Raw genomic sequence first — 57,671 nt, forward strand, 5'->3', positions numbered from 1 at the left:
ATATTCTTCCTCTAGTATTGCCGAAAATGAAGTAAGCTATAAAGAGTAGAAGATATATTTTTACCTAACAAAAAAGCGGGAATATTCCCGCTTCTTTGACTATCGACGTAAGCCAAGCTTTGTGATTAATTCACGGTAGCGTGTGATTTCGCTATTACGAAGGTAAGTAAGTAAGTTACGACGTTTACCAACCATCTTTAATAGACCACGGCGTGAATGATGATCTTTCTTGTGAGTACGTAAGTGCTCGTTTAGAGTGTTAATTTGCTCCGTTAGGACAGCAATTTGAACCTCTGGAGAACCAGTATCAGTCTCATGAGTTCTAAATTGTGCAATGATTTCATTTTTACGTTCTTGTGTTAAAGCCATCCTATTTCACCTCCTAATAATTAAACCACCAATTCCCTAGCAAGCGTCGGTGAGTCGCAATGCCAAGCAATGGTTGTCATAAAGTACATAACATAGAATACTACTTTTCATTGGAAAAAGCAAGCATATTCTTTGCGGTACTAAAATATTCTTGCGCCGTCATTTTATCTTGTGCAATTTGTGCAACTAACTCATCGATGCCATTAAACTTTTTCTCTTCTCGAATACGCATATGCCACTCAACAGTAACAATTTGATCATATATATCCTCATTGAAATCGAATAAATGCACTTCAATAGATAACTTACGCTCCGCCTCTTTAAAAGTTGGTTTATAACCAATATTACATACACCATCATGCCACTCATCATGAACTTTTAATCTTACTGCATACACTCCAACAGGTGGCAGAAGGTATTCATCACTTAAAGCTACATTAGCTGTTGGAAAACCAATTTGACGTCCACGTTTATCTCCGTGAACAACCGTTCCTTCTACTGTATAAGCTCTGCCTAAAATAGATGGAATTTGTTCCATTTCTCCATCTCGAATCAATTTTCGTAATGCTGTGGAACTTACTTTTTCTTCTTGAAATTCAACTTTTTCAATCACGGTCTGTGTAAACTCCCCTCGTGCATGAAATGGTAAAGTCTCCATCGTCCCTTTTCCTAAACGTCCATATGAATAATCAAAGCCTGCTACTACATGCTTTACATTTAGCCCAATAATATATTCATCTACAAACTGTTGTGGTAACAATCCAGCAAATACTTCATCGAATTTCACCACATATAACAGATCAATCCCTAAGCTTGCAATTACTTTTTCTTTAATGCTCATAGGTGTAATGTACTCCACATGCGCTTCTTTTTTCCCTAATATAACAGATGGGTGTGGATGAAACGTTATGACAGCACTTTTATATCCTCTTTCATCCGCTATTTTTTTTGCTGTTCGAATCACACGTTGATGTCCTAAATGAATGCCATCAAAAAATCCTAATGCCATTACAGTTGGTGGTAATTCTAATTTATTTTGTTCATGTGGATGAGTTAAATGAATGAGTTTCACGCTTGAATTCACCTTTTTCTGTAATAATCCTTCTAATAATTCATTATAGCTTTAGTTCCTGATTATTCACAAGTACTTTCATTGGCTTTAACATGCCAGGGTGTTTTGGATGATGTTCATAAATTGCTAAGCAACGTTCGTTTTTATCAAATACTGTAATAAACGGCGCTGTCACTTGCAGTTCATTCTTTAAAAACATACCATTTTTTACCTTTTCTGTTTGTTTTTCATCTACAATCATTTTTGGAAATTTACTTAATGCCTCATCAATTGAGATAAAAATAGATTCTACTGTTCCATTTTGCATGTTTTCTTCAATTTCTTCAAATGATATGCAATCTTCTAGCAAAAATTCTCCTGAAGCTGTTCGCACAAGATGTGACATATGCGCTGGGAATCCTAGTTTTTCACCAATCATAACCGCTAATGTTCTCACATACGTTCCTTTGCTACATGTAACACGGAAGCGGAATGAAATATTCTCCCCTTCAAATACTTCACGATCATCAAGTAACACAAATTCATGGATCGTTATTGTACGAACTGGGCGTTCAACTTCTTGTCCTGCTCTTGCATATTCATATAGTTTCTTTCCGTTTACTTTTACAGCTGAATACATAGGCGGTACTTGTTCAATTGTACCTGTTAATTCTGCTAATACGTCTTCCACTTCCGTACGTGTAATGACGCGATTTACTTCTTGTTTTTCCACTACTTCACCAGAAGCGTCTTCAGTCGTTGTTGAAAAGCCTAATGTAACTTCGCCTTCATATGTTTTTGTTTCACTCGTTAAAAATTGTGCAATCTTTGTGGCACGCCCTACACAGATTGGTAATACGCCTGTCACATCTGGATCTAATGTTCCTGTATGGCCAATTCTCTTTTCACGCAATATCTTTCTTAACTTAAATACACAATCGTGTGATGTCATTCCTTTTGGTTTATGTAATAATAATACACCTTCCATATGTTCACCTCATCATTATACTTTTGTAGATGATGTTCAGAAAGTCAGGTAAGGATAGCTATAGCATTTCTTCGTTACATTGCCAGTCCAGTAGGCATGTAGGTCCATCTACACTTCATATCCTCCTAGCTCCTGTACCTCGAACTGCTCGGCGCTCTTTACCCTCTTTTTTGAACACGCACACTTGTATGCAAAACTTACTTTCCATTGAAAAAATGGATAGACAAATGTCTATCCATTATTCTTCACGTTTACCGTCTTTATTAATTTCATGTAAAAGTGTATCAATTCGATGACCATATCCGATAGACTCATCAAATTCAAAGGAAATCTCCGGTGTTTTACGAAGACGAATACGTTGGCCAATTTCTGAACGAATAAAGCCTTTCGCTTTCGCTAAACCCTTTAATGTATTTTCTTTCTGCTCTTCGTCTCCTAAAACAGAAATATATACTTTAGCAATTTGTAAATCTCCACTCACTTGTACATCTGTTACTGTAACAAATCCAACACGTGGGTCTTTAATTTTACGACTAATGATGTCGCCTAATTCTTTTTTCATTTGCTCGCCCACACGGTTCGCACGTAGTTTCATAACTATTCACCTCATTCAATACCATTCCAATTGCGTTATCGTACGTTCAATCTCAGGAAATGAATCAATGTACTCAAGTACACGATTCATTTCTTTCTCGCAGACAACACGATTTGAGGATACGGAAACAATTGCAATTTCTGTACGTTGCCATACATCTTGGTGTCCTACTTCAGAAACAGCCACATTGTAACGCTGTTTCACACGAGTTAACACACGTTGTAAAATTGCTCGTTTCTCTTTTAAAGAATGCACATCATAAATTATACATTCGAACGAGAGTGAAGCGATAATCATCGCTTCACTTCTTCCATAATGTACGCCTCAATGATGTCCCCTTCCTTAAGATCATTATATCTTTCAATTGTGATACCACACTCATAGTTTTGTGCAACTTCTTTTACGTCATCTTTGAAACGTTTTAACGTATCAAGCTGTCCTTCGAAAACAACTACGCCATCACGAATGATACGTACGCCGCTATCACGTGTGATTTTACCATCAGTTACATAACAGCCTGCAATTGTTCCAACTTTAGTAACTTTGAATGTTTGACGAACTTCTGCTTGACCAATTACTTTTTCTTCGAATTCAGGATCCAGCATACCTTGCATTGCTGCTTCAATTTCTTCGATTACTTTGTAAATAATGCGGTGTAAGCGAATATCAACATTTTCTAATTCAGCTGTACGTTTCGCGTTTACATCAGGACGTACGTTAAATCCAATCACGATTGCATTTGATGCAGAAGCTAAAATAATATCAGATTCTGTAATTGCACCTACGCCTGTGTGAATGATTTTTATTTTTACGCCTTCAACATCAATTTTGCGAAGTGATGCTGCCATTGCTTCTACAGAACCTTGTACGTCCGCTTTCACAATTAAGTTAATTTCTTTCATTTCGCCTTCTTGAATTTGTTGGAATAAATCTTCAAGGCTTAATTTAGATTTTTCACCACGTTGTGCAAGCAATGCTTGTTGTGCACGTGATTCACCGATTTGGCGTGCTTTCTTCTCGTCAGCAAATGCCATAAAGCGATCCCCTGCTTGTGGTACTTCATTTAGACCTGTAATTTCAACAGGAGTAGACGGACCAGCAACTTTTACACGACGACCAATATCATTTACCATCGCACGAACACGGCCGAATGATGTACCAACAACAATTGGATCTCCTACTCGAAGTGTACCGTTTTGCACAAGTAATGTTGCGATTGTTCCTTTACCTTTATCAAGCTGTGCTTCGATTACAGTACCAGCTGCATAGCGATTTGGATTTGCCTTATATTCTTCTACTTCACTTACAAGAAGAATCATTTCTAACAGGTTGTCAATTCCTTCGCCTTGAATTGCAGAAATTGGTACGAAAATTGTATCTCCGCCCCAAGCTTCTGGAACTAATGCGTACTCTGTTAACTCTTGCATTACGCGGTCTGGATTTGCTGATGGTTTATCCATCTTATTCACAGCAACGATAATTGGTACTCCAGCTGCTTTCGCATGGTTAATTGCTTCAACTGTTTGTGGCATAACACCGTCATCAGCTGCAACAACAAGAATTGTAATATCTGTTACTTGTGCACCACGTGCGCGCATTGTTGTAAACGCTGCGTGACCTGGTGTATCTAAGAACGTAATTTTTTTGTCATTTACTTCAACTTGGTATGCACCAATATGCTGTGTAATTCCACCAGCTTCGCCAGCAGTTACTTTTGAATTACGAATAGAATCAAGCAGTGTTGTTTTACCATGGTCAACGTGTCCCATAATTGTAACAACCGCAGGACGTTCTTTTAAGTTTTCTTCATCGTCTTGCTCGTCCATGAAAGTTTCAAATTCTGTTTCGCTAACAATCACTTCTTCTTCTACTTCAATACCGTAATCACTAGCAAGTAGCTCAATTGTATCTTTATCTAGATCTTGGTTAATTGTCGCCATAATACCTAGCATAAAGAGCTTTTTAATAAGTTCAGATGGCTCTTTTCCTAGTTTTTTTGCAAGTTCACTTACTGTAAGAGAACCGGTGAAAGTAACTTTATCCGGTGTCTCTACTGTTTGTGTTGGTTGTCTTCCAGCAAAGTTTTCTTGACGTTTGTCTTCATTTCCTTTGCCTTTTTTCTTCTTCTTATTGCTGTTCTTTTTGCTGCGAACAACTTTTTCTTCTACTTCAAACTCATCTGCAACAGAAGGTTTTTCTGCTCCAGTATTATATTGATTATCTAAATTATTTACTACTTCATCGTCTAACATTGTCATATGATTGGAGACCTCAATATTCATTTCTTTTAGTTTTGTAATAATATCTTTACTTGAGACATTGTGTTTCTTCGCATATTCATATACTCGAATTTTACTCATACCTTCACCCCCGGTAAGTTGTATCGAGCATGCTACGCAGCTTTTTCGCAAAGCCCTCATCTAACACGGCTACAACGACTCGCTCATCTCTCCCAATCGCATGCCCTAATTGTTGTCGATTTTCGACTTTTTTCATTGGTACGTTGTAGTACGTTGTTTTATCAGTAATACGTTTTGTTGTGTTCGCTGACGCATCTTCAGAAAGCAATACAAGCTTTGCTTTGCCACTTCGTACCTCTTTTAAAACGAGTTCTTCACCCGAAATTATTTTTCGAGCACGGTTTGCTAGTCCTAAAAACGATTTCCAATCGGACACTTATTTCGACTCCTTCTCAACAAGCTCAAGGAGCTCTTCATAAAGAGAAATGTCGACCTTCGCTTTTAGATGATGTTCCAAAATATTTTTCTTTTGCGCTTGAATGATGCATTCCTTGTCTTTTGACAAATATGCACCACGTCCTGATTTCTTTCCAGTTAAATCAATAGACACTTCGCCCTCTTTGGAACGAACAATGCGAACGAGCTCGCGTTTTGATTTCATTTCTTGCGTTGCAATACATTTTCGTAACGGAACTTTTCGATTGCTCATACTCATCACCTCTATTCGATTTCATCTTCAACTGAATCGAATGCGATCATGTTGTCTTCTTCTGTTACAATGCCAAGTTGCTTCGCATCAGACTCGCTCTTAATGTCAATTTTCCAGCCTGTTAATTTTGCTGCAAGACGTGCGTTTTGTCCACGTTTACCAATTGCTAATGAAAGCTGATGGTCTGGAACAACAACAGTTGTTGCTTTTTCCTCTTCATTCACAAGTACTTTTACAACTTGTGATGGGCTTAAAGCATTTGCTACATATTCAATTGGATCATTCGACCAGCGAACAATATCAATCTTTTCACCTTTTAGTTCATCTACGATGCGTTGTACACGTTGACCTTTTGGACCTACGCAAGAACCTACTGGATCAACATCGATATTCTCTGCATATACAGAAATTTTAGAGCGGTCGCCTGCTTCACGTGCTACCGAACGAATTTCTACAGTTCCATCGTAAATTTCCGGCACTTCAATTTCAAATAAACGTTTTAAAAGACCTGGATGTGTACGTGATACATAAATTTGTGGTCCTTTTGTCGTTTTTTCTACTTTTGTGATGAACACGCGAATGCGATCATGTGGTTTATATTGTTCGTTAGGCATTTGCTCACTTACTGGTAGTAGTGCTTCTACTTTTCCTAAGCTTACATAAATAAAACGAGCATCTTGACGTTGTACAATACCAACCATGATGTCTTCTTCACGATCACTAAATTCTGAATAAATAACACCGCGTTCTGCTTCACGTACACGTTGTGTTACAACTTGTTTCGCAGTTTGTGCTGCAATACGACCAAAATCTTTTGGCGTTACTTCAATTTCTAGTACATCGCCATCTTGATAGTTTGGATTAATTTGTCTTGCTTCCTCTACAGAGATTTCAAGACGTGGGTCAAACACATTATCAACAACGTCTTTACGTGCTAAAACTTGAATTGTTCCCACTTCTGGGTTAAAGCTAACACGAACGTTTTGTGCTTGGTTAAAATTGCGTTTATAAGCAGAGATTAAAGCTGCTTCAATCGCATCAATAATAATATCTTTGCTAATACCTTTTTCTGATTCTAATACGAGCAAAGCATCTAACAACTCAGTGCTCATGAAGATCCCCCTTCTTACTAAAACGTAACAGCAAGTCGCGCATTCGCAACTTTGTCCATTGGAATTTGGATTTCTTTTTTACGTGTTTTAATTGTTAATAGTAGTGTAATTGTTGTACCATCATAGGAAAGTAGCTTTCCTTCAAACATCTTTTCACCATCAATCGGCTCATATGTTTTAATTGCCACTTGCTTTCCTACCGCTTGCTGGAAGTCTTTTTCTTTCTTTAATGGGCGTTCCGCTCCAGGAGATGATACATCCAAAAAGTAAAGATGAGGAATTGGATCCTCTTTATCTAAAGCTTCGCTTAAACGTTCACTTACCGCACCGCATTCTTCAATGTCTACTCCTGTCTCAGAATCGATGAATACGCGTAGGAACCAGTCTTTTCCTTCTTTCACATATTCTACATCTGCAAGTTCAAGATTTAACTCTTCAACAATCGGCTGCGCAAGTGCTTCAACAACTTCTGTGACTTTCTTATCCATAAACAGCCTCCTTCCTGCCGCCATGTACCATTTGAAAGAAAAAACTCCGCCTCATTTAAAACGGTCTATCTCATTCTTTCTCGTTAGCTAACAAAAGCCCCTGCTGTTAAGCAGGGAATATCTGTCTTAGTATTACCAAATTTAAGAAGTAAAACTTGTAACAAAATATGTATATACGACAGAAATGTCCCACCTACATACGTAGATAAAACATAGATAGTAACACGAAAGAGTGGGTTTCCCCACTCTTTTTTTTGCAAAATATACATGACATGGTTATCTCGGTTAATAGTATACCATAGCAAATCCCGATTTGCAAAGACTTTTCCAGTCCACTAGAACAGTGACAATTGGTTTTGATCTGGCAAATCACCTAAACAACCTTGACTATCTAAATACTCAATAATTGTTTTAGAAACCTTACTGCGCTGTTGTAAATCTTCTTTTGATAAAAACTCACCATTTTCACGTGCTTCAACAATACTTATGGCTGCATTTGTACCAAGACCAGGTATTGCATTAAATGGAGGAATCAACGTATCTCCATCAATAATAAAGTCCGATGCATGCGAACGATATAAATCAACTTTTTGGAATGAATAACCACGTTCGCACATTTCAAGCGTCATTTCTAATACCGTTAATAAACTCTTCTCTTTAGGAGAAGCATCTAATCCTTTTTGTGCAATTTCATCAATTCTCGCACGGATTGACGCTGACCCTTTTACCATTGCCTCTACATCAAAGTCATCTGCACGTACTGTAAAGTATGCTGCATAGAATAGAAGTGCAAAATGTACTTTGAAGTAAGCTATACGTACAGCCATTAGTACGTAAGCCGCCGCATGGGCCTTAGGAAACATGTACTTAATCTTTTTACAAGAATCAATATACCAACCAGGTACATTGTTATTGCGCATTTCCTCTTCCCATTCTTCCGGTACACCTTTACCTTTACGTACCGATTCCATGATTTTAAACGCTAAAGATGGATCTAATCCTTGGTAAATCAGATAAACCATAATATCATCACGACAACCGATAACTTCGCTTAGTGTACATGTACCGTTGTAAATCAATTCATTCGCATTACCAAGCCATACGTCTGTACCGTGGGATAGTCCAGAAATTTGGACAAGCTCCGAGAATGTCGTTGGCTTTGTTTCCTCTAACATCTGCCTTACGAATTTCGTACCAAACTCCGGAATGCCAAGTGTACCTGTTTTACAATTAATTTGTTCTTCTGTTACACCTAACGATTCTGGACCAGAGAAGATTTTCATTACTTCTGGATCATCTGTCGGTATTGTTTTCGGATCCACGCCACTTAAATCTTGCAGCATACGAATAACGGTCGGATCATCGTGTCCCAGAATATCCAGTTTTAATAAATTATCATGAATAGAGTGGAAGTCAAAATGTGTCGTTCTCCACTCCGCCCCTACCGAATCGGCAGGAAATTGAATCGGTGAAAAATCAAAAATATCCATGTAATCTGGCACAACGATAATTCCACCTGGATGCTGTCCTGTTGTACGTTTTACCCCTGTGCAACCGGCGACAAGACGATCAACCTCAGCATTCCGAATGGTTAAGTTATGATCAGATGCATAGCCTTTTACATAACCATAAGCTGTTTTCTCCGCAACCGTACCAATTGTTCCAGCACGATATACATAATCCTCACCAAACAGTACTTTCGTATAGTTATGGGCACGTGGTTGGTATTCTCCGGAGAAATATAGTGATAGGTAAGCATTTGATATTATCTCCAGCTTTTCCCCCACTCCACACCGTGCGTGAGGCTTTCACACTCACACGGCGTTCCATCGTTAACTCTGTCGAAGTTTATAAGCTAAGTTTTGGATTTCCTACTTCCGTTCTCAGCTTATTTAATTTGTTTAAAGCTTTCTTTTCAAACTTGGCTAACATTTTTTTGTAATCTTTATTTGCAAGAGGGTCTTTATTATGAATTAACATATGATATTTCTTATTGATAATAATTAAGTTATCATATTCATCACTACCGCCTTGAGCTGTTGAATTGATGTGATGACATATAGCATTATGAGGAGTCAATCGTTCCCCTGTTATTCCACAACATCCTTTTTGCGCAACATATTTACTTAAGCGGTTGTTTTCATACAGAACACTTTTTGCTTTATATATTCCTTTACGAAACATTTCGATTTCCCGCACAGACACACGCTTTATCTCTTTATGAATTGATGCCCTATCCTTTTCATTATAAACGGAGAAGTTAGGATCTCTTTGACCTCGTATATCATGTCGAATTGCTTCAATAGGATAGACCAGTAATCCATTACTTTTAAACCTTGGACAATTATAATCTCCATAGAATTTATCAATGATATTATTCATTTCCTTTGTATAAACAAAGATGTTTCTGAACATCAATGATTTTATATTCGGATGAATTTTATGTCTTATCTCATTAAAATCTTGAGAAATTCTGGTCGCGATTTTGTAGTAGTTATGCAATCCAAGAATATTCGAATTAAAATTCATCACTTTTTCTGGAGTGGGACTTTTCCTCATCTTAACGAGTTGATGGCGGATAACGCCTAATACCTTCTCTTTTGCTTTCGGGTCCATCTTTGAGTTTACGATATAGCCTGTTTTGGCATTTCCTTTTTGAACGGCTCTAAAACGAATCCCTAAAAAATCTGTACCGTTTTTCCGTAAGTTTGTGATTTTACTTTTTTCTTCACTTATCTCAAGACCTAATCTTTCCTTAAGCCATGTTTCAACCGCTATTTTAATCTTTCTAGCGTTTTCGTAGGAATTTGTGAAGATTTTAAAGTCAGCCGCATATCTTACTAAATACATTGGTTTTAACCTTGTCTTTTTAAGTGCATCCGTTTTATTACGTTTCAATTTGTAAGGCACTCTCGTCGGTTTTGTTTCCCATTGGTTTGACACCCACCAATCAAGTTCATTTAATACAACATTGGCTAGCAATGGAGATAAAATACCACCTTGAGGAGTCCCTTTAACAGGAATACCTTCGCTTGTAATTTCCGCCTTCAGCATTTTTTTGATGATGGATAAAACACTTTTGTCCCGTATTCCAATTGTCCATAGCTGCCTCATTAACTTTTTATGATTAACGTTATCAAAGAAACCTTTAATATCTATATCCACTACAAAATGTTGGTGACTGTGATTGACCATATGATAACACCTAGCTAAAGCGTCATGAGTGCTTCGTTTTGGTCGAAAACCATAGCTTTGCGGATGAAACTTCCCTTCAACAATCGGTTCCAAAATTTGCAGGAACATTTGCTGAATTAATCGGTCTTCAATCGTCGGAATTCCTAGAGGTCGCATTTTCCCGTTTGGCTTTGGTATAAACACACGTCTTACTGTGTGTGGCATGTAGTTTTCCAATCTCTTCTTCGTTAATCTGATTAGCTTGTCAGCATCTATTTTATTAAGATGTTTCATTGTGTGTCCATTTGTACCTTTCGTTTTACTCCCCGTGTTGCTTTTTAAATTACGAAAGGCTAATCGAATGTTTTCTTCAGAAACAATCAGCTCATAAATGTTTTTGAAATATCGACCCTTTTTGCTCTCTTCATAAAGATTATCAAAAGTTGATTGTAAGCCAAAATATTCATTGTTTCTTACTTTTTGAATCATTAAGTCAGCCAACTAATCACTTCCTTATGAAGTTTTCGTTTCTCTTTTGTCATACACGAATCTGACTTTTGTAGGTTTTGTTTCGACGTTAACGACTTGTGCCCTTCCCTCTGAAATGTTTTTATCCTCCGACTTATTGGTTATTCAGTCATCTTCAGCATTTCATTAAGCGGTACTACGGCACTACTGCCACTTTCATAAAATGTGTTATAGCATTTGCCTTTCCACATACCATCGTCATCGAAGTGCAACCTTCTCTTATGTCGAAAGCTTCACACGTTCCACTATTCCTATCTGTACATAATTCCCTTAGGCTCCCCCTAAATTCCGCCAAGCTTGACTGTGCCTGTAACACAGTATGGATTTTCATAACCAAACGCTTACTCATCCACACTTGGAAGTCCTCTTTAGACCCCGTTACATTTCTGTAACGTGACATTCACGAAAAGTCAGTCGAGGGTTCGTCCCAGTGATTCTACTGATTCTAACCGTAGGAATTTTATAGACACCAGACCTATCATTCACAAAAGATTTATATCTCCCTTTCCTCGTCTTTTACGTTAGGGTGAATTTCAGCCTACTTTAACGGGCTTCAAACGATGTTGATGTTTGCAATATCGCTATCGCTTGCCGTAGCTTCAGTGAGTATGTTTCAGGGCGTTACTCCATCATTCCATACTTCGGAATAGCAGTTCTACTAGCAGATGCTAGTGCTTAACCTTTTCAGTTAAGAACGTGTCGCACTCAAATCGATATCCGGTACCTTATCTCCTTTAAAACCAAGGAACGTTTCGAACGGAATATCATGTCCATCTTTTACATATGGAATATTACATGTTGGACACTCCTTATCAGGTAAGTCAAAACCAGAACCTACAGAACCGTCATTGAAGAACTCTGATTGCTTACACTTCGGACATACATAATGCGGAGGTAATGGATTTACTTCTGTAATCTCCATCATTGTCGCAACGAATGATGATCCCACCGATCCACGCGAACCTACAAGATAACCATCTACAAGCGACTTTTTCACAAGCTTATGTGAAATTAAGTAGATAACGGCAAATCCATGTCCAATGATACTTTTTAATTCTTTTTCCAGACGAGCTTCTACGATTTCTGGTAGTTTTTCCCCATAAATGCTACGCGCCATTTTATAACTCATATCACGCGTTTCATCGTCTGCTCCTTCAATTTTCGGTGTGTACAAATCATCTTTTACTGGATGAACGTCACCAATCAATGATGCAATCTTTTGTGTATTGGCCACAACAATTTCTTTTGCTTTCTCTTCTCCTAAGAACGAGAAGCAATCTAGCATTTCATCTGTTGTGCGAAAATATACAGGCGGCAATGAATGACGATTTAATGGATTTGCCCCGCCCTGTGAGCTTACTAAAATTTTACGGTACATTGCATCTTCTGGATCAAGATAATGTACATTTCCTGTAGCAACAACTGGTTTACCTAATGTTTCACCCAATTTTACTAAATTAGAAATGATTGTTTTTAATTGTCCTTCATCTCGAACTAACTCACGCTCTACTAAATGACGCAACACCACTGGAGGCATAACCTCAATGTAATCATAGAACTGTGCAATTTCCTCTACCTCTTCAGGAGCCTTTTGCATCATTGCTTCAAAAACTTCTCCTTTATCACAAGCTGTACCAACTAATATACCTTCTCGATATTTTTTTAATAATGATCTTGGTACTCGTGGTACACGGTAGAAATAATTGATATGTGAATATGAAACAAGTTTGTATAAGTTTTTCAAACCTTCATCGGATGTTGCAAGCAAAGTGACATGACTCGGCCTTCCGCGTTTATACGCATCACCTTGTCCCATGCTATCATTTAATTGATCGTGATATTCAAAACCCTTTTCAATGGCATCTTTCAACATTTTTACAAGTAAATATCCCGTTGCTTCCGTATCATAAATCGCACGGTGATGTTGCGTTAATTCAATGTCGAGTTTTTTACACATCGTATTTAAGCGATGATTCTTCATTTCTGGGAATAAGAACCTAGCTAACTCTAATGTATCAATAACTGGGTTTTTAGGCTTGTCTAAGCCACATTTCTTAAATCCTACATTTATGAATCCCATATCAAAACTTGCGTTATGAGCAACAAGTGTATGATCACCCATCCACGCTTCAAACTTTTCAAATACTTCTCCTACTTCTGGCGCATCAGTCAACATGTCATCTGTAATACCAGTTAACTCAATAATCGTAGCTGATAGCGGTTGATGTGGGTTCGCAAAAGATTCAAAGCGATCAATAATTTCACCGCCTTTGACTTTTACTGCTGCTAATTCAATAACAGTATCATACACAGCCGATAACCCTGTCGTTTCGACGTCAAAGACAACGTATGTTTCATCAGCAAGCAACCTGTGTTCTTCGTTATAGGCAATTGGGACACCGTCATTTACTAAGTTTGCTTCCACTCCATAAATGACTTTTATGCCGGCTTTTTTCCCTGCAGAATATGCTTCTGGGAATGATTGTGCAACAGCATGGTCTGTAACAGCAATCGCTTCATGTCCCCATTTTCCAGCTTGCGCAACAAGTTTAGATACTGAGGTAACAGCATCCATTTGACTCATTGGTGTGTGCAGGTGAAGCTCTACTCGTTTTTCTCCTTCAGGCGCTTTATCTTTACGAGAAGGTCCTGTTATTTCGTTAATATCGTTGGCAATCATAACTAGATCACGAACAAACGTATCATTTTGAACCGAACCTCGTGCTTTTATCCACATTCCTTTTTTCAAGGATTGCAGCAACGGAATATCTTCTTTATCACGTGAGAACATTTTTATCATAATGGAATTCGTATAATCCGTTATTTTTAACGTTAATAACGTACGTCCACTACGAAGCTCTTTTGTTTCCACATGGAAGACATAACCTTGGACCGTTTTTCGTCTTTCTTCATCTTGGATTTCGCGCAGCGACGTAATTTCTTCATCAGACTTAATGAGGTAACCAAGTACAATCGGTCCTTCATGTACAACGTCGCTTTCTTCAGTTTGCCTCTTGGCCATTTCTTCCATAGCTTGTATCACACGCTGACGATCCTCTTGCTGCGTTTGTTCACGAAACTTTTGAACTTCCTCTTCATTCTGTTTTATATTGGTTTCAAGCTGAAAACGCGGAAATCCAAACACTTCATATTGATCACCTACTGGCTTTGCAAGATTTTTCTTTAACGCAGTAGATTCCAACTCATTATTCACATTTAGTAACAACTTCACTCCATTTACATGCGGAAGTTGCTTTTTTAAATACGCAAACATAGGTGAAAATATAATTCGCTCTGTACAAAGTGGCCAATATGCCTTGACCTGTTCTTCCGTAAACTGTTTATTTTCTGTTTCTAGTGCAAATGACGTTTTTGCAATATGAGAAAATGACTGCTTGAGCTGTGCTTCTAGCAATTCATATAATTCTGTTGGTAAAATACGTGGCACCTGTAAGTCAAAATGCCAGCTTTTATTTGCTTTATCAACAACTAGCTTCTGAATACCACCACCTTGTAAATATTGATTGATAAGGTCTTCCGGTATTTGCAACTGCTGGAGCAAAATTTGAAATCGCTCTTGTTGTTCATTTGTTAACGACATAAGCAACCTCCTTCCATCTGCTATTATAAATTGAAATGCTCCCTTCAGCAAAGAAAGGTTTCTTCCTTCTTCTCAAAAAAAGCTTACTCTACAAAGAAAGAGAAGTACCTCATTACGAGGTACCTCTTCTTATTTTAAAATATTAACGATATATGTGTGAAGTTCTTCAACTTTTACTTCTGCAGATTCGTTTGTCGCACGTACTTTCACTTCCACAATACCTTCATCTGCTTTTTTACCAACTGTTACGCGAACCGGAAGACCAAATAAATCCGCATCAGCAAATTTAACACCTGCACGCTCTGCACGATCATCTAATAATACTTCATAACCTTGCTCTTGTAATGAACTGTATATATTTTCGCCCACTTCACGCTGTGCATCAGATTTCATATTAACTGGAATTACATGTACATGGAACGGTGCAACTGCTTTTGGCCAAACTAAACCATTCTCGTCATTAAATTGCTCAGCGATTGCTGCTACTGTACGAGAAACACCAATGCCATAGCAACCCATGATAAGTGGTTTCATTTTTCCATTTTCATCTAAGAATGTCGCATTCATCGCTTCACTATAGCGTGTTCCTAATTTAAATACATGTCCTACTTCAATACCACGAGCAAAACGAATTGTTCCGTTTCCATCCGGAGATTGATCTCCTTCTTGAATGAAGCGTAAATCTGTATATTGACTTACCTTAAAGTCACGTTCTGGATTTACATTTACATAGTGGAAGCCTTCTTCATTTGCACCACAACAACCATTTGCAATTGCAGCTATCGCATGGTCAGCAATAACTTCAACATCACCTGTAACACCAATTGGTCCTAAAGAGCCTACTTCACAATTTAATAGGTTTCTTACCTCTTCGTGTGAAGCAAGTTCAACAACTGAAGCACCGTATACGTTCTTCACTTTTACATCATTTACTTCATGATCTCCACGCACAAGAACAACAACGAATTTTTCATCTACTTTAAACACCATTGATTTAATGCACTGAGATGACTCAATGTTTAAGAATGTAGATACTTCTTCAATTGCCTTTTGATCTGGCGTTGCTACTTTTTCAAGCGCTTTTTCCGCTTCATCACTCTTTGTATAAGAAGCAACAACAGGAGCCATTTCAATATTTGCTGCATAATCAGATGTATCAGAATACGCGATTGTATCTTCTCCTACATCGGATAACGCCATAAATTCATGAGTATCTTTACCGCCCATCGCTCCAGAATCTGCAATAACTGCACGGAAGTTCAAACCACAACGAGCAAAGATATTAGAATACGCTTGGAATAGACGGTTATAAACTTCATCTAAACTTTCTTGTGTTGCATGGAAAGAATACGCATCTTTCATTAAAAATTCTCTTCCGCGTAATAAACCAAAACGTGGTCGTTGCTCATCACGGAATTTTGTTTGGATTTGGTATAGTGTTAAAGGCAGCTTTTTGTAAGACTTAATCTCATCACGTACAAGATCTGTAATAACTTCTTCATGCGTTGCTCCTAATGCAAACTCACGATTGTTACGATCTTTCATACGCATTAACTCAGAACCGTAAGAATACCATCGACCTGATTCTTGCCATAACTCAGCAGCTTGTAATGCTGGCATTAATAATTCTACCGCTCCCGCTCGTTCCATTTCCTCACGAACAATATGTTCTACTTTATGCAATACTTTCAGCCCAAGTGGTAAAAAGCTATAAATACCAGAAGCGTTTTGACGCATAAATCCCGCGCGAAGCAGCAATTGATGACTTTTAATCTCAGCATCTGCTGGCACTTCACGTAATGTAGGACTAAATACCATACTTTGTTTCATCTATTCGCACCTCTTTAATTTACTCTAATACGCAGTAAAACCCCTCACCTCAAATTAGGTGAGGGATTACAACTCTCAGAGCTCTATTCATTTCATTCACTATCCACAACAGATATTGTGAAATTCACACTTACTGCAAGTTTTACTCTATTTTATAAGAAAAACTTGCGAATGTCATTCCACGTTACAACTAACATAAGTAACATTAATAACGCAAACCCAATAAAGTGCACCATTCCTTCTTTTTGGCGATCAATCGGTTTCCCGCGCAATGCCTCAATTAAGAAGAAGAACAAGCGTCCTCCATCAAGAGCTGGAACCGGTAATAAGTTGAATAAACCAAGATTTATACTTAAAACCGCCGCCAAACTTAGAACACGTGTGATTCCATAGTCCACGACTTGGTCTGTTAAATTATAAATTCCTACAGGACCTGATAAATCATTAATAGAAAACTGACCTGTAACCAATTTTATAATGGAGTCAAAAATAAGTTTCGTCCATGTATACGTCTGTTCAAAACCTGATTTAATAGAACCAAAAATAGATTTCTCTACAGGGGAATATACACCAATTCTACCAACCTTTTCTTTCCCCTCTTTATCAGCTGTTGGCGTTACTTTTACATTAAATTGTTCGCTGTCACGTTTTACATGAAGCGTAATTTCTTTATTTGGGTTTTCACGTACAATCGCTACAACATCTTTCCATGTATTCGTGTCTTTCCCATCGATTGCTTGAATCATATCATCTTGTTTCAATCCCGCTTGTTCTGCAGCACTATCTTTCATTACTTTTCCAACCATCGGTTTATCAACAGGAACACCTTGTACAAATCCAAGGATCACGAAAATAACAAATGCAAGGACAAAGTTCATAGCAGGACCTGCAAAAATTGTTAACGCTCGCTGTCCTAATGTTTTAGAACCAAACTGTCTGTTAAACGGAGCAATTTGTATCTCTTCTCCCGCAGAAACAATACGAGCTTTTTCATTTATACGGAATGTTTGCAATTCTTCCTCGTACTCTTCGTAACCAGCGATTGTGAGACTATGTTCTAAATCAGCTTGTTCTACTTCAATCACGCGAACATTCGGATACTTTTCGCGCCCGTCTAAAACTAATTTTACAACCTCTTCGTTTTCATTTAATACAAGTCCCACTTTTTTACCTGGTTTTAATTCAACTGTTTCCGCATCTTCGCCAGCCATTCTAACATAGCCTCCAAGAGGCAGCAGTCGAACCGTATAAACTGTTTCATTCTTTTCAAATGAAAATATTTTTGGCCCAAAGCCAATTGCAAACTCGCGACATAAAATACCAGCTCTTTTTGCGAAATATAAATGCCCTAGCTCATGGAAAAATACCAGTGCACCAAAAATTAATATAAAGGCAATCGCTGTATTCAATTCCATAACCACCTTTGCTAAATTTGTTCCATCACAAACCGTCTTGTGGCCGCATCAATTTCCTGAATTTCTTCTAAGCTCGGACGTGCAATGACATTGTGATGGTGCATTGCTTTTTCAATGAGGTCTTCTACTGCTAAGAAACCAATTTTCTTTTGTAAAAAGGCTGCTACAGCTACTTCATTTGCTGCATTCATTACAGCTGGCATGCTCCCACCCGTCTTCCCAGCTTCATATGCAAAACGTAGGCAACGGAAACGCTCTTGATCCATTTTTTCAAAATGCAGCGTTCCGATTTCCCATAGATTTAACCGTTTTGTATCTGAAAGAGGTAACCTGTCAGGATATGTAAGTGCATATTGAATTGGTACACGCATATCTGGTGAGCCGAGCTGCGCCATTACACTACGATCTTCAAATTCAACCATAGAATGAATAATGCTTTCTTTATGTAAAACAACATCGATTTGCTCATAAGGAATGCCGAAAAGCCAATGTGCTTCAATTACTTCCAGCCCCTTATTCATCATTGTAGCAGAATCAATTGTAATTTTCGAACCCATTGACCAGTTCGGATGACGAAGCGCATCTTCTACTGTCACATGATGCAATTCATCTCTCGTTCTATCACGAAAACTCCCGCCTGAAGCAGTGATAATTAAACGAGAGATTCTTTTTTCATTTTCTCCATTCAAGCATTGAAAAATAGCTGAATGTTCACTATCTACTGGAAGTAATGACACATTGTGTTTTCGCGCCGCTTCCATGACAAGGTGTCCTGCAGTTACTAATGTTTCTTTATTTGCAATTCCAATTGTTTTTTTTGCCTCAATTGCACGAAGTGTTGGTAACAATCCTACACTACCTACAACAGCATTTATTACAACTTCTGCTTCTGGATGAAGAGCTACCTCTAATAACCCCTTGTCACCATATACTACTTTTGTATTTCCAGAAACGGATTGTAAGCTTACAACATCCTCTTCTCTTTGTACAGAAACAAGCTGAGGAGAAAATTCTTGAATCACTTTTACTGCGTAATCGATATTTTTCCCTACAGAAAAAGCAACGAGACGGAATTGGTCTGGGTGCATGCGCAATACATCTAACGTTTGCGTTCCAATTGATCCACTTGCACCTAATAAACTAATGTTTTTCATGACTTCAACCCCTCGTTCATTTATTAAATGTATTGTAATAAGAAATATAGAATTGGTAAAACAAACAGCCAGCTATCTGTTCGATCTAATATACCGCCATGGCCAGGTAAAATTTTACCTGAATCCTTCACGCCATAATGCCGCTTAAATGCAGACTGTACTAAGTCACCAATTTGTCCAAAAATAGAAATTGCGATTGTAGCAACAATTAAAATTCCCACACTGTTTTCAACTGGGTAAAACATATTATATACAAACGCAACAACAATACCACAAACAATACCGCCTAATGAACCTTCTATCGTTTTATTCGGACTAATCTCTGGCCACAATTTTCTTTTTCCAATTGCTTTCCCTATGAAATATGCGCCTGAATCAGTTGCCCAAATGACAAATAATGCATAAAACACATATTTGATTCCCAATATTCTTGTCTCATTTAAATATAAGAATCCCATTGCAACATATGTTGTTGCCATAAGTAAAAATGCAGCATTGTCAAAAGTAAATGTATTCTTCGAAAGGACTGTATATGATAAAAGTAATAAAACAATCACAAATGTGATTTCCAATTTATCTAATCCAATCCACTCAAACAATCCTGATGCATTACTTGGAACTAAAATAATCCACAATAATAATGCAGCTAAAACTGTTGGTACCGAAATAAGTGTAAGCTTGTTCATACGAATTAATTCATATAATCCTATAGAAGCGAGTGCATACACTAAAGCTGTAAAAGGCACGCCACCGTAAATTACGATGGGAATGAATAGCGCGGCAGCAATCACTCCAGTAATAATTCTCTGTTTCACTACCAAACCCTCTCTTTCTACACGCCTCCGAATCTGCGCCCTCTATGTTGAAAGTCTGTAATCGCGTTTAACAAATGTTCCTCGGTAAAATCTGGCCAATACACATCTGTAAACCAAAGCTCCGAATACGCAATTTGCCATAGCATGAAATTACTAATACGTAGTTCTCCACTTGTACGAATAAGCAAATCCGGATCAGGTAAAGTACTTGTCATTAAGTATGAAGAAATCATTTCTTCATTTATATCTTCTGAACGAACTTTCCCTTTTTCACTATCTTTCATCATCTGTTGCACAGCAGAAACGATTTCATCGCGACTTCCATAGTTTAACGCAAAATTGAGAATTAATCCCGTGTTCTCTTTTGTATCTTCCATGGCTTTTTCCATCGCTCTGCGCGTATGCGTAGGAAGACGATCTTTTTGTCCAATCACTCGAATTTGTACATTTTCTTCAATCAATTCTGGTAAAAATGTACCTAAAAATTCTTCTGGAAGCTTCATTAAATAATCGACTTCCTTTTTCGGTCTTTTCCAGTTCTCAGTAGAAAAAGCATAAAGAGTCAGCACTTTTACATCAAGTTTACTAGCAAATTTCGTAATCTTTTTTACTACTTGCATTCCTTCATGATGTCCAGCAATGCGAGGCATCGCTCTTTTCTTTGCCCACCTTCCATTACCATCCATAATGATTGCAATGTGCTCTGGGATATGTCCCTTTTTCACTTCTTCAATGAGATGATCAAACGATGTGACCTTTTTACCTTTAAAAAAAGGAAACTTTTTAAACATCATTCATACCCTCCAACAAGCAGACGTATGCCTAAAAGTGTAAAAAGACCCCCTTAAGAAGAGGGTCATATTTGCGAAGGTATCGCTATTACACTTCCATGATTTCTTTTTCTTTGTTTTTTGCGATTTCGTCAACCTTTGCAATATACTTATCCGTTTCTTTTTGGATATCTTCTGTATATCCTCTTAAGTCGTCTTCTGTAATCTCGCCAGCTTTTTCAAGCTTTTTAAGGTCATCATTACCATCACGACGTACGTTACGAACAGCAACTTTTGCTTCTTCAGCGTATTTTTTCACAACTTTAACAAGATCACGACGACGCTCTTCTGTTAATGCTGGGAATGCAATGCGAATTACTGAGCCATCGTTAGAAGGATTTAAGCCTAAATCTGCTTTTAAGATTGCTTTTTCAATATCACCGATAGAAGTTTTATCATAAGGTTGAATTACAAGTAAACGTGCTTCTGGAACTGTAATGTTCGCTAACTGCACAACAGGTGTTGGTGCACCGTAGTAATCAACTTGTACCTTATCTAATACAGACGCGTTTGCACGACCAGCACGAACTGTTGCTAATTCACGTGAATAAGCAGCAACTGCTTTTTCCATTTTTTCATTTGCAGCTTTTAATACTTGTTGACTCATATTTATTTCCCCCTTACAATTGTTCCAATATTTTCGCCTAAAACGGCACGTTTAATGTTTCCTTTTTCCATAACCGAGAATACAATTAATGGAATATCATTATCCATACATAATGAAGAAGCAGTAGAATCCATTACACCTAAACCTTCTTTTAATACATCTAAGTATGTAAGTGATTCATATTTCGTAGCTGTTTCATCAACAGATGGATCTGCACTATACACACCATCTACATTGTTTTTCGCCATTAAAATAACATCCGCTTCGATTTCCGCTGCACGTAATGCTGCAGTTGTATCTGTAGAGAAGTATGGGTTACCTGTACCTGCTGCAAAAATAACAACACGTTTCTTCTCTAAGTGACGAATTGCTTTACGACGAATGTAAGGTTCTGCCACTTGACGCATTTCAATAGAAGTTTGAACACGCGTTTGAATTCCAATGTTCTCCAAGCTATCTTGAAGAGCTAATGAGTTCATAACTGTCGCTAACATGCCCATGTAGTCCGCTCCTGCGCGATCCATGCCCATTTCACTACCAATTTTCCCACGCCAAATGTTACCGCCACCAACAACAACAGCAACCTCTACATCAAGTTCTGCAATTTCTTTCACTTGTTCTGCAACTGATTTAATAACAGATGGATTAATTCCAAACCCTTTTTCACCAGCTAAAGCTTCACCGCTTAGCTTTAAAACGACACGATTATATTTCGGTTTACTCATAATGAACCTCCAATTGCTTACATCTTTATTTTAAAAAAGGGAACACAATGTGTTCCCTAATCTGTATTAGTTGCTACCTTTTACTTGGTTCATTACTTCTTCAGCAAAGTTGTCTTCGCGTTTTTCGATACCTTCACCAACAGCGTAGCGAACGAATCCTTTTAATGTGCCGCCTTTAGACTCAACGAACTGACGAACTTTCATATCAGGGTTTTTAACGAATGCTTGGTCAAGTAAGCAAATCTCTTCGAAGAATTTGCCAAGACGACCTTCAACCATTTTCGCAACGATTTTTTCTGGCTTGCCTTCGTTTAAAGCTTGTTGTGTTAATACTTGACGCTCATGCTCAACTTCTTCAGCTGTTACAGCATCGCGGTCGATGTATTTAGGGTTAACTGCTGCAATGTGCATTGCTACATCTTTAGCAGCTGCTTCATCTGTAGAACCTTCAAGAACTGTTAATACACCAATGCGTCCACCCATGTGTAGGTAAGCACCGAATGCATCTGCATCAGTTTTTGATACGATTTCGAAGCGACGAAGTGTAAGTTTTTCACCAATTTTAGCGATTGCTTCGTTGATGTACTCTTCTACTGTTTTGCCATTTGTAATTGTTTGAGCCATAGCTTCTTCAATGTTAGCAGGTTTGTTAGCTAATAAGTGAGCAGCTAATTCTTTAATTAATGTTTGGAAACCTTCGTTTTTCGCAACGAAATCAGTTTCAGAGTTTAATTCTAAGATTAAACCGTCGTTACCGTTTGTTTCAATGAAAGTTAAACCTTCAGCAGCGATGCGGTCTGCTTTTTTAGCAGCTTTTGCAATACCTTTTTCACGTAAGAAATCAATTGCTTTCTCCATGTCGCCGTTAGTTTCTGTTAAAGCTTTTTTGCAGTCCATCATACCTGCGCCAGTTTTTTCACGAAGTTCTTTTACCATTTGTGCAGTGATTGCCATACTTTTCATCCTCCTAAAATATGTATTTATACCTTTTGAAAAGGTGTTTATACCTTAAAAAAGGTGATAAAAGGCCGAACCCCTTATCACCTTTCCAAATTTGTTACGCAGTAACAGTTTCTTCACCTTGTTTTGCTTCAAGGATCGCGTCTGCCATTTTAGATGTAAGAAGTTTTACAGCACGAATTGCATCATCGTTTGCTGGAATTACGTGATCGATTTCGTCTGGATCACAGTTTGTATCAACGATACCGATGATTGGAATGTGTAATTTGCGTGCTTCAGCAACTGCGATACGCTCTTTACGAGGGTCTACTACGAATAATGCACTTGGAAGACCTTTCATATCTTTAATACCGCCTAAGAATTTTTCAAGACGCTCTAACTCTTTTTTAAGTTGAACAACTTCTTTCTTAGGAAGTACATCGAATGTACCATCTTCTTGCATTTTTTCGATATCTTTAAGACGCTTGATACGTTTTTGGATTGTTTGGAAGTTTGTTAAAGTTCCACCTAACCAACGTTGGTTAACGAAGTACATTCCAGCACGAGTTGCTTCTTCTTTGATAGCTTCTTGTGCTTGTTTTTTTGTACCTACGAATAAAATGTCGCCACCTTCAGCAGCGATGTTACGCATTACGTTGAAAGCTTCTTCAACTTTTTTCACAGTTTTTTGTAAGTCGATGATGTAGATACCGTTACGCTCTGTGAAAATGTAACGTTTCATTTTTGGGTTCCAACGACGAGTTTGATGTCCGAAATGAACACCAGCTTCAAGCAATTGCTTCATAGAAATTACTGACATAATTTAGTTCCTCCTAAATGGTTTTTGATATCCTCCGTTTACTTCATCTTTAAGTGAAACTACAAACGTAGCACCAACACTTAAATCAGTAAACGTGTATACTTTGTACTGACACCACTGCTTACTATATCATAATGAAATATTACAATCAAGTCGAAAATGCGAACAATGTAAAACTTTCTTTTTGATTATGATTTTACTCATCTTTTTTCTCTGCTTCAATTCCAGTATTACCGCATTTTTTCTATTTTAAGCAACCTTGTCTACGAAATAAAACTAAGGTTTCCCTCACACAAACCCACAATAGATCTCTTGAAAAATAAAAAAGCTCTCCTCAGGCGAGGAGAGCTTTTCTTACAAATTAGTTTGTTTTTAATTTAGCAAGTTCATGTAAAAACTTGTCGTTTAATACTTTAATGTATGTTCCTTTCATACCTAAAGAACGAGATTCAATCACGCCTGCACTTTCTAATTTACGAAGGGCGTTTACGATTACAGAACGAGTAATTCCAACGCGATCAGCGATTTTACTTGCAACAAGTAAACCTTCTGTTCCATTTAACTCTTCAAAGATATGTTCAATTGCTTCTAATTCACTGTAAGACAATGAGCTAATCGCCATTTGAACAACCGCTTTACTACGAGCTTCCTCTTCAATTTCTTCTGCTTTTTCACGTAGAATTTCCATACCTACTACAGTTGAGCTGTACTCAGCAAGGATTAAATCATCATCTAAGAATTCTTGACCAAGACGAGCTAACACTAATGTACCTAGACGCTCACCACCACCAACGATTGGCACGATTGTAGTTAAACCTTGACCGAACAATTCTTTGTTTTCTACAGGGAAAGCTGTGTATTCACTATTCACATCTAAGTTTGGAGATGTTTCTGTAATATGGAATAAGCTTTGTGTATATTCTTCTGGGAATTGACGCTCTGCAAGCATTTGTTTCATGCGTTCATTCTCAATTTGTTGGTGAATTGCATATCCTAATAATTTACCGCGACGACTTACAACGAATACGTTCGCTTCAATTACTTCACACATTGTATCAGACATTTCTCTAAAGTTTACAGGCTTTCCTGCTGCTCTTTGTAATAAAGCATTTAATTTTCTCGTTTTTGCTAATAATTCCATTTCAAAAGTTCCTCCTACATGTTACTTACATATTTTTTCATCACTTGGAAACTAGGGCGAGTCACCTGATGATACTATTACAAAATAAACTGGCTCACATCTTTATTTTTAGCGATTGTCGCTAATTTTTCCTCTACATATTGAGGTGTTATCGTTATTTTTTCTAACGTAATTTCAGATGCTTCAAACGATAAATCTTCAAGAAGTTTCTCCATAATGGTATGAAGCCTTCTCGCTCCAATATTATCCGTATCTTGATTAACTTGATAAGCAATCTCAGCAATCTTACGAATAGCTTCGTCAGAAAATTCAATTTCTATACCTTCAGTTGCCAACAATGCTATATACTGCTTCACTAACGCATTGTCTGGTTCGATCAGAATTTTAACAAAATCATCTACTGATAATTTCGTTAATTCCACCCGAATCGGAAATCTCCCTTGCAATTCTGGAATCAAATCAGACGGTTTGGACATATGGAATGCGCCGGCTGCAACGAATAAAATATAATCTGTTTTTACTGATCCATATTTCGTTGCAACATTTGACCCTTCTACAATCGGTAAAATGTCACGTTGCACACCTTCACGCGATACGTCTACGCTATTCGACTGCTTACCAGCAATTTTGTCAATTTCATCAATAAAAATAATCCCGAGCTGTTCAGCACGATAAACAGCCTCTTGTGTAACTTCATCCATATCAATTAAGCGCTGTGCTTCCTCATTTGTCAAGACTTTTCTTGCTTCTTTTACAGAAAGTTTACGTTTTTTCGTTTTTTTCGGCATAAAACTTCCTAATGCATCTTGGAAATTCATCCCCATTTGTTCCATACCAGTTCCTTGTAGCATATCAAACATAGAAGACTGTTGTTCCGTCACTTCAATCGATACGACTTCCTCTTCAAGTAAACCGGCAGCAAGTTTCTTTTCAACTTCTCGGCGCTTATTTTCAATTTCTGCGTCGTCTTGTGTTTCAGATGTCTGACTAGAATTTTGATTCCCACCAAACAGCATTTCTAATGGATTTTTAAATCCTGTTTGTTTTTGTTGACTCGGTACTAAAATTTCAACAAGTCGTTGATTCGCTTGCTCTTCAGCTTTATCTTTAACCTTAACTACCATCTCTTCTTTTACAATACGAACGGACGTTTCTACAAGATCACGTACCATCGATTCTACATCCCGGCCGACGTATCCAACTTCTGTAAATTTGGTAGCCTCAACCTTAATAAAAGGTGCCCCAACGAGCTTCGCCATTCGTCGTGCTACCTCTGTCTTCCCGACACCTGTCGGTCCAATCATTAAAATGTTTTTCGGAGCAATTTCATCGCGCAAATCTTCCGCTAGCTTACTGCGACGATATCGATTTCTAAGTGCCACTGCAACCGCTTTTTTCGCATCCTTTTGACCAATAATATATTGATCCAATTTTTCTACAATTTGACGCGGAGTAAAATGTAAATGCATATAAAATGCCTCCCTTACGATTCTACAATTCTTCCACAATTATGTTGTGGTTTGTATACACACAAATATCGCCAGCAATCTCTAAACTTGCTTTCGCAATCTGTTTTGCTGTTAAATGTTCACTCGCATGTTGCTTTAAAGCACGACCAGCAGCAAGTGCATAATGTCCACCTGAACCAATCGCTAAAATACCATCATCTGGTTCGATTACTTCCCCCGTACCTGAAACGAGAAGCAGTGTTGTTCCATCCATGACAATGAGCATTGCTTCCAATTGACGCAGCATCTTATCACCACGCCATTGCTTTGCCATTTCAACTGCAGCACGTTGTAAATTGCCATTGTACTCTTCTAATTTTCCCTCAAACATTTCAAAAAGAGTAAACGCATCCGCAACTGAACCTGCAAAGCCAGCTAACACTTTTCCCTGAAATAACTTTCGGACTTTGCGGGCTGTATGCTTCATCACAACGGCATTGCCAAATGTCACCTGTCCATCACCAGCCATTGCACACTTACCGTTATGGTGAATTGCAAATATCGTTGTAGCGTGGAAATTTCCCATAGAAAAAACTCCTTTATATGTTTTTATAGCTTTAAAAGCAATTTATGCCCGTGGGTGATGCTTCATGTAAACAGAACGCAATCTTTCTTTAGAAACATGCGTATAAATTTGTGTCGCTGATAAATTTTCATGACCCAATAACTCCTGTACAGTACGTAAATCAGCTCCTTCATCTAACATATGTGTAGCAAATGTATGCCTTAACATATGTGGACTTATTCGCATTGTAAGAGAAGCTTTCTTAATCAGTTCATTTAAAATATAACGCACACCCCGATCTGTTAACGGCGTACCCTTTGCATTTAAAAACACCATTTGAGAGTGTTCCTCATTTTTTTTAGATAACTGTTTTCTCCCGTTCTCTATATAAGTAATTAAAGCATCTTGTGCATAGCTTCCGAACGGAATATACCTTTGTTTTTTGCCTTTTCCCATTACAAGAATTGTTCCCACTGAAAAATCAATGTCAGTGAGTTGTAAATTTACACATTCACTCACACGAATCCCTGTTGCATACATGAGTTCTAATAGGGCTTGATTTCTTTGACCAAGCGGCGTTGTCGTATCAGAAACTTCAAATAATTTTTCCAACTCTTCAGCGTACAGGAACTTTGGGATTGACCATTCTTTTTTGGGGAGTGATGCAAGTGCAAACGGATTATCTTCGCGATACCCTTCACGCATCAAAAAACGATATAAACTTCGTAAGCTTGACACTTTCCTTGCGACAGATTTACGGGCTAACTTTTCATCGTGTAACGTCGTTAAGTACAAACGAACATCAACGTATGTAACATCTAAAAAAGAGGATATGCCTTCTCGCTCCATAAATTGCACAAAATGTTCTAAATCATTTTGATAACTTGCAATTGTATATTTTGAATAATTTCTTTCAATTTGTAAATATCCAACGAATAATTGTAACAATTTCTTCACATTCACATAACTCACCTCAATAAAGGCTACTAAATCGTATCACAATTCAGTAGCCTTTGCAAGAAATTTAACTAAATATTTACAAAATTTTGAATTATCTCTAAAGCTCGTGCTGCGTATGCTTCATTTCGTTCTTGTTTCTTTTTAATTTTCTTTTCTAGTGGTGTAAATAAACCAAAGTTTGCATTCATCGGTTGGAAGTTTTTTGCATTTGTTGCAGTAATGTAATTCGCCATACTCCCCATCGCAGTTACAGGTGGTAGTACAATAGGCTCTTCTCCTTGTACAACACGAGCTGCGTTAATACCTGCTAACAACCCTGAAGCAGCCGATTCTACATATCCTTCTACCCCTGTCATTTGTCCTGCAAAGAATAAATCATCACGGTACTTATATTGATATGTTGGACGAAGTAACTTCGGTGAATTAATAAATGTATTGCGATGCATTACACCGTAGCGTACAATTTCTGCATTTTCAAGTCCAGGAATTAATTGTAATACTTCTTTTTGTGGTCCCCACTTTAAATGCGTTTGGAATCCTACAATATTGTATAACGTTCCTGCCGCATCATCTTGACGCAATTGAACAACTGCATATGGTGTCTTCCCTGTTTTTGGGTCCTCTAATCCAACTGGTTTCATCGGACCAAATAGCAACGTCTGTCTACCTCTACCCGCCATAACTTCTACTGGCATACATCCTTCAAAGAAAACTTCTTTCTCAAATTCTTTCAATGGTACTGTCTCAGCAGCGATTAAAGCATCATAGAAACGGTCAAACTCTTCTTCTGTCATCGGGCAGTTTAAGTATGCTGCTTCCCCTTTATCATAACGAGATTTCAAATATACTTTATTCATATCAATGCTGTCCTTCTCTACAATTGGAGCAGCCGCATCATAGAAATAAAAATAATCTTCACCCGTTAATTCTTTCAACTGTGCAGAAAGATCAGGAGATGTAAGTGGACCTGTCGCGATAACAGTTGGTCCTTCTGGAATTTCTGTAACTTCTTCATTCATTACAGTTACATTCGGATGGTTTTTCACATATTCTGTTACTTTCGCCGCAAACTCATGACGATCTACAGCTAAAGCTCCTCCTGCTGGTACAGAGCATTCGTCAGCCGCACGAATGATAACAGAGTCCATTCGGCGCATTTCTTCTTTAATGACCCCAACAGCATTCGTTAATGTATTTGCACGAAGTGAATTACTACATACTAACTCAGCAAATTTATCTGTATGATGGGCTGGTGTTTGCCTTACAGGCCTCATTTCATATAACTTTACTTGGACACCACGTTTTGCGATTTGATAAGCAGCCTCGCTTCCCGCAAGACCTGCTCCAATGACGTTTACTACTTGTGTTGTCATATATATCACCTTTCCTTTTCTATCCCGAAAAAAATGTGAGCGGTTACGCTCACATTTGTTGTTCTTCTTCATAATCACACGAAATACATTGCACTTGAACGCCTTTTTTCAACTTCTTCTCTACAAGCATACCTTCACATTTTGGACATTTTCGGCCAATCGGCTTATCCCAAGATACAAAGTCACATTCTGGATATGTTCCACACCCATAGAAAAGACGTTTCTTTTTATTACTTCGACGTTCAATAATTTGCCCTTTATCACATTTCGGACAAGTTACACCGATTTCTTTTACAATCGGTTTTGTATTACGACAATCAGGGAAATTTGAACAAGCCATAAACTTTCCGTATTTACCCATTTTAAAGACCATTGGGTGATCACACAACTCACAGTCTTCCCCAGCTGGCTCATCTTTAATTTCTACTTCGCGCATTTCTTTCTCCGCTTTTTCCAAGCGCGGTTCAAAGCCTACGTAGAAATTGTCAACAATTTTTACCCAATTCGCTTTTCCTTCTTCTACTTCATCGAGACTTTGCTCCATATTGGCAGTAAATTCGATGTTAATAATTTCTGGGAAAAACTCTAAAATAAGTTCAATTACAATCTCGCCAAGTTCAGTAGGAACAAATCGTTTATTATCTAATGCGACGTATCCTCGCTTCTGAATCGTTTCGAGCGTTGGTACATAAGTCGATGGTCTCCCAATTCCAAGCTCTTCAAGCATTCGAACTAAACGGGCCTCCGTATAGCGTGGTGGTGGCTGTGTAAAATGTTGTTTCGGCTCTACATCTTTTGAAAATACAGTTTCTCCTATTTCTAAAGGAGGCAACATTTTATCTTTTTCTTCTGCACCATCATCTTGCGACTCCACGTACACCTTCATAAACCCTGGAAATTTCACTACCGATCCATTTGCACGGAATTGAACATTGTTATTAATGAGTCTAGCTGTAACAGTATCCATTATAGCAGATGCCATTTGACTTGCAACAAACCGCTCCCAAATCAATTTATACAAACGATGTTGATCACGACTTAAGAAACTTTTCAATTCATCTGGCTTTCTCATCACAGAAGTTGGACGAATTGCTTCGTGCGCATCTTGTGCATTCGCTTTTTTCGTTTCCTTCTTCTTCTCTGTCCCTATGTATTCCGAACCAAATGCATCAGTAATATAAGAACGAGCTTCTTCTTGAGCAGTTTCTGAGATACGTGTTGAATCTGTTCTCATATACGTAATAAGACCTACTGTTCCTTCTTTACCAATATCTATCCCTTCATATAGTTGCTGTGCAAGCATCATTGTTTTCTTTGCTCGCATGTTTAACTTACGCGCTGCCTCTTGCTGTAGGGAAGACGTTGTAAACGGTAATGCAGGATTGCGCTTTCTCTCTTTTTTCGTTACATTTTCAATCGAAAACGCATTGTCTTTCATTTGTCCAATTATGTCATTTACTTGTGCTTCATTTGTTAACTGAACTTTCTCTCCGTTTACACCGTAAAAAGATGCTTCAAATGTGTCTTTTCCTTTTACAAATTCTGTTTTAATTGTCCAGAATTCTTCAGGAATAAAGTTTTGAATTTCTTTTTCACGATCAATAATTAAACGAACCGCTACAGATTGTACGCGTCCTGCACTTAATCCTTTTTTGACTTTCTTCCATAATAAAGGACTAATATTGTAACCAACAAGACGATCAAGTATTCGTCTTGCTTGTTGTGCATCTACTAAATCCATATTAATTGCGCGAGGATGCTTAAATGATTCCTTGATTGCATCTTTTGTAATCTCATTAAACACAACCCGGCAATCCGATTCAACGTCCACATTTAACGTATTTGCTAAATGCCAAGCAATTGCTTCTCCTTCGCGGTCTGGATCGGCTGCGAGATAGACTTTTTTTGCTTTTTTTGCCGCTGATTTTAAATCTTTTAAAACGGGACCTTTACCACGAATGGTAATATACTTCGGAGTGAAGTTATTCTTTACTTCTATCCCCATTTGGCTTTTAGGTAAATCGCGAACATGTCCCATAGACGCGACGACTTTGTATTTTTTCCCTAAATATTTTTCAATGGTCTTCGCCTTAGAAGGCGACTCCACGATCACGAGGTAATCTGACATGCTAGTGCCTCCTTAAGAGGTGGATTCAAATCTTCATTAATCTTATTGATTTCTCTTGTTTTTGTCAATCAAGAATGAGTATAACATACAGTGCCAATCTACCATTTGTCAATAATTGTTTAATAAAAACATAAAAATATAAGATTAATTTAAAAATTCTTCAAGAATATCTTCTGCTTTTTGAACAAGTTTTGCCCCTTGCTGAATGAGTTGATTTGTCCCAATTGTACTATCTATAAACATAGGACCAGGAAGTGCAAACACTTCTCTATTTTGTTCTAAAGCAAGATCTGCAGTAATAAGCGATCCACTCCTTGCTTTCGCCTCCACAACTAAAACCCCTTTGCAAAGTCCACTTATAATCCGATTTCTTCTTGGAAAATACCATTTTCGTGGAGAATAATGCGGCGGATATTCCGTTAACAACAACATGTAATCTTTCCATATGTTATAAAATTGTTGATTTTCTTTTGGATATATATACTGTAAACCATGTCCTAATATTGCAATGGTCATGCTTTGCTGCTGCACTGTGATTTCATGGGCAATTGTATCAATCCCGCTTGCCAAGCCACTAACAATTAACCACCCTTTATCTATCAACGGTTGTAAAATGGGTTGTATACTCTCCTTCCCATATAAAGATGGTTTTCTTGTTCCAACTACCGCTAATTTATTCATTTTATTAAGGAGTTCTCTCTGTCCTTTTCCATATAAAACAAAGGGAGGATCTGGTATTTCACGTAACAGTTCTGGATAGTCATGATCCCATATTGTTACATAAAAAAGATGATTTTTTTCTAAATGATGAATACATTGAGAAGATGTTGATGTCTGTAAGAATTTCACTAATTCAGAAGATTTTTTCGAGGATAATCCTGTATATTTTTCAAAGTGTTCCGGGCCAAAATTATACATGTTCTTTACCTCTGGATCAATGTGTAACAAGTATTTTAACGCTTTCCAATGATCCGCTAACATATAGTGAAGATGAAGCAACCGTTCTCTTTTCACGATCATTCTCCTTACCCATAATTTTTATTATGTAAACAAAAAATGTGTAAAAAGACACCTTCTAACATGAAGGTGTCTTTCAAAAAGATTAATAGTTTTTACAAGTTTCGAATAATCCCTTTTCTTTTAAAACAGAGATTAATGTTTCACCCATAACAGCCGGTGTTTCGGCAACTTTAATACCACAAGCTTCCATTGTTTTAATCTTTTCAGCAGCTGTTCCTTTACCACCAGAAATAATAGCTCCAGCATGACCCATACGCTTACCAGCAGGTGCTGTTTGGCCGCCAATGAAGCCAACAACAGGTTTTGTCATGTTCGCTTTTACCCACTCAGCAGCTTCTTCTTCTGCTGTTCCGCCGATTTCACCAATCATAATAACAGCATGTGTTTCTTCATCTTCATTAAACGCTTTTAACGCATCAATAAAGTCTGTACCATTAACAGGGTCCCCACCAATACCTACAGCAGTTGATTGACCAATCCCCTCCTGTGTTAACTGATGTACAGCTTCATATGTTAATGTACCAGAGCGAGATACAATACCTACATGACCTTTTTTATGAATGTAGCCTGGCATAATACCAATTTTACATTCATCAGGTGTAATGACACCAGGGCAGTTTGGTCCAAGTAAACGTGTATGTTTACCAGCCATATATCTCTTTACGTTTACCATATCTAATACAGGGATTCCCTCTGTAATACATACTACTAAATCAATCTCTGCATCAACAGCTTCCATAATTGCATCAGCCGCAAAAGCGGGTGGAACGTATACAACTGAAGCGTTCGCGCCTGTTGCTTTCACTGCATCTTCTACTGTATTAAATACTGGTACACCTTCAATATCAGTGCCGCCTTTACCAGGTGTTACACCACCGACAATTTTCGTACCATATTCAATCATTTGTTTTGTATGGAATAAACCTTGAGAACCAGTAATACCTTGTACAATAACTTTTGTATCTTTATTAACTAATACGCTCATTTTTCTCCCCCGCTTTCTATTAGCCCACTAGTGAAACAATTTTTTGTGCACCGTCTGCCATAGATTCTGCTGCAACAATATTTAAGCCAGACTCATTTAAAATTTTCTTACCTAACTCTACATTTGTACCTTCAAGACGAACAACAAGTGGTAATTCAAGACCTACTTGTTTCGTTGCTGCAATAACACCTTCTGCGATTACATCACATTTCATAATGCCGCCAAAAATGTTAACGAAAATACCTTTTACATTTTTATCAGAAAGGATAATTTTGAATGCTTCTGTAACTTTTTCAGCTGTAGCACCGCCACCAACATCTAAGAAGTTAGCTGGATCACCGTGATAATGTTTAATAATATCCATTGTTGCCATCGCTAATCCTGCGCCGTTAACCATACAACCAATATTTCCATCTAAAGGAATATAGTTCAAGTCGTATTTAGAAGCTTCAATTTCTTTTGGATCTTCTTCATCAAGATCACGAAGTTCTAAAATATCTTTATGACGATATAATGCATTAGAATCGAAGTTTAATTTTGCATCTAATGCCATAACTTTCCCATCACCTGTTGTAACAAGTGGGTTAATTTCTGCAATAGAGCAATCTTTTTCGATAAATGCACGGTATAGACCCATCATAAACTTCACAGCTTGTCCTACAAGCTCTTTTGGAATATTGATATTAAATGCGATTCGGCGTGCTTGGAATCCTTGTAAGCCTACTGCAGGATCAATATATTCTTTAAAGATTTTTTCCGGTGTTTTTTCTGCTACTTCTTCAATTTCTGTTCCGCCTTCTTCAGACGCCATTAAAACAACTTGAGAAGTTGCACGATCTAAAACAAGACCTACATAATATTCTTTTTTAATATCGCATCCTTCTTCAATCAGTAAGCGTTTTACTTCTTTACCTTCAGGACCCGTTTGATGCGTAACAAGTGTAGTACCTAATATACTTTCCGCATATGTACGAACTTCTTCTAAATTTTTCGCAACTTTTACACCACCAGCTTTGCCGCGTCCACCAGCGTGAATTTGTGCTTTTACTACACATACATCTGTTCCTAATTCTTTTGCTGCTTCTACAGCTTCTTCTACTGTAAAGGCAACCTTCCCGTTTGGAACACTAACCCCATAGCTTCTAAGGACTGCCTTACCTTGATACTCATGGATATTCATAGTCCCATCCTCCCCCGTTTTCCTGGTTTACTCAAAAAGTTTTTTAATATTTAAAAACACTACATTGCCATTGTATAAAATGATTGCCATGCTGTCTACAATAAAGTGTCAGAAAACTGAAATCGCTTTATTCTTTTTTGAAAATAGTAATATTTGTATGCCAAAATAAAAAAATAAGCTGTAGGTTACAGCTTATTTTTGGATCATATCTTTAATTGGCGCAAATGTTTTCCGGTGTTCTTCTAGTACACCATATGTTTCGATTGCTTGCAAATGTTGTTTTGTTCCATAGCCCATATGCTGTTCAAAACCATATTCAGGGTGTTCCTTCCCTAGTTCCTTCATCATGCGATCACGCGTGACTTTCGCGATAATGGAGGCAGCTGAGATAGAAATACTTTTTGCATCTCCTTTGATAATGGATGTTTGTGAAATTGAAGTAGGAAGTTTCATCGCATCAATTAATAAATGCTCTGGTGTACACGATAAATTTGCAATTGCATCTAACATTGCTCGCTTGGTTGCTTGATAAATATTTATCTCATCAATAACCTGCGGTGATACAATTCCAACCCCAATTGCTACTGCTCTTTCTTTAATTTCATCATAGAAACGCTCCCGCTTCGCTTCACTTAGCTTTTTAGAGTCATTTAACCCTGGTATATAAAAATCTTCTGGAAGGACGACAGCGGCCGTAACAACAGGTCCAGCTAACGGCCCTCTTCCTACTTCATCAATCCCAGCAATATATAAGAGTCCCTGTTCACGTAATGCCTGTTCATATCGAGACATCTCTAAAAATTGTTCTCTTTCTTTTTGTACCTGTTCTTTTTGTTTGTGCCATTTCGCAATTAAATTTTGAACACCTTTCCGCTCATCTTTTATTAACATTTGAAATCGTTCATCTTCTTCTGCCGTAATTTCTTGTAATAAACATCCCACTTCTTTAATTGTTAATTTTTGCATTTTATGTACACTCCTTTTTAAAAACATCCAAAAAGAAAAGACGTACAAACGCACGTCTTCTTATACTTCTTCTACAAATTCATCTGGTGTTTCAAATGTCATTCTTCCCAGCTTACCACCGCGAAGTTCACGAAGAACAAGTTCTGATGTTTTATCATAATCAACAAGTCCGCCGCCCATTAAACAACCTCTGTTCTTTCCAATCGCATCAAATAATTCCACAATATCTTCTGGAATATCATTTATTTTATAACGCTCTTGCAAACGCTCCGGATAATGCTTTTCCATAAAGCGAAGTGCATAAACAGCTACATCTTGTAAGTTTAAAATAGCGTCTTTAATTGCGCCAGTAGTCGCAAGACGAAGTCCAACTAATTCATCTTCGAATTTCGGCCATAAAATACCTGGCGTATCTAATAACTCCATTTCCTTTCCTACTTTAATCCATTGCTGCGCTGTTGTAACACCAGGACGATCGCCTGTTTTCGCAATGTTTTTCTTCGCTAATTTATTAATCAAAGTAGATTTACCAACATTTGGGATACCAACAATCAATGCACGAATCGCTCTTGGTTTAATCCCTTTCGCAATCATTTTATCGAACTTTTCTTTTACAAGTACTTTACAAGCAGCTGTAATTTCTTTCATACCTTGTCCGGCCTGTGCATTAATTGAAATTGCTTTATGCCCCCGCTCTTCAAAATAAGCGATCCATTGTTTCGTTAAGCGATCATCTGCCATATCCGCTTTATTTAAAACAACTAGTCTCGGCTTATGTGTAATAATTTCATCGATCATCGGATTTCGAGAAGATAAAGGTAAACGTGCATCTACAAGTTCAATTACAACATCAATTAACTTTAACTTTTCTGTTACTTGGCGCCTAGCTTTTGCCATATGCCCTGGAAACCATTGAATTACCATGTTGCCACCTTCTTTTTTCGTTTATTTCACAATACGTGCATCCTTTAATGGCCAATATAACATATTTGCTTTCCCTATTACTTGGTCCATCTTAACCGTGCCAATCGTACGACTATCTTTACTAAAACGACGATTATCACCTAATACAAATAATTGACCTTTCGGAACGGTTTTTTTACCTGTAATTTCTTCAAGCTTGAAATCGTATGTAAGCGGTCCATCAGTAAGTTGTTTTTTCTGCTTGTCTAAATACGGTTCCTCATAGGGTTTTCCATTAATATAGAGTGTATCATTACGATATTCAATCTCATCGCCTGGTAAGCCAATAACACGTTTAATATAATCTTTCTCTTCCGTTGCTCGAAATACAATTATATCAAAATGTTTCGGTTCACCAATGTGGTAACCGATTTTATTAACAATCATCCGATCACGGTCATGAAGCGTCGGTGACATCGAAACACCATCTACAAGAATTGGCGCAAAGAAAAACTGTCTAATCACACCCGCTAACACAACAGCAATCAAAATTGCTTTTATCCATTCCCAAAGCGAACTCTTTTCTTTTTTCATGCTTTACCCCTCCACAGTTATGTAAGCTGCTCGTATTATATCAAAATTTCATATAGATTGGAAAAAGGGAGCTTGTGCATTTACAAGCTCCCATACATGTCTTATCGAATTTCTTTAATACGTGCTTTTTTACCGCGAAGGTTACGTAAGTAGTATAACTTAGCACGACGTACTTTACCACGACGAAGTACTTCGATTTTCGCGATTCTTGGTGTGTGAACTGGGAATGTACGCTCTACACCTACACCGTAAGAAATCTTACGAACTGTGAACGTTTCACTAATTCCGCCACCACGACGTTTAATTACAACACCTTCAAAAAGCTGAATTCTCTCACGAGTACCCTCAACTACTTTTACGTGTACACGTAAAGTGTCACCAGGACGGAATGAAGGTAGGTCAGTTTTTAATTGGCCTTTTGTAATATCTGCGATTAATTGTTGCATATTCAATTCTCTCCTTTAAACAGATGCTCTTATAAAGTCATTCATAAATTACAGCGGAACATCGTTAATACGGCCACTACTTTCAGTAGCACAAATGTTATAATAACATATTGCTAGGCCTGTTGCAATAGAAAATATGTGAAGTTCTTACTGCTCTTCTTTAATTTGCTTAAGCCAAGTTTCTTCTTGCTTTGATAGCCTGCGTTCTTCAAGTAAATCTGGTCTACGCGTATAGGTACGTCGCAACGATTCTTTACGACGCCATTCTTCAATATTCTTATGGTTCCCTGACATAAGCACATCCGGTACCTTCATGCCACGAAAATCGGCTGGACGTGTATAATGTGGATGTTCTAATAAGCCTGTACTAAAAGAATCTTCCACCTGTGAGTTTTGATTTCCAAGTACCCCTGGCAAAAGACGTACAACACTATCCGTAACAACCATAGATGCTAATTCCCCGCCTGTTAATACGTAATCACCAATAGAAATCTCATCTGTTACAAGATGTTCACGAATTCGTTCATCATAACCTTCATAATGACCACACACAAAAATAACATGCTCTTCCCCTGCAAGTTCTTCTGCCTTTTTCTGCGTTAATCGTTCTCCTTGTGGACACATTAATACAACTCTTGGTTTACATTCTGTATCTTTCGTTAATTCTTCTACAGCATCAAAGATAGGCTGTGGAGTTAACACCATACCAGCGCCCCCGCCGTACGGATAATCATCTACACTGTTATGCTTACTTGTCGTATAATCACGAAAGTTTACAACTCTAAGCGATACAGCTTCTTTTTCTTGCGCTTTTTTTAAAATCGAAGATCCAAACACACCAGTAAACATCTCTGGAAATAATGTTAAAATGTCAATTTTCATTATAGCAATCCTTCCATTACATGAATGGTTACTAATTTATTTTCAACGTTAACTTGCAGCACAACATCATCAATGTACGGAATTAAAAGTTCTTGTCCTTTTGGACGTTTAATTACCCATACATCATTTGCACCAGGAGATAGAATTTCTTTTATTGTTCCCAGCTCTTCACCATCTTCTGTTACTACTTTACACCCAATAATTTCATGGTAATAGTACTCACCTTCAGCAAGTTCACCAAGTTGCTCTTCTGGAACCTTTAGTAAAGAACCTTTAAACTTTTCTACTTCATCTACATTGTTAAACCCTTCAAATGTCAATAAATCAAATGTCTTATGCTGACGATGAGTAGTTACTTTTACAGGAAGCGGAGCTTTCTCCTTATCATTCCATATGTATAATGTATTTCCTACTTTATATCGTTCTTCCGGAAAGTCAGTACGAGAAATGACACGGATTTCTCCCTTAACACCATGAGTATTTACAATTTTTCCTACGTTAAACCATTTTGTCATAAACAGCACGTCACCCCTGTTTTCTATATAATTTAAGCATCTCCATTCTATATATGGACAATGCAATTTCTCTTAAAATGTTAAAAAAGGGAGAGGAATAAACCCTCGCCCTTTTCACACCTATTGAATTTCCAGTGTAACTTTTTCATGATTATGATGTCCCACTGAATACAAGAGCATTCGAATTGCTTTTGCAACACGCCCTTGCTTCCCAATGACTTTTCCAACATCCTCAGGATGTACGGTTAATCGATACTTTATCTCTCCGTTGCAAAGTTCCTGTGTAACCTTTACATCTTCAGGATGATCTACAAGAGGCTTGACGATCGTTTCGATTAACTCTTTCATAGCCATTGCCTCAATTACTTACCTTGTTTAGATAAGTGGAATTTCTCCATGATACCTTGAGTAGAGAAAAGATTGCGAACTGTATCAGATGGTTTCGCACCATTTCCTAACCATTTTAATGCTGCTTCTTCATTGATTTTCACTTCAGCTGGTTGAGCAACTGGATTGTAAGTACCGATTTCCTCAATGAAACGTCCGTCACGAGGAGAACGAGAATCTGCAACAACTACACGATAGAAAGGAGTTTTTTTAGCTCCCATACGTTTTAAACGAATTTTAACTGCCATTTATAAAGCACCTCCGAATTTATTTCACACAGATAATTATATTAGCAAAAAGACTATTGCTTTGTAAAGTATTTTTTCTTAACAGAGCCATCTTTTTTTCCTTACATAAATGGAAACTTCAATCCACCTAGTCCCTTTTTCTTACCTTTTTGCATGCCAGTCATCGTCTTCATCATTTTTTTCATATCTTCAAACTGTTTGAGTAGACGATTAATTTCTTGTACGGTTGTACCGCTACCTTTGGCAATACGCTTTTTACGACTAGCATTGATTATTTCCGGTTGTTCTCGCTCTACTATTGTCATAGAACGAATAATTGCCTCAATATGCCCAATTTGTTTTTCATCAACTTGTGCATTTTTCAGCCCTTTAATTTTATTTGCACCAGGAAGCATTCCTAGCAATTCATCAAGTGGCCCAAGTTGACGCACTTGTCCAAGTTGCTCAAGGAAATCGTCAAGCGTAAACGAAAGCGTACGCATTTTCTGCTCAAGTTCTTTTGCTTTTTCTTCATCAACTGTAGCTTGCGCCTTTTCAATTAATGTTAGAACGTCACCCATCCCTAAAATACGAGATGCCATGCGTTCAGGATGGAATGCTTCAATTGCATCTAATTTCTCACCCATACCAGCAAATTTAATCGGTGTATTTGTTACTGCTTTAATAGATAATGCTGCACCACCGCGCGTATCACCATCTAATTTCGTTAAAACAACACCTGTTAAACCTAGCTGATCATGGAAGCTTTGTGCAACATTGACCGCATCTTGTCCTGTCATCGCATCGACAACTAGGAAGATTTCATCCGGGTTCGCAACTTCTTTCACTTTCGCTAGTTCATCCATTAGTTCTTCATCAATATGCAGACGACCTGCAGTATCAATTAAAACATAATCATGATGATCTTCTTTCGCTTTTGCAATCGCTTGTTTTGCAATTTCAACAGGACTTACTTGATCCCCTAATGAGAAAACAGGCATATCCAATTGCTTCCCTAATGTTTCAAGCTGTTTAATTGCTGCAGGACGATAAATATCAGCTGCAACAAGCATCGGTTTACGATTGTGCTTTTTACGAAGCAAATTCGCAAGTTTACCTGTTGTCGTTGTTTTACCTGCACCTTGCAGTCCAACCATCATAATGACAGTTGGTGGCTTATTAGCGACAGCAATTTTACTTTGCTCTCCGCCCATAAGTTCTGTAAGTTCTTCCTGTACAACTTTAATTACTTGTTGCCCAGGTGTCAAACTCTTCATTACATCTTGTCCGACAGCACGCTCAGACACACGCTTTACAAAATCTTTTACTACTTTAAAGTTAACATCCGCTTCTAAAAGAGCTAGACGAACTTCTCTCATCATTTCTTTTACATCGGCTTCGGAAACTTTTCCTTTGCCGCGGATTTTTTGCATCGTCTGTTGAAGTCGGTCGGCTAATCCTTCAAATGCCATATTGCCGCCCTCCTAATCTAATTTTTCGATAGCTTCAACAACTTGTTTCATTTCTTCATTCACATGCTCTTCTTCGCTGATTAGCTGTTTTAGCCTTGCAACAAGTCGCTGTCGCTCTTGAAACTTTTGAAGTAATACTAATTTCTCTTCATATTCTTCAAGCATCGCTTCAGTCCGTTTAATGTTATCATACACGGCTTGGCGACTTACATCAAATTCTTCCGCAATTTCACCAAGAGATAAATCATCTAAATAATAAAGCGACATATAACTTCTTTGTTTTTGCGTTAACAACGATTGATAAAAATCAAATAAATAATTCATTCTCGTTGTTTTTTCGAGCATGTTGGATCATCCTTTGTTAAGTGATTTCCCTTTACATGAATTAGTTTACATGGAGTATAAAAGAGTGTCAAGTTTTTTTCTTAACATCCTATATTTTTCATAAAAAAGAAGCGGAAGCCCCGCTTCTTTCACTTTATGCTTCTTCTTTTTCCACTAAGTTTGCAAACAAACCGTAAACATATTGTTCTGGATCAAATTGCTGTAAGTCGTCCATTTGCTCTCCAAGACCAACAAATTTTACTGGTACATCCATCTCATTACGGATTGCTAATACAATACCACCTTTAGCAGTTCCGTCTAATTTTGTTAAAACAATACCAGTAATGTTCGTTGCTTCGCGGAATGTTTTCGCTTGACTTAAACCATTTTGTCCTGTCGTTGCATCAATAACAAGTAATACTTCATGAGGAGCACCTGGAATTTCACGTTCAATAACACGTTTCACCTTTTCCAACTCTTTCATTAAGTTCACTTTATTTTGCAAACGTCCTGCTGTATCACATAGCAAAACATCTACTTTACGCGCTTTTGCTGCTTGAACAGCATCGTACATAACCGCTGCTGGATCAGAGCCAGACCCTTGTTTAATTACTTCTACACCAACGCGGTCGCCCCATACTTCTAGCTGTTCAATTGCTCCCGCACGGAACGTATCCCCAGCTGCTAATAAGACGGATTTTCCCTCTGTTTTAAACTTATGAGCCATTTTGCCAATTGTTGTTGTTTTTCCAACACCGTTAACACCAACGAATAAAATAACCGTTAATTGATCTTGTTGCATATTCATTTCATTACTAAACTCTTCGTCACCTTTGTAAATCCCTACTAATTTCTCTGAGATAACAGCTTGTACTTCTTTTGGATCTTGAATGTTACGACGCTGCACTTCTTCCTTCAGCTGATCAATAAGTTCCATCACTGTCGCAACCCCAACATCTGCACCAATTAAAATCTCTTCTAATTCTTCAAAGAAATCCTCATCGATTTTACGATAGCGATACACTAAATCATTTACCTTATCCGCAAATGAATTTCTCGTTTTTTCTAACCCTTGCTTAAATTTCTCTGTTACAGTATCAGTTTGTTTTGAAATCTTTTCTTTTAACTTTTTAAAGAAGCTCATTCTTCCCATCCTTCCTATTTGCTTGTCACTAGCTCTTCTCCATCATCCAAACGAACGGAAACAAGTTTAGATACACCTGATTCTTGCATCGTTACCCCATATAGTACATCCGATTCTTCCATTGTACCTTTTCGGTGTGTAATAACAATAAACTGCGTTTCATCACTAAACTTCTTCAAATACTGCGCGAAACGGGCTACATTCGCCTCATCAAGGGCAGCTTCCACCTCATCTAGTACGCAGAACGGAACAGGGCGTACTTTTAAAATACCAAACAGCAATGCAATTGCAGTTAAAGCACGCTCACCACCTGACAGTAAACCTAAATTTTGCAATTTCTTACCTGGCGGCTGCGCTACAATATCAATACCCGTATTTAATAAATCTTGCGGATTTGTCATTACTAAATCGGCTCTTCCGCCTCCAAATAATTCACAGAATACTGATTGGAACTCTGTTCGGATTGCTTGGAATGTAGTGGAAAAACGTTTTTTCATTTCTTCATCCATTTCCGTAATAACTTGGTGCAGTGTTGCCTTTGCTTCTTCCAAGTCGTCTCGCTGCTCTAATAGGAATGTATGACGTTCTGCTACACGTTCATATTCATCAATCGCACCTAAATTTACTGTTCCAAGCTCTTCAATGGATAATTTAATTAGTTTCACCTTTTTACGTGCATCTTCTGCAGGCATCGTCATTGTATATTTTAGTTTTGCTGCTTCAAATGAAATGGTATACGTTTCACGTAAATGTTGCAATCTATTCTCTAATTCTACATCGAGACGATTGATTTTTACTTCTTGATTGTTTAACATTTCTAAAATGTATTTATGCTTACCCTTCGTCTCTTTCATTTCACGTTCTAAATGGTCTATCCGCTCTTGCAAAGCTAAACGTTGTTCACGACGAGAACGAATTAATTCCGATGTCTGATTTCGATCATGCGCTTTCTTCTCAATCATATTCGTAATTTGCTCTTCGCCACTTGAATTCGATGTCATCTCTTGTTTTAAGAACGATAAATCTTCTGTTGTTTTTACAAGCGTTCGCTGCGCTTCCTCTTTTTCTTTCGTTAAGCGCTCCACTTTTTCTTTCTGGTTAGATAAACGTTGCTGCTTTTCTGCTGCTTGTACTTTCAGCTCTGTCATCTCTGTTTGAACTTTTTCTTTCGAAGAATGTTGCTCGCTTTTCTGCTTTGTTAAAGCAGAAATCTTTCCATCTAACTCTGCAATTTCTTTTTGAAGATTTGCTAAAATCTCTTCTAACTCTTCTTTACGTCCTTGTATTTTTACTTGCCCTTGTAAAAAGCCTTCTATTTCTAAGTCATAGATAGATAAGCGATCATTAATGCGATGCTCTTCTAACTCTAACTGATTAATTTCTTCTTTTAACTTCTGTTCATCCACACGCTCTTCTTCCGCGCTGTGACGCAGTTCGTTTACTTTCACTTCTTTTTCTTGAATTTCTTGCTTCAATACTTTCACAAAGTTTTCTAATTTAGATGTTTTTTCTTCCATTTCAGCAAGCTTCTTATTCCACTCTTCAAGTTCGCGCTGACGCCCTAATAAAGAAGATTTCGCTTGTTTTACAGCGCCACCAGTCATAGAACCACCAGGATTCACAACATCCCCTTCAACTGTCACAATGCGGTAGCGATATTGCAATTGCTTCGCTAACTCATTCGCCCCTCTTAAATCTTTTGCAACAACAACTGTACCTAATAAATTCGAAACAATGTTTTCATATTTATTATTGTACTGTACGAGTTCTGCTGCTACACCAATAAATGATGGATGTTGATTTACAATACGTAATTGATCGAATGATAACGATCTCCCTTTCATAACTGCCTGAGGTAAAAACGTTGCACGTCCATGCCTATTTTGTTTTAAAAAAGCAATTGCCTTGCGCGCGTGCTCTTCTGTTTGTACAACAACATGTTGCATCGCTGCCCCAAGGGCTATCTCCATTGCTACTTCATATTCTTTCGGTACGGTAAGAAGTTCCGCCACCGCTCCTTCAATCCCTTGAAGCTTACTTTCACGGGCTTTTAATACTTCACGTACTCCTTGATAAAAACCAGAATAATCTTCTTGCATTTCTTCTAGCATTTCTTTTCGAGAACGAGCTTGCTGAACAAATTGATACGCTTGATATAGCTTTGTTTCATTTTCACTATATTGCTTCTTGCATTTCTCAAGCTCTGCTTCTGTCTTTTGTATATTCGTAATAATGCTTGTGACTTTCTCTTTTGCTTGCTCGTAGCTCTCCACAAATTTCGCCTTTTTAGCTGTAATTTGCATACGCATTTGAACATACTTTTCATTTTCCTCATCAAGGCGCTGGTTTTTAGAATTTTGTTGTTTGAACTGTTCTTCTAGCATAGATAGTTCATTACGATTACTTGCTTGTTGATTTAAAAGTTCAATATAATCACCTTTTAAATGTTCAATTTGCTCTTCTAGATTTTCTGCATATGTTGACAGAAGCTTCTCATTTTCATGTAACTTCTGTTCTAACCCTGTTACCTGACTTGCAAATTTCATTAACTCTTCTGTACTTATTTCAATTTCGCCATCATAAGCATTAGATTTTTCTGTCAATTCAATAATTAACTGTTCAAGCTGTGCGCAATGCGTTGTTGCATTTTGTTTTCTTTCCTTCAGCAATTCACGCTGTCCTTCTAATTTTTCTAACTCTTTACTAGAAAGAAGAAGGACTTCTTGTAAGGAATCCACAGATTCATCAATTGCTTGCAATTGTCCACGCAATTCTTCAAGCTCTGCTTCATTTTTTTGTAAGTAGGTTGACATTTTTGCTTCTTCATCTTTATTGTGTCCAAACTGACTACGAAGCGTTTCCCATTTTTCATGTAATTCTTCAATTTCATATACAATGAGAGCTGTCTCTACCTTCTCTAATTCTTCTTTTTTTTCCAAATAATCTTTCGCAATGGAAGCTTGTCTCTCGAGAGGCTCTACTTGACTACTTAATTCATGAATGATGTCTTGCACACGATTTAAATTTTCTTGTGTTTCTGCTAATTTTCCTTCAGCTTTCTTTTTGCGGAGTTTATATTTTAATACACCCGCAGCTTCTTCGAATACACCACGGCGCTCCTCCGACTTACTACTTAAAATTTCTTCCACTTTCCCTTGGCTAATAATTGAGAAAGCTTCTCGTCCCATACCAGAGTCCATAAACAAATCAACAATATCTTTTAATCTACAAGATTGTTTGTTAATAAAGAAGTCACTATCTCCTGAACGGGAAACACGGCGCGTTACACACACTTCATTATATTCAATCGGTAAACGCTGATCTTCATTATTTAAAGTTAACGTCACTTCTGCAACATTAACCGCTTTTCGCGTATCACTTCCTGCAAAAATAATATCCTCCATCTTTGCACCACGTAATGATTTTGCAGATTGTTCACCAAGTACCCAGCGGATCGCATCAGTAATATTACTCTTTCCGCTTCCGTTAGGACCAACGACAGATGTTACACCTGGAACAAAATCAACAGATACACGCTCTGCGAAGGATTTAAATCCCGCTATTTCTAATCTCTTTAAAAACACGAAAGGCTTTCCCCCTATTCTCCGTTGTTATAGGCGCTGTCTATAAAAAACAAGCTATTGTACGGATTCATATTTAACTTTGTATTTCCAAATAAAAATAAAGTTTCATTCTATGCATAAGGAATCCCCCTATTTAAAGGGGGATTCCTTATGATTGTTCTTTTAATTTTTTCAACGCTTCTGCAGCAGCTTGCTGTTCAGCTTCTTTTTTCGACTTCCCACTTCCGACCCCTAAAGCCACACTATTTAATGTAACGCGTGACACAAACTCTCGATTATGAGCAGGTCCTTTTTCTTGCAAAATTTGATATTCAATATTACCGCTACCATCACGCTGAATCAATTCTTGTAGTTGACTCTTATAATCCATCACATGAGAAAAAGCACCCTCATTAATTTTTGGGTATACAATTTCTTTTAAAAATCCCCAAACTATATCTAATCCTTGATCAAGATAAAGGGCTCCAATAAACGCTTCAAAGACATCCGCTAATAAAGCTGGTCGTTCACGCCCACCTGTCATTTCTTCACCTTTCCCTAGTAAAACAAGGTTACCAAATGACAATTCATTAGCAAAACGAACAAGAGATGGCTCACACACAATAGCTGCGCGTAACTTTGTTAATTCTCCTTCGCTCATTGTCGGATATTTTTGAAACAGATACTGTGATACAGTTAGTTCTAATACAGCGTCTCCAAGAAATTCAAGACGTTCATTATCTTCATGTGGTTTTTTTCGATGCTCATTCACATACGATGAATGCGTAAATGCTTGAATCAATAATTTTTCATCTATAAACGTAATACCTATTTTTTGTTGAAACGTTTTAAAAGCTTCACGATATTTTGTTTCGTATTTTTTTTCTCTATATTTTCGGTACGGCATAGGTCCCTCCAGATATAAGCCGAGAAAGCCCCGCTAAAAAACGGGACTTCACTCAAACATTATAGATGACTCTCTATGTAAGTCACAGCATCGCCAACAGTAGCAATCTTTTCAGCATCTTCATCAGAAATTTCCATTTCAAATTCGTCTTCTAATTGCATTACAAGTTCTACTACATCTAGGGAGTCTGCGCCTAAATCTTCTTTAAAGCTTGCAGCTGGTACTACCTCAGTTTCTTCTACTCCTAAACGATCAACGATGATTTTTGTTACGCGCTCTAAAACATCTGCCATTGCATTCACCTCCCCTCAATTATTATATTAAATATTGTCCAAAAAAACTAGAAGAAATCGATTCTTTTATTACATTACCATACCGCCGTCAACATTTAACGTTTGACCTGTAATATATTTGCTTTGATCAGAAGCAAAAAATGTTACTGCATTTGCAATATCTTGCGCTTCTCCAAATTTAGCGGCAGGGATTACTTTTAACATTTCTTCTTTTATATTTTCATCTAATACATCCGTCATATCAGTAGCAATGAATCCTGGAGCAATTGCATTTACTGTAATATTTCGGCTAGCTAACTCTTTAGCTGATGTTTTCGTTAATCCAATTACCCCCGCTTTAGCCGCCACGTAATTCGCTTGACCTGGATTTCCTATCACACCAACGACAGAAGCGATGTTTATAATGCGACCATGACGTTGACGCATCATATAACGAGATACTGCCTTCGTACATAAGAAAACACCTTTTAAGTTTGTATTAATAACTGTATCCCATTCTTCTTCTTTCATACGCATTAATAAATTATCTTTTGTTACACCTGCGTTATTTACAAGAATATCAACTTGTCCAAATGTATCTGCAGTTTGTTTCACCATATTTGCAACATCATCAGCATTTGCAACATCTGCTCTTACTGTAATTGCATCTGAACCAAGTTTTTTAATTTCATCAACTACTTCATTTGCCTTTTGCTCATTACCAGCATAATTCACTACAACATTTGCACCTTGTTTAGCTAATTCAATCGCAACTGCACGGCCAATTCCACGTGACGCACCTGTCACTAACGCTACTTTACCTTTTAACATCCGCTTTCTCCTCTCAAACTTAAAATGGTATCATTCAATGTCTCTTCATCATAGATTGCATATACTTTTGCAGATGGAGCAATTGATTTCATAAGACCAGCAAGTACTTTTCCAGGTCCAATTTCAATAAACGTATCTACCCCTTGTTGTACCATACGTTCAATAGATGGGTACCATAAAACAGGCGAATAGAGCTGTTCAATTAGCTTTTCTTGAATGTCTTCACCGCGCGTAATAACGTCTGCCGTAACGTTTGCAATAACAGGAATATTTGCATCTTGAATTGTAATTTCATTTAAAACACTTTGGAATTTTTCAGCAGCCGGTTTCATAAGTGATGAATGAAACGGCCCACTTACTCGAAGCGGAATTGCTCTCTTAGCGCCATTTTCTTTTGCTCTTTGAGAAGCAATTTCTACTCCTTGTTTCGTTCCAGAAATAACAATTTGCTTCGTACTATTCATATTAGCAATTTGGACAGCGTAGCCTTCACTCGTTACTTCTTCTGTAACTTGTTTCAGCACATCTGGGTCTGCTCCTAAAATAGCTGCCATCGCACCTTCTCCGTTTGGAACAGCCTCTTCCATATATTCGCCGCGTTTTCTTACAGCATACACAGCATCTTCAAATGTTAACGCTTCAGCTGCAACAAGTGCACTATATTCACCTAAACTATGTCCCGCTACATAATCAGGTTTAATGTCGTATTCTTTCAAAGCTGTTAAAATCGCAAAACTCGTTGCCAATAATGCAGGTTGCGTATTTGTCGTTAATGTTAGTGTTTCCTGCGGCCCTTCAAAAATTAATTCTGAAAGGGATTCTTTTAAAACTTCATCCGCTTTTTGAAATACTTTCGCAACCTCTTTATTATTCCCTGCTAATTGTTTACCCATTCCAACCGCCTGTGAACCTTGGCCTGGAAAAAGAAATGCTAGTTTTCCCATTTCAAATCCTCCTTTTATTGAAGCGGCTCTTTCTCTATTACACTCGAAATTGTAGGAATTACTTCTTTCGCTACCATCTCTCTTGTTTGACGAATCGCACTGAAGATCGATTGATCATTAGAAGAACCATGAGCCTTAATGACAGGAGCTTTTAATCCAAATAATGCCGCCCCGCCATACTCTGAATAATCCATTTTATCTTTTAATACCATAAGTTTCGGTTTTAATACCGCTGCTGCTAATTTACTTGTAAACGAACTCATCAATTGTTCTTTTAGCATAGAGAATAACGCAAGTGCTGTTCCCTCTAATGATTTTAACGCCACATTCCCAGTAAAACCATCACATACAACAACATCCGCTACACCTTGCAATAAGTCTCTTGATTCAACGTTTCCAACAAAATGAATCGGCGCATCCTTTAACATGGTAAATACTTGTTTTGAAAGTTCATTCCCTTTGCCATCTTCTGTCCCAACATTTAAAAGTCCAACACGCGGATTTTTAATTCCTCTTACTTTTTCAGCATAAACAGAACCCATAACTGCGTATTGATATAAATGAATCGGTTTTGCATCGACATTCGCTCCAACATCTAGCATAACGAAACCTTCTCCATCGACCGTTGGCATTGTAGGGGATAAAGCTGGTCTTTCAATCCCTTCCATTCGACCTACAACAAACAATCCAGCGGCCATTAAAGCTCCTGTACTGCCTGCTGATATACACGCATCTGCTACACCATCTTTTACTTGCTGTGCTGCAAGTACCATTGAAGCTTTTTTTTTCCGGCGAACAGCTCTTACTGGCTCGTCCGTCGCTTCAATCATTTCGTCTGTGTGAAGTATAGTAATACGCTCTTCATTCGTTAAATACTGACGAATGTCCTCTTCTTTTCCTACTAATGTAATATGTAAATCTGAATATTCCTTAATAGCTTTCATTGCCCCTAATACAACTGCTTTTGGAGCATGATCGCCGCCCATTGCATCTATTGCGATTTTCATAAGTTGTTACCTTCCTCACTATAATTACTAGATCGATACATTTCAAAAGTGCCTGTAAAAACGAGTTCTTCTCCAACAAAGCTACGCACTTTGACAACCGTCCGTCCTTTATCATTCTCTACATCTTCAACGCGCGCCTTTGCAACAACACGTTCTCCTAATTTCACAGGACGAATGTATCGAATGGTAGACTTTGCAGTTAAAGCGAGTTCTTCATCAATAACCGCAACAGCTAGTGAGTTTGCTTGAGCAAACAAATGATGCCCACGAGCAATTTGATTTCTTTTAAAAACATGCTCTATCTTTACTTCAAAGATAGAAATTGCATGTCTATCTAATTCTATGTCAATAATTTCCCCAACGACTTCTTCTAGCGGCAAAGATTTCACATCTTCTTCATGTTGTTTCGTCGCTACATGTTTAATTCTCTCTCTTAACTCTGGAATTGATAATTCCATACGATCAAGACGAACCGTTTGTATGCTAACTTGAAACTGCTCCGCTAACTCTTCATCTGTTATGAACGGGTTCGTTTCTATTGTTTGTTTTAATAATACTTGTCTTTCTTTTTTACTTCTTCTTTTTTTCATACCGCACCATCCATTTTTATGACTAGGTACTAACAGTAGTATATAATCATTAAAAGTAGAATGCAACAAAAATTTTTACATTCCAGTTTTAATCGAGCTTTTCTCCTTGGAATACACCTGTTCCCTCAAGATACACACGAAGCGGTGCATACTGATCATTATGCCAAAATGCTTTTGAATCAACCAATATCGCTGCGTCTTGTCTAGCTGTTTCTAGCGCTCTATAATCATGTACCATATCAGCAACCTTAAACTCTGGCAGACCACTTTGCTTACTCCCAAAGAAGTCTCCAGGCCCTCGTAACTCTAAATCTTTTTCTGACAATACAAACCCATCATTTGTTTCAGTCATAATGCGCATGCGCTCTTTTCCTGTTTCCGATTTTGGATCCGCAATTAATAAGCAATAGGATTGTTCACTGCCACGTCCAACACGACCTCTCAACTGATGAAGCTGAGATAAACCGAAGCGCTCCGCATCATAAATAACCATAACAGTTGCGTTCGGCACGTTCACACCTACTTCAACTACAGTTGTCGAAACAAGAATTTGCACCACATTCTCACTAAATTGTTCCATTACCTCTTCTTTTTCCTGAGATGATAACCTTCCATGCATTAATCCAACTTGGAACTTTCCTTGATAATGGTGCATCAGCATACTATGTAAATCGATAGCATTTTGCACATCCAGTTTCTCAGATTCTTCAATAAGAGGGCAAATAACGTAAGCTTGTCGCCCTTTTTTCACTTCTTTCTCAACAAAACCAAGAACGCGATCTAACATATCGTGTTTTGCCCAATATGTTTCAATCACCTTTCGGCCCGCTGGCATTTCATCAATAATTGAAACATCCATTTCCCCGAATGCAGTAATTGCCAATGTACGTGGAATTGGTGTTGCTGTCATAAATAACACATCCGGGCTTTCGCCTTTTTCTCGTAAAACACGACGCTGTGCTACGCCGAATCGATGCTGCTCATCAGTAATAACGAGACCTAATCTATGGAAAATAACTTCATCTTGAATTAAAGCATGTGTTCCAACAAGAATATCTATTTCCCCTTGTTCTAATCTCGCTAAAATTTCACGGCGTCTAGCTCCTTTAACTGAACTCGTTAACAACTCGACATTCATATTAAAATGCGAGAATATTTCAGCGAGCGATTGATAATGTTGTTCAGCTAAAATTTCCGTAGGAACCATTAAAGCTCCTTGATAATGCGCTAATTTCGCTGCATAAAGAGCAATTGCTGCCACAACTGTCTTTCCGGACCCTACATCCCCTTGTAATAATCGGTTCATCCGATAAGGAGATTTCATATCTTTCATAATTTCATCAACAACTCGGCGCTGTGCACCAGTTAACGGAAACGGAAGTGCATCAGTAAACTCTTGTAATTCTTCTATTGAAATTTCTTTTTTCGTCCCTTTAGAATTTTCCCTTTCTATTTTCCGAAGCGTTTGCATCTTCAGTTGAAATAAGAAAAACTCCTCGTACACAAACCTACGACGCGCTTGTTTTAAATCTTCTTGTCCAACCGGAAAATGTAGTGCCCGAAGAGCTTCATAACGAGGTAACAACTTATAACGACTAAGTAATCCATCTGGCAATACTTCCGTTATCAGGTTGCCGTATTCTTTTAAAGCTTGCGCAATAAAGCGACGCATTTGCTTTACTGTCAATTTCCCTTTTACCGAATACACAGGCTCTACTTCTTGTTGACGTACAACTGGCCCAAAGTGGAGCTCAGATACAGAAATTGTTTGACGATGTTGATCCCACTTACCAGTAATCGTTACCGTCTCATCTAACTTTAACTTTTGTTTATAATACGGTCTATTAAAACATACAGCTGTAATTAAATAACGGCCAACAAGTACACGGACAGTAAGACGTGATTTTTGCTTCCCATAATATTGTAATAAAGGAGCACTATGCACTTTCCCTTCAACCGTCACACGCTCTTCGTGCTTCACTTCAGCCAAATCTCTCATTGCGTAATCTTCATAACGGTACGGAAAATGTTCTAACAGATGAGAAACTGTATAAATTCCCATCTCGTGTAATAACTCAGATGTTTCTTCTCCAATTCCCTTTACATCCGTAACAGGAACTTGTACAACTTCATTCAAGGTTTTCACGCTCCGTCACATCATTTTATTCTATAGATTACAGTTAACTTATACCTGTAATCGCTCTCTTCTACCTTATATATTCTATCATAGGCATTCTAAGAGAAACTACTCTAATCCCTGCATATACAAAGCAGGCGAATTAAATACGTAAGAAAAGAGCCTCACTATAGCAGCAAGGCTCTTTTCCATCATCAATATGCTAGCCTTTTGAATAAGAGCTAGGGACACATTTTATGTTACTAGCTCTTGCTCATTAGCAAGTAAATAATCAATTCCTTATAATAAAGAATTTTTATTATTCTACAGAAAAAATGAAAGAATACACAGGTTGGTTACCTTGGTGTACCTCTACTTCAGCATCTTCAAATTGCTCTTCTACAAACGCAACCAATTCAGCAACTTCTTCATCCGTTGCATCTTCACCTTGTAGAATTGTTACAATTTCAGAATCTTCGTCGATCATAGCTTCAAGTAATTGCTTCGCCGCACCTACTTTTTCAGCGTTTGTAGATACAATTTTCCCATCTGCAATACACATGAAATCGTCTTTTTGAATTGCTACACCGTCAATTTCCGTATCACGAACTGCATACGTAATTTGACCTGTTTTCACATGAGATAAAGCTTCTTTCATGTTTTCTTCATTCTCTTCTAACGTTCCAGTTGGATTAAATGCTAACATTGCAGCCATACCTTGAGGAACAGTTTTTGAACGAACGACAATAACTTCTTGATCTACAACTGATGCTGCTTGTTCTGCTGCCATTACGATATTTCCGTTATTCGGTAAAATGATAATTTTCTCAGCATTCGCTTCTTCAATCGCCTTCACGATATCCTCCGTACTTGGATTCATCGTTTGACCGCCCTCGATAACTTGCGTTGCACCAATGCTCTCGAATAAGTTTTTAATACCCGATCCCATCGCTACAGTTACGATACCGTATGGCTGTTTTTCTTTTGCCGGACTTACTTTTTCCGTCATCGGTGCTGGTTCGTCTAGTAAAGCAGTATGCTGTTCACGCATATTTTCTACTTTAATTTTAATTAAGCTACCGTAACGTTGTCCATAGTTCATCGCATCACCAGGATGTTCTGCATGAATATGAACCTTTACAATTTCATCATCCGACACAACTAATAATGAATCTCCGTATCCACTAATTTCTTCACGGAATTTTTGTTCAGAGAAATTATGTTCCTTTACTTTCTCAGGCTCTAATTTCACCATGAACTCCGTACAATATCCATATTTAATGTCTTCTGTACTCAATTGGCTTTGTACACTACGGTGATGCTCTGCACGTACCATTTCATTCATAGACGGCTGTGCTGGTGCATCAGAAGAAATTGTTTCTCCCTTTAAATCAGCTAAAAAGCCTTCGTATACAACAACAAGACCTTTACCACCGCTATCTACAACGCCAACTTGTTTTAATACAGGTAATAAATCTGGCGTACGATTTAACGATGCATTTGCTTCTTTAACAACGTCTTCCATAAACAAAACAAAGTCGCGCTGTTTTTTCGCAACCGTGACTGCATATTTACCCGTTTCTCTTGCAACTGTTAAAATCGTTCCTTCAATCGGTTTCATAACTGCTTTATATGCTGTTTCGACACCAGCTTCTAAAGCTGCCGCAAAATCAACTGTTGTTAACTCTTCTTTTTGCTCAATAGACTTAGAGAAACCTCGGAATAACTGTGATAAAATAACACCTGAGTTACCACGAGCTCCCATTAATAATCCTTTTGCTAAACTTACACCGACTTTACCAGCATGCTGTGAAGGATTTGCTTTTACTTCACGTGCGCCTGAAGTCATTGATAAATTCATATTTGTACCGGTATCGCCATCTGGAACTGGAAAAACGTTTAATGCGTCAACAAGCTGAACATTATATGTTAAATTATTCGCTCCTTGAATGATCATTTGTGATAAACGTTTTCCATCAATTTTTTGAATTGACACAGATTTTCCTCCTTAATGCACATTACAAGTTTATTACTTTAACTCCTTGTACGTAGATGTTTACAGAATCTACTGCTAGTCCTACCGTTTGATCTAATGTATATTTCACTTTTGTTTGGACGTTGTGTGCTACCTCTGAAATTTTTGTACCATAGCTCACAATAATATACATATCAATATGTACTTCATCTTCGTCTTTGCGAACAATAACGCCCCTAGTGAAGTTTTCTTTTCGTAAAATTTCTGTTAATCCATCTTTCAACTGATTTTTTGAAGCCATACCAACGATACCATAACAATCTACCGCGGCCCCTCCAGCAATCGTTGCAATTACCTCTGTACTAATATCAATTTGACCGTACTTCGTTTTAATTTCAATTGACATCTCGTTTCCCCCTTCATAAATGGTGAAAGTGAGCTAGACTACTTTAGTTACTATCATATAATCTTTTTAAAGAAAATTCCATCGTTCTTTCTTTTCGCTCTCATATTTTGCACTTATCATTACACTTTTTTTATGACGAGCAAAATAGTCCATTGTTATTATACAACATGTACTACTATAATATGTCAAGTGATTTTTCTTGATTTCTACTTTTCTTTACTGACATTTAGTGTCAAGTAATTTTTCTTGATTTCTTTTCTATACACTGTTGCATTCTCTTTTTAGTTGTGTTAAATTATAGTAGTGTTTTTAGCATCGCATAAAAGACTAACATTGAAAAATTACGTATGGTAAGGTAGTTAAGGGAGGGAAATATAGATGGCTCGTGTTTGTGCTATTACTGGAAGAAAAGCTCGTTCTGGTAACTCTCGTTCTCACGCAATGAACGCTACAAAACGTAAATGGGGCGCTAACCTTCAAAAAGTTCGCGTACGCATCGACGGTAAAGTTCAACGTGTTTACGTTTCTGCTAGAGCATTAAAATCTGGCAAAATCGAACGTGTTTAATAAAAAAAAAGAGCCACTAGGCTCTTTTTTTATTATCCCCATGGAAAAAGCACCGGTAATAGGTGCTTTTTAGTCCTTTTTAAAGGTATTTAACACCGCGCGAACAATTCCACCAAGAAATTTAGGTAACTTAATTGTATAAAATCTCATGGTTTCCCTCCTAATCCCCATTACTCCACTTGTTTACTATATGACGCAAGGAGCAAAATTGTTTCTTCAATCAGTGCTTCTTATCACCATTAATATGCCAGAAGTAAACGAAAAAGTACCTTTTTCCGCAAGGAGTTCATTACTAATACAAAGTGTCGATCCCCATTTAATTGTTTTATCTGTAAGAGGATATTTAAAACTACGAAGTGTAATACCATTTACACATTCAGTAACAGGTACAAAGGATACGTATGGAAATTGTTTATTTTCTTCAATTATATATGTACCCACGTCTCTCACAAATATTTCGTTTTTATTATCAACAATACACATTTCCGTACTTTCTTCCAAACCTTTCAAAAGCATTTGTATATTCGCTAGACCATGATCCAGCCTTCCACCTGTAGCACCAAAAATACGAATCAATTTCGGCTTTTGCTCCAGCGCCCAGCTAATCGCAATTTCTAAGTCGGTTTGATCTTTTTCACGCGGAACAATATGTAGCTCATCTGTCTGTTTTTGCATCCACGCTAATTCTTCCTCTGTAACTGAGTCATAGTCACCAAATGCAATGGTTGGTACGATTCCTCTTTGCAACAAACGATATACACCACGGTCAACCGCAGCCCATACTACTTCCTCATTTTCATACCGAGAGAAATCAGCACAGTACTCCTCAGGTCCTCCAGCTAAAATATGAATAATCATCTTTTCTTCCCTTTCTATAGAAAAAAGCAATCTGCCAGTCGGTAGATTGCTTTTTTTCACATTATCCCGTTCTAACAGGTCATGAAAACTTTTATCCCTACTGATTTTTAGTCCTCATCAATCGGGATAAAAGTTTTCTTACATCTATTCGTTATCCACGAATTACTCGAATTGCTTCACCGCGGTCTTTTTGATTGTATACTGCCGATCCTGCTACAAGAACATTCGCTCCAGCTTCTACACAAAGTCTCGCAGTCTCAGCGTTTACACCACCATCAACTTCAATTTCAATTTGTAAATTACGTGCCTTGGCCATTTCTGCAACTTGTTTAATTTTCGGTAATACAGAATGAATAAACTTCTGTCCACCGAATCCTGGATTTACCGTCATAAGTAATACCATATCAACATCTTCCAATACATGTTCAATCATAGAAACTGGTGTATGTGGGTTTAATACAACCCCAGCTTTGATGCCATGTGATTTAATTAATTGAATCGTACGATGTAAATGTGGACATGCCTCTACATGAACAGTAATAATATCTGCTCCAGCTTTTGCAAAAGTAGGGATATAGTTATCAGGGTTTTCAATCATTAAATGTACATCCAATGGTAAAGATGTAATTGGGCGAATTGCTTCTACAATTAAAGAACCAATTGTAATGTTTGGAACAAAATGTCCATCCATGACATCAACATGGATATAATCCGCTCCACCTTTTTCTACATCTTTAATTTCTTCCCCCAATTTTGAAAAATCTGCTGATAAAATCGATGGTGCAATTTTAATCATGACTAGTACCTCGGCTTTCTCTCTCTAATTTCTTCTACGAATTGTTTATAATGTTCGTAACGATAATGGGTAATCTTCCCTTCCTCAACTGCAGCTTTCACTGCGCACTTCGGTTCAGAAAGATGTGTGCACCCTCTAAATTTACAGTATTGACTCTCTTCTTTCAACTCTGGAAAACAATGTGTAAGA

General features: G+C 37.7%; 55 protein-coding genes and 2 pseudogenes (1 of these 57 cut by a window edge). 1 reads left to right on the top strand and 56 read right to left on the bottom strand.

The window, feature by feature from the left end; translation table 11 throughout:
* Positions 1-99: 99 nt before the first annotated feature.
* The 52 genes and pseudogenes from rpsO to ACIQ7L_RS17410 all read right to left on the bottom strand — a co-directional run bounded on the left by rpsO (position 100) and on the right by ACIQ7L_RS17410 (position 55,261).
* Entirely contained in the window at positions 100-369 is a 270-nt protein-coding gene (gene rpsO, locus ACIQ7L_RS17155; RefSeq protein WP_400570700.1) for a 30S ribosomal protein S15, read from the bottom strand.
* Between the two features lie 100 nt (positions 370-469).
* Positions 470-1,441, bottom strand: coding sequence for a bifunctional riboflavin kinase/FAD synthetase (ribF, locus tag ACIQ7L_RS17160; RefSeq protein WP_400570702.1), 972 nt, complete (start codon positions 1,439-1,441; stop codon positions 470-472).
* Positions 1,442-1,484: 43 nt separating this feature from the next.
* The gene (gene truB, locus ACIQ7L_RS17165) at positions 1,485-2,408 is read right to left on the bottom strand and encodes a tRNA pseudouridine(55) synthase TruB (protein WP_400570703.1); all 924 of its coding nucleotides are present in this window, start codon (positions 2,406-2,408) and stop codon (positions 1,485-1,487) included.
* Between the two features lie 238 nt (positions 2,409-2,646).
* A complete protein-coding gene (gene rbfA / locus ACIQ7L_RS17170; protein ID WP_017151269.1) occupies positions 2,647-3,003 on the bottom strand; it encodes a 30S ribosome-binding factor RbfA in 357 nt (118 codons plus the stop codon).
* Positions 3,004-3,018: 15 nt separating this feature from the next.
* The gene (locus ACIQ7L_RS17175; protein ID WP_097895238.1) at positions 3,019-3,300 is read right to left on the bottom strand and encodes a DUF503 domain-containing protein; all 282 of its coding nucleotides are present in this window, start codon (positions 3,298-3,300) and stop codon (positions 3,019-3,021) included.
* Entirely contained in the window at positions 3,297-5,363 is a 2,067-nt protein-coding gene (gene infB / locus ACIQ7L_RS17180) for a translation initiation factor IF-2 (RefSeq protein ID WP_400570704.1), read from the bottom strand. The genes ACIQ7L_RS17175 and infB overlap by 4 nt, the downstream gene beginning before the upstream one ends.
* A 4-nt stretch (positions 5,364-5,367) precedes the next feature.
* The gene (locus ACIQ7L_RS17185; RefSeq protein ID WP_003199515.1) at positions 5,368-5,679 is read right to left on the bottom strand and encodes a YlxQ family RNA-binding protein; all 312 of its coding nucleotides are present in this window, start codon (positions 5,677-5,679) and stop codon (positions 5,368-5,370) included.
* The gene (gene rnpM, locus ACIQ7L_RS17190) at positions 5,680-5,952 is read right to left on the bottom strand and encodes an RNase P modulator RnpM (protein ID WP_400570705.1); all 273 of its coding nucleotides are present in this window, start codon (positions 5,950-5,952) and stop codon (positions 5,680-5,682) included.
* 11 nt (positions 5,953-5,963) lie between these two features.
* Positions 5,964-7,064 carry a transcription termination factor NusA gene (gene nusA / locus ACIQ7L_RS17195; RefSeq protein WP_003199512.1) on the bottom strand — a complete coding sequence of 367 codons (1,101 nt, stop codon included), beginning with the start codon at positions 7,062-7,064 and terminating at the stop codon, positions 5,964-5,966.
* A 17-nt stretch (positions 7,065-7,081) separates the two neighbouring features.
* The gene (rimP, locus tag ACIQ7L_RS17200; RefSeq protein ID WP_400570706.1) at positions 7,082-7,552 is read right to left on the bottom strand and encodes a ribosome maturation factor RimP; all 471 of its coding nucleotides are present in this window, start codon (positions 7,550-7,552) and stop codon (positions 7,082-7,084) included.
* A gap of 335 nt (positions 7,553-7,887) precedes the next feature.
* Positions 7,888-9,303: pseudogene (locus ACIQ7L_RS17205) on the bottom strand (PolC-type DNA polymerase III); the annotation flags it as partial.
* Between the two features lie 97 nt (positions 9,304-9,400).
* A complete protein-coding gene (gene ltrA / locus ACIQ7L_RS17210; protein ID WP_400570751.1) occupies positions 9,401-11,215 on the bottom strand; it encodes a group II intron reverse transcriptase/maturase in 1,815 nt (604 codons plus the stop codon).
* Between the two features lie 742 nt (positions 11,216-11,957).
* A pseudogene (locus tag ACIQ7L_RS17215) lies at positions 11,958-14,855 on the bottom strand (PolC-type DNA polymerase III); the annotation flags it as partial.
* Between the two features lie 129 nt (positions 14,856-14,984).
* Positions 14,985-16,685: a proline--tRNA ligase gene (locus ACIQ7L_RS17220; protein ID WP_400570707.1), complete on the bottom strand. Its 1,701-nt coding sequence runs from the start codon at positions 16,683-16,685 to the stop codon at positions 14,985-14,987.
* 152 nt (positions 16,686-16,837) lie between these two features.
* On the bottom strand, positions 16,838-18,094 hold the full coding sequence (rseP, locus tag ACIQ7L_RS17225) for an RIP metalloprotease RseP (RefSeq protein WP_335359012.1): 1,257 nt from the start codon (positions 18,092-18,094) through the stop codon (positions 16,838-16,840).
* A 17-nt stretch (positions 18,095-18,111) separates the two neighbouring features.
* Complete coding sequence (dxr, locus tag ACIQ7L_RS17230; protein WP_400570708.1) at positions 18,112-19,254, bottom strand: 1-deoxy-D-xylulose-5-phosphate reductoisomerase; 1,143 nt, start codon at positions 19,252-19,254, stop codon at positions 18,112-18,114.
* A 23-nt stretch (positions 19,255-19,277) separates the two neighbouring features.
* Entirely contained in the window at positions 19,278-20,069 is a 792-nt protein-coding gene (locus ACIQ7L_RS17235; protein WP_097895224.1) for a phosphatidate cytidylyltransferase, read from the bottom strand.
* A 17-nt stretch (positions 20,070-20,086) separates the two neighbouring features.
* Positions 20,087-20,863, bottom strand: coding sequence for an undecaprenyl pyrophosphate synthase (locus ACIQ7L_RS17240; RefSeq protein ID WP_097895222.1), 777 nt, complete (start codon positions 20,861-20,863; stop codon positions 20,087-20,089).
* 85 nt (positions 20,864-20,948) lie between these two features.
* A complete protein-coding gene (gene frr / locus ACIQ7L_RS17245) occupies positions 20,949-21,506 on the bottom strand; it encodes a ribosome recycling factor (protein ID WP_400570709.1) in 558 nt (185 codons plus the stop codon).
* A gap of 2 nt (positions 21,507-21,508) precedes the next feature.
* Complete coding sequence (gene pyrH, locus ACIQ7L_RS17250) at positions 21,509-22,231, bottom strand: UMP kinase (protein WP_098490016.1); 723 nt, start codon at positions 22,229-22,231, stop codon at positions 21,509-21,511.
* 66 nt (positions 22,232-22,297) lie between these two features.
* Complete coding sequence (gene tsf / locus ACIQ7L_RS17255) at positions 22,298-23,185, bottom strand: translation elongation factor Ts (protein ID WP_400570710.1); 888 nt, start codon at positions 23,183-23,185, stop codon at positions 22,298-22,300.
* A 103-nt stretch (positions 23,186-23,288) separates the two neighbouring features.
* Positions 23,289-23,990 carry a 30S ribosomal protein S2 gene (gene rpsB, locus ACIQ7L_RS17260; protein WP_400570711.1) on the bottom strand — a complete coding sequence of 234 codons (702 nt, stop codon included), beginning with the start codon at positions 23,988-23,990 and terminating at the stop codon, positions 23,289-23,291.
* A 361-nt stretch (positions 23,991-24,351) separates the two neighbouring features.
* Positions 24,352-25,131, bottom strand: a complete 780-nt coding sequence (codY, locus tag ACIQ7L_RS17265) for a GTP-sensing pleiotropic transcriptional regulator CodY (protein ID WP_097895214.1) — start codon at positions 25,129-25,131, stop codon at positions 24,352-24,354.
* 77 nt (positions 25,132-25,208) lie between these two features.
* Positions 25,209-26,600 (bottom strand): ATP-dependent protease ATPase subunit HslU, encoded by a 1,392-nt coding sequence (gene hslU, locus ACIQ7L_RS17270; RefSeq protein WP_097895212.1) that lies wholly within the window; start codon positions 26,598-26,600, stop codon positions 25,209-25,211.
* A 22-nt stretch (positions 26,601-26,622) separates the two neighbouring features.
* A complete protein-coding gene (gene hslV / locus ACIQ7L_RS17275) occupies positions 26,623-27,165 on the bottom strand; it encodes an ATP-dependent protease proteolytic subunit HslV (protein WP_400570712.1) in 543 nt (180 codons plus the stop codon).
* 42 nt (positions 27,166-27,207) lie between these two features.
* Positions 27,208-28,107, bottom strand: coding sequence for a tyrosine recombinase XerC (gene xerC / locus ACIQ7L_RS17280; protein ID WP_097895207.1), 900 nt, complete (start codon positions 28,105-28,107; stop codon positions 27,208-27,210).
* Positions 28,108-28,172: 65 nt separating this feature from the next.
* Entirely contained in the window at positions 28,173-29,477 is a 1,305-nt protein-coding gene (trmFO, locus tag ACIQ7L_RS17285) for an FADH(2)-oxidizing methylenetetrahydrofolate--tRNA-(uracil(54)-C(5))-methyltransferase TrmFO (protein WP_400570713.1), read from the bottom strand.
* A gap of 49 nt (positions 29,478-29,526) precedes the next feature.
* A complete protein-coding gene (topA, locus tag ACIQ7L_RS17290) occupies positions 29,527-31,605 on the bottom strand; it encodes a type I DNA topoisomerase (RefSeq protein ID WP_400570714.1) in 2,079 nt (692 codons plus the stop codon).
* A 144-nt stretch (positions 31,606-31,749) separates the two neighbouring features.
* Positions 31,750-32,619, bottom strand: a complete 870-nt coding sequence (gene dprA / locus ACIQ7L_RS17295) for a DNA-processing protein DprA (RefSeq protein ID WP_400570715.1) — start codon at positions 32,617-32,619, stop codon at positions 31,750-31,752.
* Between the two features lie 88 nt (positions 32,620-32,707).
* A complete protein-coding gene (gene sucD / locus ACIQ7L_RS17300) occupies positions 32,708-33,610 on the bottom strand; it encodes a succinate--CoA ligase subunit alpha (protein WP_262719650.1) in 903 nt (300 codons plus the stop codon).
* A gap of 19 nt (positions 33,611-33,629) precedes the next feature.
* The gene (sucC, locus tag ACIQ7L_RS17305; protein WP_400570716.1) at positions 33,630-34,790 is read right to left on the bottom strand and encodes an ADP-forming succinate--CoA ligase subunit beta; all 1,161 of its coding nucleotides are present in this window, start codon (positions 34,788-34,790) and stop codon (positions 33,630-33,632) included.
* A gap of 192 nt (positions 34,791-34,982) precedes the next feature.
* Complete coding sequence (locus ACIQ7L_RS17310; RefSeq protein WP_400570717.1) at positions 34,983-35,756, bottom strand: ribonuclease HII; 774 nt, start codon at positions 35,754-35,756, stop codon at positions 34,983-34,985.
* Between the two features lie 60 nt (positions 35,757-35,816).
* The gene (gene ylqF, locus ACIQ7L_RS17315) at positions 35,817-36,680 is read right to left on the bottom strand and encodes a ribosome biogenesis GTPase YlqF (RefSeq protein WP_400570718.1); all 864 of its coding nucleotides are present in this window, start codon (positions 36,678-36,680) and stop codon (positions 35,817-35,819) included.
* A gap of 21 nt (positions 36,681-36,701) precedes the next feature.
* Positions 36,702-37,253 carry a signal peptidase I gene (gene lepB / locus ACIQ7L_RS17320; RefSeq protein ID WP_400570719.1) on the bottom strand — a complete coding sequence of 184 codons (552 nt, stop codon included), beginning with the start codon at positions 37,251-37,253 and terminating at the stop codon, positions 36,702-36,704.
* A gap of 101 nt (positions 37,254-37,354) precedes the next feature.
* Positions 37,355-37,699, bottom strand: a complete 345-nt coding sequence (gene rplS, locus ACIQ7L_RS17325; RefSeq protein WP_033672113.1) for a 50S ribosomal protein L19 — start codon at positions 37,697-37,699, stop codon at positions 37,355-37,357.
* 147 nt (positions 37,700-37,846) lie between these two features.
* Entirely contained in the window at positions 37,847-38,581 is a 735-nt protein-coding gene (gene trmD / locus ACIQ7L_RS17330; RefSeq protein ID WP_400570720.1) for a tRNA (guanosine(37)-N1)-methyltransferase TrmD, read from the bottom strand.
* Entirely contained in the window at positions 38,581-39,096 is a 516-nt protein-coding gene (gene rimM, locus ACIQ7L_RS17335) for a ribosome maturation factor RimM (RefSeq protein ID WP_400570721.1), read from the bottom strand. Before rimM ends, trmD begins: the two co-directional genes overlap by 1 nt.
* Before the next feature lie 120 nt (positions 39,097-39,216).
* A complete protein-coding gene (locus ACIQ7L_RS17340; protein ID WP_033664774.1) occupies positions 39,217-39,444 on the bottom strand; it encodes a KH domain-containing protein in 228 nt (75 codons plus the stop codon).
* A gap of 14 nt (positions 39,445-39,458) precedes the next feature.
* Positions 39,459-39,731 carry a 30S ribosomal protein S16 gene (gene rpsP / locus ACIQ7L_RS17345; RefSeq protein WP_000268751.1) on the bottom strand — a complete coding sequence of 91 codons (273 nt, stop codon included), beginning with the start codon at positions 39,729-39,731 and terminating at the stop codon, positions 39,459-39,461.
* Between the two features lie 101 nt (positions 39,732-39,832).
* Complete coding sequence (gene ffh, locus ACIQ7L_RS17350; RefSeq protein ID WP_097895186.1) at positions 39,833-41,182, bottom strand: signal recognition particle protein; 1,350 nt, start codon at positions 41,180-41,182, stop codon at positions 39,833-39,835.
* Between the two features lie 12 nt (positions 41,183-41,194).
* Positions 41,195-41,527: a putative DNA-binding protein gene (locus ACIQ7L_RS17355; protein WP_042979425.1), complete on the bottom strand. Its 333-nt coding sequence runs from the start codon at positions 41,525-41,527 to the stop codon at positions 41,195-41,197.
* Between the two features lie 133 nt (positions 41,528-41,660).
* A complete protein-coding gene (gene ftsY, locus ACIQ7L_RS17360; RefSeq protein WP_400570722.1) occupies positions 41,661-42,650 on the bottom strand; it encodes a signal recognition particle-docking protein FtsY in 990 nt (329 codons plus the stop codon).
* Between the two features lie 14 nt (positions 42,651-42,664).
* Entirely contained in the window at positions 42,665-46,234 is a 3,570-nt protein-coding gene (gene smc / locus ACIQ7L_RS17365) for a chromosome segregation protein SMC (protein WP_400570723.1), read from the bottom strand.
* A 148-nt stretch (positions 46,235-46,382) separates the two neighbouring features.
* Complete coding sequence (gene rncS, locus ACIQ7L_RS17370; RefSeq protein WP_400570724.1) at positions 46,383-47,120, bottom strand: ribonuclease III; 738 nt, start codon at positions 47,118-47,120, stop codon at positions 46,383-46,385.
* Between the two features lie 59 nt (positions 47,121-47,179).
* Positions 47,180-47,413 (bottom strand): acyl carrier protein, encoded by a 234-nt coding sequence (gene acpP / locus ACIQ7L_RS17375; RefSeq protein WP_000786062.1) that lies wholly within the window; start codon positions 47,411-47,413, stop codon positions 47,180-47,182.
* Positions 47,414-47,482: 69 nt separating this feature from the next.
* On the bottom strand, positions 47,483-48,223 hold the full coding sequence (fabG, locus tag ACIQ7L_RS17380) for a 3-oxoacyl-[acyl-carrier-protein] reductase (protein ID WP_400570725.1): 741 nt from the start codon (positions 48,221-48,223) through the stop codon (positions 47,483-47,485).
* On the bottom strand, positions 48,217-49,167 hold the full coding sequence (gene fabD, locus ACIQ7L_RS17385; RefSeq protein WP_400570726.1) for an ACP S-malonyltransferase: 951 nt from the start codon (positions 49,165-49,167) through the stop codon (positions 48,217-48,219). The genes fabG and fabD overlap by 7 nt, the downstream gene beginning before the upstream one ends.
* Positions 49,168-49,181: 14 nt before the next feature.
* Complete coding sequence (plsX, locus tag ACIQ7L_RS17390; RefSeq protein ID WP_400570727.1) at positions 49,182-50,174, bottom strand: phosphate acyltransferase PlsX; 993 nt, start codon at positions 50,172-50,174, stop codon at positions 49,182-49,184.
* Positions 50,171-50,764 carry a transcription factor FapR gene (gene fapR, locus ACIQ7L_RS17395; RefSeq protein ID WP_400570728.1) on the bottom strand — a complete coding sequence of 198 codons (594 nt, stop codon included), beginning with the start codon at positions 50,762-50,764 and terminating at the stop codon, positions 50,171-50,173. The genes plsX and fapR overlap by 4 nt, the downstream gene beginning before the upstream one ends.
* 88 nt (positions 50,765-50,852) lie before the next feature.
* Positions 50,853-52,901, bottom strand: coding sequence for an ATP-dependent DNA helicase RecG (recG, locus tag ACIQ7L_RS17400; protein ID WP_400570729.1), 2,049 nt, complete (start codon positions 52,899-52,901; stop codon positions 50,853-50,855).
* A 298-nt stretch (positions 52,902-53,199) separates the two neighbouring features.
* Positions 53,200-54,876, bottom strand: coding sequence for a DAK2 domain-containing protein (locus ACIQ7L_RS17405; RefSeq protein WP_400570730.1), 1,677 nt, complete (start codon positions 54,874-54,876; stop codon positions 53,200-53,202).
* Positions 54,877-54,898: 22 nt separating this feature from the next.
* Entirely contained in the window at positions 54,899-55,261 is a 363-nt protein-coding gene (locus ACIQ7L_RS17410) for an Asp23/Gls24 family envelope stress response protein (RefSeq protein WP_400570731.1), read from the bottom strand.
* A gap of 378 nt (positions 55,262-55,639) precedes the next feature.
* Here ACIQ7L_RS17410 and rpmB point away from each other — a divergent pair, with 378 nt between their 5' ends.
* A complete protein-coding gene (gene rpmB, locus ACIQ7L_RS17415; protein ID WP_000124776.1) occupies positions 55,640-55,828 on the top strand; it encodes a 50S ribosomal protein L28 in 189 nt (62 codons plus the stop codon).
* A gap of 69 nt (positions 55,829-55,897) precedes the next feature.
* Here the strand turns inward: rpmB and spoVM are convergent, their stop codons facing one another.
* From spoVM to rsgA, 4 genes are all read right to left on the bottom strand, one after another.
* The gene (gene spoVM, locus ACIQ7L_RS17420) at positions 55,898-55,978 is read right to left on the bottom strand and encodes a stage V sporulation protein SpoVM (protein ID WP_001213600.1); all 81 of its coding nucleotides are present in this window, start codon (positions 55,976-55,978) and stop codon (positions 55,898-55,900) included.
* A 66-nt stretch (positions 55,979-56,044) separates the two neighbouring features.
* On the bottom strand, positions 56,045-56,686 hold the full coding sequence (locus ACIQ7L_RS17425) for a thiamine diphosphokinase (protein WP_400570732.1): 642 nt from the start codon (positions 56,684-56,686) through the stop codon (positions 56,045-56,047).
* Positions 56,687-56,837: 151 nt separating this feature from the next.
* Complete coding sequence (gene rpe, locus ACIQ7L_RS17430; protein ID WP_400570733.1) at positions 56,838-57,482, bottom strand: ribulose-phosphate 3-epimerase; 645 nt, start codon at positions 57,480-57,482, stop codon at positions 56,838-56,840.
* Positions 57,483-57,484: 2 nt separating this feature from the next.
* On the bottom strand, positions 57,485-57,671 hold the 3' end of the coding sequence (gene rsgA / locus ACIQ7L_RS17435; RefSeq protein WP_400570735.1) for a ribosome small subunit-dependent GTPase A. It continues 695 nt past the right edge of the window; only the last 187 of its 882 coding nucleotides appear in the window; the start codon falls outside the window, past its right edge; the stop codon is at positions 57,485-57,487.

It is taken from the genome of Bacillus sp. NPDC094106 (assembly GCF_044764345.1).
Classification (GTDB): domain Bacteria; phylum Bacillota; class Bacilli; order Bacillales; family Bacillaceae_G; genus Bacillus_A.

Bases quoted from the DNA above. Each gene is read 5' to 3' on its own strand.
- ACIQ7L_RS17220 (WP_400570707.1), bottom strand. From the start codon at position 16,685: ATGAAACAAAGTATGGTATTTAGTCCTACATTACGTGAAGTGCCAGCA.
- ACIQ7L_RS17355 (WP_042979425.1), bottom strand. From the start codon at position 41,527: ATGCTCGAAAAAACAACGAGAATGAATTATTTATTTGATTTTTATCAA.
- acpP (WP_000786062.1), bottom strand. From the start codon at position 47,413: ATGGCAGATGTTTTAGAGCGCGTAACAAAAATCATCGTTGATCGTTTA.
- pyrH (WP_098490016.1), bottom strand. From the start codon at position 22,231: ATGAGTAAACCGAAATATAATCGTGTCGTTTTAAAGCTAAGCGGTGAA.
- sucC (WP_400570716.1), bottom strand. From the start codon at position 34,790: ATGAATATCCATGAGTATCAAGGTAAGGCAGTCCTTAGAAGCTATGGG.
- rpsB (WP_400570711.1), bottom strand. From the start codon at position 23,990: ATGTCAGTAATTTCTATGAAGCAATTGCTTGAAGCTGGTGTTCATTTC.
- rncS (WP_400570724.1), bottom strand. From the start codon at position 47,120: ATGCCGTACCGAAAATATAGAGAAAAAAAATACGAAACAAAATATCGT.
- hslV (WP_400570712.1), bottom strand. From the start codon at position 27,165: ATGGGAAATTTCCACGCTACAACGATATTTGCAATTCACCATAACGGT.
- rpsO (WP_400570700.1), bottom strand. From the start codon at position 369: ATGGCTTTAACACAAGAACGTAAAAATGAAATCATTGCACAATTTAGA.
- rnpM (WP_400570705.1), bottom strand. From the start codon at position 5,952: ATGAGCAATCGAAAAGTTCCGTTACGAAAATGTATTGCAACGCAAGAA.
- ACIQ7L_RS17240 (WP_097895222.1), bottom strand. From the start codon at position 20,863: ATGATGTTTAAAAAGTTTCCTTTTTTTAAAGGTAAAAAGGTCACATCG.
- ACIQ7L_RS17425 (WP_400570732.1), bottom strand. From the start codon at position 56,686: ATGATTATTCATATTTTAGCTGGAGGACCTGAGGAGTACTGTGCTGAT.
- fapR (WP_400570728.1), bottom strand. From the start codon at position 50,764: ATGAAAAAAAGAAGAAGTAAAAAAGAAAGACAAGTATTATTAAAACAA.
- truB (WP_400570703.1), bottom strand. From the start codon at position 2,408: ATGGAAGGTGTATTATTATTACATAAACCAAAAGGAATGACATCACAC.
- infB (WP_400570704.1), bottom strand. From the start codon at position 5,363: ATGAGTAAAATTCGAGTATATGAATATGCGAAGAAACACAATGTCTCA.
- rimM (WP_400570721.1), bottom strand. From the start codon at position 39,096: ATGACAAAATGGTTTAACGTAGGAAAAATTGTAAATACTCATGGTGTT.
- codY (WP_097895214.1), bottom strand. From the start codon at position 25,131: ATGGAATTATTAGCAAAAACGAGAAAATTAAATGCTTTATTACAAAGA.
- rpe (WP_400570733.1), bottom strand. From the start codon at position 57,482: ATGATTAAAATTGCACCATCGATTTTATCAGCAGATTTTTCAAAATTG.
- ACIQ7L_RS17410 (WP_400570731.1), bottom strand. From the start codon at position 55,261: ATGTCAATTGAAATTAAAACGAAGTACGGTCAAATTGATATTAGTACA.
- trmD (WP_400570720.1), bottom strand. From the start codon at position 38,581: ATGAAAATTGACATTTTAACATTATTTCCAGAGATGTTTACTGGTGTG.
- ftsY (WP_400570722.1), bottom strand. From the start codon at position 42,650: ATGAGCTTCTTTAAAAAGTTAAAAGAAAAGATTTCAAAACAAACTGAT.
- dxr (WP_400570708.1), bottom strand. From the start codon at position 19,254: ATGAAAAACATTAGTTTATTAGGTGCAAGTGGATCAATTGGAACGCAA.
- ylqF (WP_400570718.1), bottom strand. From the start codon at position 36,680: ATGGTAATTCAATGGTTTCCAGGGCATATGGCAAAAGCTAGGCGCCAA.
- fabD (WP_400570726.1), bottom strand. From the start codon at position 49,167: ATGGGAAAACTAGCATTTCTTTTTCCAGGCCAAGGTTCACAGGCGGTT.
- sucD (WP_262719650.1), bottom strand. From the start codon at position 33,610: ATGAGCGTATTAGTTAATAAAGATACAAAAGTTATTGTACAAGGTATT.
- rplS (WP_033672113.1), bottom strand. From the start codon at position 37,699: ATGCAACAATTAATCGCAGATATTACAAAAGGCCAATTAAAAACTGAC.
- nusA (WP_003199512.1), bottom strand. From the start codon at position 7,064: ATGAGCACTGAGTTGTTAGATGCTTTGCTCGTATTAGAATCAGAAAAA.
- rpmB (WP_000124776.1), top strand. From the start codon at position 55,640: ATGGCTCGTGTTTGTGCTATTACTGGAAGAAAAGCTCGTTCTGGTAAC.
- trmFO (WP_400570713.1), bottom strand. From the start codon at position 29,477: ATGACAACACAAGTAGTAAACGTCATTGGAGCAGGTCTTGCGGGAAGC.
- frr (WP_400570709.1), bottom strand. From the start codon at position 21,506: ATGAGTCAACAAGTATTAAAAGCTGCAAATGAAAAAATGGAAAAAGCA.
- topA (WP_400570714.1), bottom strand. From the start codon at position 31,605: ATGTCAGATTACCTCGTGATCGTGGAGTCGCCTTCTAAGGCGAAGACC.
- ACIQ7L_RS17310 (WP_400570717.1), bottom strand. From the start codon at position 35,756: ATGCAAAAATTAACAATTAAAGAAGTGGGATGTTTATTACAAGAAATT.
- rpsP (WP_000268751.1), bottom strand. From the start codon at position 39,731: ATGGCAGTTAAAATTCGTTTAAAACGTATGGGAGCTAAAAAAACTCCT.
- rbfA (WP_017151269.1), bottom strand. From the start codon at position 3,003: ATGAAACTACGTGCGAACCGTGTGGGCGAGCAAATGAAAAAAGAATTA.
- ltrA (WP_400570751.1), bottom strand. From the start codon at position 11,215: ATGATTCAAAAAGTAAGAAACAATGAATATTTTGGCTTACAATCAACT.
- spoVM (WP_001213600.1), bottom strand. From the start codon at position 55,978: ATGAGATTTTATACAATTAAGTTACCTAAATTTCTTGGTGGAATTGTT.
- tsf (WP_400570710.1), bottom strand. From the start codon at position 23,185: ATGGCAATCACTGCACAAATGGTAAAAGAACTTCGTGAAAAAACTGGC.
- hslU (WP_097895212.1), bottom strand. From the start codon at position 26,600: ATGCATTTACATTTTACTCCGCGTCAAATTGTAGAAAAATTGGATCAA.
- ACIQ7L_RS17340 (WP_033664774.1), bottom strand. From the start codon at position 39,444: ATGAAAGAGTTAATCGAAACGATCGTCAAGCCTCTTGTAGATCATCCT.
- fabG (WP_400570725.1), bottom strand. From the start codon at position 48,223: ATGTTAAAAGGTAAAGTAGCGTTAGTGACAGGTGCGTCACGTGGAATT.
- rimP (WP_400570706.1), bottom strand. From the start codon at position 7,552: ATGGATAAGAAAGTCACAGAAGTTGTTGAAGCACTTGCGCAGCCGATT.
- plsX (WP_400570727.1), bottom strand. From the start codon at position 50,174: ATGAAAATCGCAATAGATGCAATGGGCGGCGATCATGCTCCAAAAGCA.
- lepB (WP_400570719.1), bottom strand. From the start codon at position 37,253: ATGAAAAAAGAAAAGAGTTCGCTTTGGGAATGGATAAAAGCAATTTTG.
- ACIQ7L_RS17175 (WP_097895238.1), bottom strand. From the start codon at position 3,300: ATGATTATCGCTTCACTCTCGTTCGAATGTATAATTTATGATGTGCAT.
- ffh (WP_097895186.1), bottom strand. From the start codon at position 41,182: ATGGCATTTGAAGGATTAGCCGACCGACTTCAACAGACGATGCAAAAA.